This is a genomic window from Corynebacterium sp. UMB10321 (assembly GCF_030228725.1).
Classification (GTDB): Bacteria; Actinomycetota; Actinomycetes; order Mycobacteriales; family Mycobacteriaceae; genus Corynebacterium; species Corynebacterium pseudogenitalium.
In genome coordinates, this window is sequence record NZ_JASOZC010000010.1 from 1 (window position 1) to 57,671 (window position 57,671).

At 61.7% G+C, this 57,671-nt stretch carries 46 protein-coding genes and 2 pseudogenes (1 of these 48 running past the window's edge); 25 read left to right on the plus strand and 23 right to left on the minus strand.

All coding sequences use genetic code 11. The features are described 5' to 3' along the window. Nucleotides 1-215: pseudogene (locus QP752_RS09160) on the minus strand (hypothetical protein); the annotation flags it as partial. 475 nt (nucleotides 216-690) lie between these two features. On the opposite strand from QP752_RS09160, the gene QP752_RS09165 reads away from it, so the two are divergent. Next, on the plus strand, nucleotides 691-1,146 hold the full coding sequence (locus QP752_RS09165; RefSeq protein ID WP_070975623.1) for a DIP1984 family protein: 456 nt from the start codon (nucleotides 691-693) through the stop codon (nucleotides 1,144-1,146). On the opposite strand, the gene QP752_RS09170 is transcribed toward QP752_RS09165, so the two are convergent. Continuing rightward, nucleotides 1,143-2,219 carry a glycosyltransferase family 4 protein gene (locus QP752_RS09170; protein WP_284805318.1) on the minus strand — a complete coding sequence of 359 codons (1,077 nt, stop codon included), beginning with the start codon at nucleotides 2,217-2,219 and terminating at the stop codon, nucleotides 1,143-1,145. The genes QP752_RS09165 and QP752_RS09170 overlap by 4 nt on opposite strands. Nucleotides 2,220-2,223: 4 nt before the next feature. Between QP752_RS09170 and QP752_RS09175 the strand changes: the two genes are divergently transcribed. Beyond that, on the plus strand, nucleotides 2,224-2,964 hold the full coding sequence (locus QP752_RS09175) for a class I SAM-dependent methyltransferase (protein ID WP_284805319.1): 741 nt from the start codon (nucleotides 2,224-2,226) through the stop codon (nucleotides 2,962-2,964). Nucleotides 2,965-2,975: 11 nt separating this feature from the next. After that, nucleotides 2,976-3,359 (plus strand): hypothetical protein, encoded by a 384-nt coding sequence (locus QP752_RS09180; RefSeq protein ID WP_284805320.1) that lies wholly within the window; start codon nucleotides 2,976-2,978, stop codon nucleotides 3,357-3,359. Nucleotides 3,360-3,419: 60 nt separating this feature from the next. On the opposite strand, the gene QP752_RS09185 is transcribed toward QP752_RS09180, so the two are convergent. Beyond that, nucleotides 3,420-5,243 (minus strand): phosphoenolpyruvate carboxykinase (GTP), encoded by a 1,824-nt coding sequence (locus QP752_RS09185; protein WP_071567912.1) that lies wholly within the window; start codon nucleotides 5,241-5,243, stop codon nucleotides 3,420-3,422. Between the two features lie 329 nt (nucleotides 5,244-5,572). On the opposite strand from QP752_RS09185, the gene trmB reads away from it, so the two are divergent. The 4 genes from trmB to QP752_RS09205 are packed head-to-tail and all read left to right on the plus strand — an operon-like array spanning nucleotide 5,573 to nucleotide 10,328. Then, complete coding sequence (gene trmB / locus QP752_RS09190) at nucleotides 5,573-6,334, plus strand: tRNA (guanosine(46)-N7)-methyltransferase TrmB (RefSeq protein ID WP_284805363.1); 762 nt, start codon at nucleotides 5,573-5,575, stop codon at nucleotides 6,332-6,334. Nucleotides 6,335-6,337: 3 nt separating this feature from the next. Next, nucleotides 6,338-7,018, plus strand: a complete 681-nt coding sequence (locus QP752_RS09195) for an NYN domain-containing protein (protein ID WP_070361784.1) — start codon at nucleotides 6,338-6,340, stop codon at nucleotides 7,016-7,018. A 9-nt stretch (nucleotides 7,019-7,027) separates the two neighbouring features. After that, nucleotides 7,028-9,346 (plus strand): MMPL family transporter, encoded by a 2,319-nt coding sequence (locus QP752_RS09200; RefSeq protein WP_284805321.1) that lies wholly within the window; start codon nucleotides 7,028-7,030, stop codon nucleotides 9,344-9,346. After that, nucleotides 9,330-10,328 carry a YbhN family protein gene (locus tag QP752_RS09205; RefSeq protein ID WP_284805322.1) on the plus strand — a complete coding sequence of 333 codons (999 nt, stop codon included), beginning with the start codon at nucleotides 9,330-9,332 and terminating at the stop codon, nucleotides 10,326-10,328. The genes QP752_RS09200 and QP752_RS09205 overlap by 17 nt, the downstream gene beginning before the upstream one ends. A gap of 272 nt (nucleotides 10,329-10,600) precedes the next feature. Here the strand turns inward: QP752_RS09205 and QP752_RS09210 are convergent. The 3 genes and pseudogenes from QP752_RS09210 to QP752_RS09220 form a co-directional block, all read right to left on the minus strand. Beyond that, nucleotides 10,601-10,815 (minus strand): annotated as a pseudogene (locus tag QP752_RS09210) (cytochrome c biogenesis protein CcdA); the annotation flags it as partial. 88 nt (nucleotides 10,816-10,903) lie between these two features. Next, the gene (locus QP752_RS09215) at nucleotides 10,904-12,379 is read right to left on the minus strand and encodes a multicopper oxidase family protein (RefSeq protein WP_284805323.1); all 1,476 of its coding nucleotides are present in this window, start codon (nucleotides 12,377-12,379) and stop codon (nucleotides 10,904-10,906) included. Between the two features lie 71 nt (nucleotides 12,380-12,450). Next, entirely contained in the window at nucleotides 12,451-13,026 is a 576-nt protein-coding gene (locus QP752_RS09220; protein ID WP_071573011.1) for a CueP family metal-binding protein, read from the minus strand. A gap of 404 nt (nucleotides 13,027-13,430) precedes the next feature. On the opposite strand from QP752_RS09220, the gene QP752_RS09225 reads away from it, so the two are divergent. From QP752_RS09225 to QP752_RS11390, 5 genes are all read left to right on the plus strand, one after another. Further along, entirely contained in the window at nucleotides 13,431-14,153 is a 723-nt protein-coding gene (locus QP752_RS09225) for a response regulator transcription factor (protein WP_070479640.1), read from the plus strand. Then, entirely contained in the window at nucleotides 14,150-15,277 is a 1,128-nt protein-coding gene (locus QP752_RS09230; RefSeq protein WP_284805324.1) for a cell wall metabolism sensor histidine kinase WalK, read from the plus strand. Before QP752_RS09225 ends, QP752_RS09230 begins: the two co-directional genes overlap by 4 nt. A 96-nt stretch (nucleotides 15,278-15,373) precedes the next feature. Continuing rightward, nucleotides 15,374-15,700 (plus strand): heavy-metal-associated domain-containing protein, encoded by a 327-nt coding sequence (locus QP752_RS09235; protein ID WP_284805325.1) that lies wholly within the window; start codon nucleotides 15,374-15,376, stop codon nucleotides 15,698-15,700. A 51-nt stretch (nucleotides 15,701-15,751) separates the two neighbouring features. Beyond that, on the plus strand, nucleotides 15,752-17,977 hold the full coding sequence (locus QP752_RS09240) for a copper-translocating P-type ATPase (protein WP_284805326.1): 2,226 nt from the start codon (nucleotides 15,752-15,754) through the stop codon (nucleotides 17,975-17,977). A 27-nt stretch (nucleotides 17,978-18,004) separates the two neighbouring features. Continuing rightward, the gene (locus QP752_RS11390) at nucleotides 18,005-18,739 is read left to right on the plus strand and encodes a DUF3054 domain-containing protein (RefSeq protein WP_336621664.1); all 735 of its coding nucleotides are present in this window, start codon (nucleotides 18,005-18,007) and stop codon (nucleotides 18,737-18,739) included. 131 nt (nucleotides 18,740-18,870) lie between these two features. Here the strand turns inward: QP752_RS11390 and QP752_RS09250 are convergent, their stop codons facing one another. From QP752_RS09250 to QP752_RS09300, 11 genes are all read right to left on the minus strand, one after another. Beyond that, a complete protein-coding gene (locus QP752_RS09250) occupies nucleotides 18,871-20,415 on the minus strand; it encodes an acyl-CoA carboxylase subunit beta (protein WP_284805327.1) in 1,545 nt (514 codons plus the stop codon). Next, nucleotides 20,405-25,126 carry a polyketide synthase Pks13 gene (gene pks13, locus QP752_RS09255; RefSeq protein ID WP_284805328.1) on the minus strand — a complete coding sequence of 1,574 codons (4,722 nt, stop codon included), beginning with the start codon at nucleotides 25,124-25,126 and terminating at the stop codon, nucleotides 20,405-20,407. The genes QP752_RS09250 and pks13 overlap by 11 nt, the downstream gene beginning before the upstream one ends. Nucleotides 25,127-25,164: 38 nt before the next feature. Next, nucleotides 25,165-26,958: a FadD32-like long-chain-fatty-acid--AMP ligase gene (locus tag QP752_RS09260; protein WP_284805329.1), complete on the minus strand. Its 1,794-nt coding sequence runs from the start codon at nucleotides 26,956-26,958 to the stop codon at nucleotides 25,165-25,167. Nucleotides 26,959-26,997: 39 nt separating this feature from the next. Next, nucleotides 26,998-27,927, minus strand: a complete 930-nt coding sequence (locus tag QP752_RS09265) for a cutinase family protein (protein ID WP_284805330.1) — start codon at nucleotides 27,925-27,927, stop codon at nucleotides 26,998-27,000. 9 nt (nucleotides 27,928-27,936) lie between these two features. Further along, a complete protein-coding gene (locus QP752_RS09270) occupies nucleotides 27,937-28,404 on the minus strand; it encodes a DUF732 domain-containing protein (RefSeq protein ID WP_070479656.1) in 468 nt (155 codons plus the stop codon). A gap of 9 nt (nucleotides 28,405-28,413) precedes the next feature. After that, nucleotides 28,414-30,357 carry an alpha/beta hydrolase-fold protein gene (locus QP752_RS09275; RefSeq protein WP_070361776.1) on the minus strand — a complete coding sequence of 648 codons (1,944 nt, stop codon included), beginning with the start codon at nucleotides 30,355-30,357 and terminating at the stop codon, nucleotides 28,414-28,416. 696 nt (nucleotides 30,358-31,053) lie between these two features. Then, complete coding sequence (locus tag QP752_RS09280) at nucleotides 31,054-32,055, minus strand: alpha/beta hydrolase family protein (protein WP_070361775.1); 1,002 nt, start codon at nucleotides 32,053-32,055, stop codon at nucleotides 31,054-31,056. A 27-nt stretch (nucleotides 32,056-32,082) separates the two neighbouring features. Continuing rightward, on the minus strand, nucleotides 32,083-33,891 hold the full coding sequence (locus QP752_RS09285; RefSeq protein ID WP_284805331.1) for a hypothetical protein: 1,809 nt from the start codon (nucleotides 33,889-33,891) through the stop codon (nucleotides 32,083-32,085). 13 nt (nucleotides 33,892-33,904) lie between these two features. Continuing rightward, entirely contained in the window at nucleotides 33,905-34,891 is a 987-nt protein-coding gene (locus QP752_RS09290; RefSeq protein ID WP_070361773.1) for a decaprenyl-phosphate phosphoribosyltransferase, read from the minus strand. Beyond that, nucleotides 34,888-35,391: a phosphatase PAP2 family protein gene (locus QP752_RS09295; RefSeq protein WP_252931641.1), complete on the minus strand. Its 504-nt coding sequence runs from the start codon at nucleotides 35,389-35,391 to the stop codon at nucleotides 34,888-34,890. The genes QP752_RS09290 and QP752_RS09295 overlap by 4 nt, the downstream gene beginning before the upstream one ends. Further along, nucleotides 35,378-37,327: a glycosyltransferase gene (locus QP752_RS09300; RefSeq protein WP_284805332.1), complete on the minus strand. Its 1,950-nt coding sequence runs from the start codon at nucleotides 37,325-37,327 to the stop codon at nucleotides 35,378-35,380. The genes QP752_RS09295 and QP752_RS09300 overlap by 14 nt, the downstream gene beginning before the upstream one ends. Before the next feature lie 434 nt (nucleotides 37,328-37,761). Between QP752_RS09300 and QP752_RS09305 the strand changes: the two genes are divergently transcribed. Continuing rightward, a complete protein-coding gene (locus tag QP752_RS09305; protein WP_284805333.1) occupies nucleotides 37,762-38,277 on the plus strand; it encodes a VanZ family protein in 516 nt (171 codons plus the stop codon). 21 nt (nucleotides 38,278-38,298) lie between these two features. Further along, nucleotides 38,299-38,439 carry a hypothetical protein gene (locus QP752_RS09310; RefSeq protein WP_168156157.1) on the plus strand — a complete coding sequence of 47 codons (141 nt, stop codon included), beginning with the start codon at nucleotides 38,299-38,301 and terminating at the stop codon, nucleotides 38,437-38,439. Here QP752_RS09310 and QP752_RS09315 read toward each other — a convergent pair. Together QP752_RS09315 and QP752_RS09320 are read right to left on the minus strand one after the other, a co-directional pair. Further along, nucleotides 38,436-38,828 (minus strand): hypothetical protein, encoded by a 393-nt coding sequence (locus QP752_RS09315; protein ID WP_141742289.1) that lies wholly within the window; start codon nucleotides 38,826-38,828, stop codon nucleotides 38,436-38,438. The two genes, QP752_RS09310 and QP752_RS09315, sit on opposite strands and share 4 nt — an antisense overlap. Before the next feature lie 103 nt (nucleotides 38,829-38,931). Beyond that, nucleotides 38,932-40,152, minus strand: coding sequence for an ATP-binding protein (locus QP752_RS09320; protein ID WP_284805334.1), 1,221 nt, complete (start codon nucleotides 40,150-40,152; stop codon nucleotides 38,932-38,934). Nucleotides 40,153-40,415: 263 nt separating this feature from the next. Here QP752_RS09320 and QP752_RS09325 point away from each other — a divergent pair, with 263 nt between their 5' ends. Both QP752_RS09325 and QP752_RS09330 read left to right on the plus strand, forming a co-directional pair. Then, on the plus strand, nucleotides 40,416-40,955 hold the full coding sequence (locus tag QP752_RS09325) for a hypothetical protein (protein ID WP_284805335.1): 540 nt from the start codon (nucleotides 40,416-40,418) through the stop codon (nucleotides 40,953-40,955). A gap of 99 nt (nucleotides 40,956-41,054) precedes the next feature. Then, nucleotides 41,055-42,008 carry an iron-siderophore ABC transporter substrate-binding protein gene (locus QP752_RS09330; protein WP_284805336.1) on the plus strand — a complete coding sequence of 318 codons (954 nt, stop codon included), beginning with the start codon at nucleotides 41,055-41,057 and terminating at the stop codon, nucleotides 42,006-42,008. Nucleotides 42,009-42,017: 9 nt separating this feature from the next. Here QP752_RS09330 and QP752_RS09335 read toward each other — a convergent pair whose 3' ends face one another. The 4 genes from QP752_RS09335 to QP752_RS09350 are packed head-to-tail and all read right to left on the minus strand — an operon-like array spanning nucleotide 42,018 to nucleotide 45,717. After that, nucleotides 42,018-42,788, minus strand: a complete 771-nt coding sequence (locus tag QP752_RS09335) for an ABC transporter ATP-binding protein (RefSeq protein ID WP_070361767.1) — start codon at nucleotides 42,786-42,788, stop codon at nucleotides 42,018-42,020. Next, entirely contained in the window at nucleotides 42,785-43,780 is a 996-nt protein-coding gene (locus QP752_RS09340) for an iron chelate uptake ABC transporter family permease subunit (protein ID WP_284805337.1), read from the minus strand. The genes QP752_RS09335 and QP752_RS09340 overlap by 4 nt, the downstream gene beginning before the upstream one ends. Continuing rightward, nucleotides 43,780-44,802 carry an iron ABC transporter permease gene (locus tag QP752_RS09345; RefSeq protein ID WP_070975646.1) on the minus strand — a complete coding sequence of 341 codons (1,023 nt, stop codon included), beginning with the start codon at nucleotides 44,800-44,802 and terminating at the stop codon, nucleotides 43,780-43,782. Before QP752_RS09345 ends, QP752_RS09340 begins: the two co-directional genes overlap by 1 nt. Before the next feature lie 12 nt (nucleotides 44,803-44,814). Beyond that, complete coding sequence (locus tag QP752_RS09350; RefSeq protein WP_070361765.1) at nucleotides 44,815-45,717, minus strand: siderophore-interacting protein; 903 nt, start codon at nucleotides 45,715-45,717, stop codon at nucleotides 44,815-44,817. A 356-nt stretch (nucleotides 45,718-46,073) separates the two neighbouring features. Here QP752_RS09350 and QP752_RS09355 point away from each other — a divergent pair, with 356 nt between their 5' ends. From QP752_RS09355 to QP752_RS09395, 9 genes are all read left to right on the plus strand, one after another. Continuing rightward, nucleotides 46,074-46,295 (plus strand): PspC domain-containing protein, encoded by a 222-nt coding sequence (locus QP752_RS09355; RefSeq protein ID WP_083329431.1) that lies wholly within the window; start codon nucleotides 46,074-46,076, stop codon nucleotides 46,293-46,295. Nucleotides 46,296-46,468: 173 nt separating this feature from the next. Beyond that, on the plus strand, nucleotides 46,469-47,191 hold the full coding sequence (locus QP752_RS09360; protein ID WP_284805338.1) for a hypothetical protein: 723 nt from the start codon (nucleotides 46,469-46,471) through the stop codon (nucleotides 47,189-47,191). A 552-nt stretch (nucleotides 47,192-47,743) separates the two neighbouring features. Continuing rightward, nucleotides 47,744-48,298 (plus strand): NYN domain-containing protein, encoded by a 555-nt coding sequence (locus QP752_RS09365; protein WP_256021378.1) that lies wholly within the window; start codon nucleotides 47,744-47,746, stop codon nucleotides 48,296-48,298. Continuing rightward, nucleotides 48,299-50,224 (plus strand): N-6 DNA methylase, encoded by a 1,926-nt coding sequence (locus QP752_RS09370; protein WP_284805339.1) that lies wholly within the window; start codon nucleotides 48,299-48,301, stop codon nucleotides 50,222-50,224. 10 nt (nucleotides 50,225-50,234) lie between these two features. Next, entirely contained in the window at nucleotides 50,235-51,821 is a 1,587-nt protein-coding gene (locus QP752_RS09375) for a class I SAM-dependent DNA methyltransferase (RefSeq protein WP_284805340.1), read from the plus strand. Then, the gene (locus tag QP752_RS09380) at nucleotides 51,821-52,945 is read left to right on the plus strand and encodes a restriction endonuclease subunit S (protein WP_284805341.1); all 1,125 of its coding nucleotides are present in this window, start codon (nucleotides 51,821-51,823) and stop codon (nucleotides 52,943-52,945) included. Before QP752_RS09375 ends, QP752_RS09380 begins: the two co-directional genes overlap by 1 nt. Before the next feature lie 4 nt (nucleotides 52,946-52,949). Beyond that, on the plus strand, nucleotides 52,950-56,126 hold the full coding sequence (locus tag QP752_RS09385) for a type I restriction endonuclease subunit R (RefSeq protein ID WP_284805342.1): 3,177 nt from the start codon (nucleotides 52,950-52,952) through the stop codon (nucleotides 56,124-56,126). Further along, on the plus strand, nucleotides 56,126-57,001 hold the full coding sequence (locus QP752_RS09390) for a hypothetical protein (RefSeq protein WP_284805343.1): 876 nt from the start codon (nucleotides 56,126-56,128) through the stop codon (nucleotides 56,999-57,001). The genes QP752_RS09385 and QP752_RS09390 overlap by 1 nt, the downstream gene beginning before the upstream one ends. A 151-nt stretch (nucleotides 57,002-57,152) precedes the next feature. Beyond that, nucleotides 57,153-57,671 carry the 5' end (the start) of a hypothetical protein gene (locus QP752_RS09395; RefSeq protein ID WP_284805344.1) on the plus strand. It continues 861 nt past the right edge of the window, so the window shows 519 of its 1,380 coding nt (coding positions 1-519); its start codon is at nucleotides 57,153-57,155; its stop codon lies beyond the right edge, outside the window.

Below are 57,671 nucleotides of genomic sequence, written 5' to 3' on the forward strand. Positions count from 1 at the left end.
CCAGAGTGAGAGAGGTTGTCGATAGGAATGTCCTCGTACCATATTTCATGGTTTATCAGTTTCCCTTCTTCGATCCAGCCGAGGATCGTATTTTCCTCAAAACTAGCTCCCGCCAAAACCTGTAAAGACTTGCGAGGGTCGTCTAGAAATAAACGTTTCACATACGCCAGGTAGATACGCGGCGAAGGAGTCACCCGGGAACCACTGTTAGCCATGCTCGGGATTTTACTCTCCACGACGCGCGTTGGGTCGCTATATACGCGAACGCGAAACATGCTCCTCACCCTCAAAACCACTCAAAGCGTGGGATTCAAGGAGTGCGATGCAGGTCGCGCTTTCTCACCCCACCGGGTCGATTTTCGGCGACCAGCATCGCACTCCTTAAACACCTCGACCGGAACGAAACCGGAGCAAAACCGGAACGAAACCAGAACAAAACCAGTCCCGAAACCGCCACCAACCCCAACACCCACCAACCTGCTATCGTGGTGCACAGGCCACTCAGCGAGCACCAGCCCGACCGGTTTCCTCGGGCGCAATTGGAAACCACCCAAACCTGTAACCCGGTGGCTTTCCGGGTCCCCGTGATTGATCCCTAAGCCTGCACAAGGTACACGGGTACAGTGCACATGAGAATTGGGAACTACCACGGTGCTGGGGGTGGCCGCCTATTTTTTGAAGGAGGATGCGATGTTGTTGGCAGAGGCGCTGGCGAAGCGGGCGCAGGCACAGGATCGGCTGAATGAGTTGGAGCGTCGTTTGACGCGGAATGCGCGGATCCAGGAGGGGGATACCCCGGTGGAGGATTCGGAGGCGTTGCTGCAGGAGTCGGCGTCGGTGCTGCAGAGCATTGAGACGCTGGTCCGCCGGATTAACCACACGAATGCGTCGACGCCGTTTGAGGGGGACGCAACGTTGACGGATGCGATTGCGCGTCGGGATGCGTTTTTGCGCGCCCGGAGGTTTTATAGCGCGGTGGCGGATGCGGCGTCGGCACGCGCGGATCGGTATTCGGCCTCCGAGGTGCGGTATGTGTCCACGGTGGATGTGGGGCAGTTGCACGCGATGGCGGATAAGGCGGCGAAGGAGTACCGGGAGCTGGATACGAAGATTCAGCAGCTGAACTGGGCGACGGAGCTGCTCTAAGGGCGCGTGAGAGAGTCGATGAACTGGGTGAACTTGCGCCCAGTTTCCGCCCACGAGTAGGTCCCGGCGCGCTGTTGCGCCTGGGTGCCGAGGGTTTGGCGGAGGGGGGCGTCGTCAAGGAGGTGGGCGACTTCGGCGACGAACTCGGCGTGGGTGCCCACGAGCATGCCGGTTTCGCCGTGCTGCACTGAGTCGGCGAGGCCGCCTGCCGTCATGTAGCCGATGGTGGGGACGGCGTGTTGGGCGGCTTCGATGACGGCGATGCCCCAGCCTTCTTTGGCGCTGGGCATGAGGTGGAGTTGCGCGCGGGCGAGCAGGGCGTGTTTGTGGTCGTCGGCGACGTGGCCGTGGAAGATGACGCGCTCGCCTGCAAGGTCGCCGGCGTAGTCGCGGAGTTGGTCTTCCCACCAGCCGGAGCCGATCACGTCGAGCACCACGTTGTCGAGGGCAGCGACGGCGTCGATGGCGTGCTCGATCTGCTTGTGTGGCACGAGCCGGGAGAGGGTGACCACGTGGGTGCGGCCGTCGTCGGCGAGGGTGGGCAGTTCGGCGGGCACTGGGTCCACTCCGTTTTCGATGATGCGGATCGCCGCCGGGTCCACCCCGAGCGCCTCCAAATCACGTTTCGAGGCCTGCGAGACCGTCACGTAAGGCGCCCCGCGATACACCCGCGGCGCCACCTTGGATTCCAGCCACCACCCGAACCGCCCGATGATTGGCCCGGCCACCGGCCACTGTTCCTTGTGGCAGTGGTGGGTGAGCAGCACGGTCGTGGCCCTCGAGTAGAGGCGTGCGAAGAAAGGGATGCCGTTTTGGGTGTCCACGATGAGGTCCGGCCGGTGCCGCCATGCCGCGAACGGCGCGAGCAGGTAGACGCTGTATTTTCCGCCGGCGCGTTCGAAGCGGATGCCGTTTCTGCGGGTGACGCGCGGGGCATCGGTGTGCTTCGCGGTGCGGTAGATCACCTGGTGGCCGGCGGCCGCGAGCGCTTCGCCGACGCGTTCCAGGTACGCCTCGGAGCCGCCACCTTGTGGGTGGGTGGAGTCGCGCCAACACATCAGCAGTATCTTCATTGTCATGTACCGTACCCGCCGCCTGGCCACGTTGGCACGTTCGTTGCGCTTGTTGCACTCGTTTCGCTATGAGCAGTTCCGCCCCCGCATCTTTTACGAGGGGTTGGCCCGCGACACCTACCAGCTTCTCGACGCCCTCTCCGCCGACCTCACCTCCACCCCCCTGCGGGGCAAGTCGGTGTTAGACGTGGGTGGCGGGCCGGGCTATTTCGCCGAGGCCTTCGCGGACACGTTCTACGTGGGCGTGGAGCCGAGCGTCTCCGAGCTGTCCGCCGCCGGCATTTCCGGCTACGGCTCCGTTCGTGGCGACGGCACCGCCCTCCCCTTCGCCACCGATTCCTTCGACGTTGTGTACTCCTCCAACGTTGCCGAGCACATCCCGGATTGGCAGACGATGGCCGAAGAGATGTTGCGGGTGGTCAAGCCCGGCGGCCTGGTGGTGCTGAGTTATACGGTGTGGCTGGGACCCTTCGGCGGGCACGAGACCGGCCTGTGGCAGCACTACGTGGGCGGCGAGTTCGCTAGGCGTCGTTACGTGGCGGCACACGGGCACGAGCCGAAGAACAAGTGGGGCGAGTCTCTTTTCGCAGTCTCTGCAAAGGAGGGCTTGGCGTGGGCGGAATCGACCGGCAGGCTCCTCGCTGCGTTCCCGCGCTACCACCCACGCTGGGCGTGGTGGCTCACGCGGGTGCCCCTGCTTCGCGAGTTTGCGGTTTCCAACCTTGTGGTCGTGCTGCGCGGGTAGGATCAGCAACTATGAAACTCCCGATCCAATTCCAAGCCCCGTCCATTTTCGCAGCCGTGTTGGCGGTGGTCTCCATCGTGGTGGCCGTCGTGATGGGCGAAACCAACTCGAAAGCGCCCGTCGTGGAACCGCGCGGCGAAAAGTCAGTAATCCAGGTAGTCACAGAGGACGGCAAGTCGGCGGGCGTCTGCGCACTCGGTGGCCTGCGTCAGGAAAAGGTGCACTACACCGACAAGAGCTCTGTCTACTACTGGAAGCTCGAGCCGGGGGAGGCACGCATCGACGCATCCTGCCCGAGTATTGGGGCCCTATCCTCCGGAAAGACACGGCTGGAAGGCCACGCGACGGTCAGCGACTTTGATAAACCACAGGTCGTCATAATTACTGTTCGCTAAGTTCACATAAACAAAGGCCCGCCACACGGCGGGCCTTTTACCTTAGAGGCTTAGTACGATTTACTTCGCGGCGTTGACGCGCTCCTCGAGCTTGTCCAGCTGCTCGAAGATTTCCTTTGGAACGCGGTCGCCGAGTCCAGCGAAGTACTCGCGGGCATCTGCGACGTCGCCCTCCCACAGCTTCGGATCCGGGTAGAGGGCTTCCTTGACGTCCTCGATTGGCTCGTCGAGACCCTCCAGGTCCAGGTCTTCCGCGCGAGCGGTGTAGCCGACCACGGTCTCTTCTGCGCCGACGCGGCCTTCGATGCGGTCCACGATCCACTTCAGTACGCGGGAGTTCTCGCCGAAGCCTGGCCACAGGTAGCGGCCGTCCTCGCCGCGGCGGAACCAGTTCACCAGGAAGATCGCCGGCATGCGGTCGCCGCCTTCGCGGCCCATGTCGATCCAGTGCTGGAAGTAGTCACCGACGTTGTAGCCGATGAACGGCAGCATGGCCATCGGGTCGTGGCGCAGGGAGCCGACCTTCGCCTCTGCGGAGGCTGCGGTCTGGCCGGAGGAGAGCATTGCACCGATCATGGTGCCGTGCTCCCAGTCGTGCGCCTGGGTGACCAGCGGCACGGTGTCCGGGCGGCGTCCGCCGAAGAGGATGGCGTCGACCTTGACGCCCTTCCAGTCGTCGTACTCCGGTGCTGCGGTTGGGCACTGTGCGATTGGGGTGCAGTAGCGGGAGTTCGGGTGGGCGGCCTTTTCGCCGGATTCTGGGGTCCAGTCGTTGCCGTGCCAGTCCACGAGGTGTGCTGGGGCGTCACCGTCCATGCCTTCCCACCAGACGTCGCCGTCGTCGGTGAGGCCGACGTTGGTGAACAGGGTGTTGCCCGGCTCCATCGTCTTCATGGCGATTGGGTTGGACTTGTAGTTCGTGCCAGGTGCAACGCCGAAGAAGCCGTTTTCTGGGTTGACGGCATAGAGGCCGTCCTCACGCAGGTGCATCCAGGCGATGTCGTCGCCGACAACCTCGGAGGTCCAGCCCTCGAGCGACGGGGTGAGCATTGCCAGGTTGGTCTTGCCACATGCGGACGGGAATGCGCCGGTGATGTGGTAGACCTTGCCCTCTGGGGAGGTGAGCTTCAGGATGAGCATGTGCTCAGCCATCCAGCCCTCTTCCTTCGCCATGACGGAGGCGATACGCAGGGCGAAGCACTTCTTCGCCAGGATTGCGTTGCCGCCGTAGCCGGAGCCGTAGGACCAGATTTCCTTGGTCTCTGGGAACTGGGAGATGTACTTCGTCTCGTTGCATGGCCATGCGACGTCTTCCTGGCCTGGCTCGAGCGGTGCGCCGACGGAGTGGAGGCACGGTACGAACTTGTCGCCCTCGATCTTGTCCAGCGCTTCCTGGCCCATGCGGGTCATCACGCGCATGGACATGACCACGTATGCGGAGTCGGTGAGCTGGACGCCCAGCTTCGGATCCGGGTCGCTGATTGGCCCCATGCAGAACGGCACAACGTACATGGTGCGGCCCTTCATGGAGCCGCTGAAGTGCTCGCGCATTTCAGCCTTGAGCTCGGCTGGGTCACGCCAGTTGTTGGTTGGGCCTGCGCCGTCCTCGTCTTCGGTGGCGATGAAGGTGCGAGACTCAACACGTGCGACGTCGGAAGGGTTCGAACGTGCAAGGAAGGAGTTCGGGCGCTTCTCCTCGTTGAGCTTGATCAGCGTGCCCTTCTCCACCAGCTCGGCTGCGAGGCGGTCCCACTCTTCCTGGGATCCGTCCGCGAAAACCACCTTGTCCGGGTCAAAGAGGTCGACAGCGTCGTTGATCCAAGCAATGAGCTGCTCATTGTCGGTTGGTACGTTGCCTTCGATGCGCTTCACGGCAGTGGTCATAATCTCTCCTGGTCAAAATAGACAAACCTCTAGGTCCCAAGCCTATCGAAATCGCGGTTACGCTGGTCCGTCTCCAGCTTTTCGACGCCCATCCCGGTCATAACCAGTGACATACTTCATAGATGTGACCAAGAGTGAGCATGTAAATGTGCCCCAAAAAGGGGTGTGTCCGAACGGTGAGACGTCAATAAATATGGGCCGTACGCAGCGAAAACAACATTTCACGACTGCGCAAACCCGAAAACAAACGTGACCGGACCCACATTTACCCCTTTCCGGGGGCAAATGGGGGAATTGCATTTCAATCCACCGTGTGGACAATGAACACGATGAACATGTCTGAGAATTCACGCCCTGGCATGGGCGAACTGCCCCACGGGCGGCCCCCACAAACCGAATTTGATACCGGCCTGGACTACCCGCGGCTCGGCTCGGTGACGTTCCGCCGCGGCACGCTGACGGACAACCAGGAGGCGCTCTTCGAGGAGCACTGGCCGCGCCTGGGGCAGATGCTCAGCGATACCCCCATCGACGTCGACGAGTGGTTCGGCCGCACGGGCCACCCGACGATCCTCGAAATCGGCTCAGGCACCGGCACCTCCACCGCGGCGATGGCACCGCTGGAGGCGGACACCAACGTGATTGCCGTCGAGCTGTACAAGCCGGGCCTGGCGAAGCTGCTCGGATCCGTGGTGCGTGGCGAGATCGAGAACATCCGCATGGTGCGCGGCGACGGCGTCGAGGTGCTGGCCCGCATGTTCGGCGAGGAAAGCCTCGACGGCGTGCGCATCTTCTTCCCGGACCCGTGGCCAAAGGCCCGCCACCACAAGCGCCGCATTATTCAGTCGGGCACGCTGAACCTGATCGCGACGCGCCTGAAGAAAGGCGGCGTGCTGCACGTAGCCACCGACCACGCCGACTACGCCGAGTGGATCGACGAACTCGTCAACGTGGAACCCATGCTGGAATACAAGGGTTGGCCGTGGCCAGAGGCGCCGTTGCTGACAGACCGACAGGTCATCACTAAATTCGAGGGGAAAGGGTTAGAAAAAGACCACACAATCCGCGAATACCTCTGGGAGAAGAAGTAAACCATGCAGGACCTGCAGGACAAGACGCACCCCTACACGCCAGGCGCAGAGCCAGGTCCCGACACCTACCTGCTCGTCTGGGACGCACCGAACCTTGACATGGGGCTCGGCGCGATCCTCGGCGGGAGGCCCTCCGGGGCGCAGCGGCCGCGTTTCGACGCCCTCGGCCACTGGCTGATCGGGCTCGCGGCGAAGGCCTCGCAGGACACCGGCTCCACCATCGAGCCGGAAGCCACCGTGTTTACCAACGTCGCCTCCCACAACGCAGAATCGATCCGCCCGTGGGTGGACGCGCTGCGCAACGTGGGTTTCGCGGTCTTCGCAAAACCGAAGACTGCTGAGGATTCGGACGTCGATCAGGACATGCTCACCCACATCCGCCGCCGCCTCGACGAGGGCGTGCTGCGCGGCGTCGTTGTCGCGTCTGCCGACGGCCAGAACTTCCAGGAGCCGCTCGAGCAGCTCGCGGAAGACGGCCTGCCCGTGACCGTCATCGGGTTCCACGAGCACGCCGCGTGGGCCGTCGACTCCCCACTGCTGCGCTTCGTGGACCTCGAGGACATCCCGAACGTATTCCTGGAGCCGCTGCCGCGCATCAACCTGGAATCCCTGCCGGACGGTGGCGCATGGCTGCAGCCATTCCGCCCACTGACCTCGTTGCTGCACAACACCAAGGAAAAGTAGGAGCTGGCCGTGTTTTACAGGTGGGGACATTTCGCGTACCGGCAGCGCAAGGTGCTGCCAATCGTGGTCATCGCGGTGATCGTGGTGCTGCAGGTGCTCTTCGGCTCCAAGCTGGGAGAACGCCTCTCGCAGGAAGGCTGGGAGGACCCCCGCGCGGACTCCACCACGGCGGCCACCATCGAGAACGACACCTTCGGCCGCGACAACGCCGGTGACGTCATCCTGCTTGTCCGCGCCCCACAAGGCGTAGCCGACCCCGCCGTGTTCAACGAGGCCAACCGGCAAATCGAGGCCTTAAAAACCCAGTTTCCGGACCAGATCGACCACATCACCAGCTACTTCTCTGCGCCGAACCAGCAGCAGATCACCGAGGACGGCACCGCCGCCTTTGCCGCGATAGGCCTGGTCGGCGACGGCGAGCAGACGCTGAAAGACTTCCGCACCATCCAGCCGGCGCTCAACGACATCACACTGCCCGGGGACGCCACCGTGCAGATCGCCGGCGCCACCGCCGTCGCCGACGCGCTGGACACCGGCATGGCCAACGACATCGCCCGCGCCGAGAAAGTCGGCCTGGTGTTCGTGGCCATCATCCTGCTATTCGTGTTCGGCGGCGTGGTCGCCGCGGCAATGCCGCTGATTGTGGGCATCCTGTCCATCATCGGCTCCCTGTCGCTGCTGTCCATCCTGGCGCAGTTCCAGCAGGTCAACATCTTTTCCCAGTCGATTATTACGCTGCTCGGCCTGGGCCTGGCCATCGACTACGGCCTGTTCATGGTCTCCCGCTTCCGCGAAGAACTCGACCGCGGCGTCAGCACCGAAGAGGCCGTCGCCGCCACCACAACCACCGCCGGCAAGACCGTGTTCTTCTCCGCGCTGATGGTCGGGGTGGCGCTCTCCGGCCTGCTCATGTTCCCGCAGGCCTTCCTCAAATCCGTGGCCTACGGCGCAATTAGCGCCGTGATGCTCGCCGCGGTCATCTCCGTGACCATGCTGCCGGCGCTGTTCGGCATGCTGGGACCCAACATCGATAAGTGGTCGGTGCGGCGCACGTCGCGAAGGGGGCGTCGAATAGAAGACACCGTGTGGTACCGGCTGCCGGCGTGGGCGATGCGCAACTCGAAGAAAGTCGTCGTCGGCGCGACCGGGGCGCTGCTGCTGCTCACCGTGCCGATGGTCGGCATCACTTTCGGCGGCATCAACGAAAGCTACCTGCCACCCAACCAGGAAACGCGGCAGGCGCAGGACGCCTTCAACGAGGAGTTCCCCGCGTTCCGCACCGACCCAATCAAGCTCGTGGTCACCAACGCCACCAACGAGCAGCTCGTGGACGTGGTCCTGCAGTCCCGTGAAGTCACCGGCCTAGCCAAGCCGCTCTCCCCGTCCCAGGCGACGAAGGACGGCACCACGGTGCTCTCCGCGCCGCTGGCGGACCGCAACGGCGGCCAAGCAGTCGTGGACCAGCTGCGCGCCATCGAGGCGCCAGAAGGCGTCGGCGTCTACATCGCGGGCACCCCGGCCATGGAAGTCGAATCCATCGAAGCCCTCCTGGAGCGGCTGCCCTGGATGGCGCTCTACATGGTGCTGGCCACGTTCCTGCTGATGGCATTACTGTTCGGCTCCCTGATCCTGCCCGCGAAGGCCGTCATCATGAACGTGCTCGGCATCGGCGCCACCCTCGGGTTCCTCACCCTCGTCTTCGTTGACGGCGTCGGCTCCGACCTGCTCAACTTCACCCCAGGCCCACTGATGAGCCCGGTGCTGGTCCTCATCATCGCGATCCTCTACGGCCTATCCACCGACTACGAAGTCTTCCTCGTCTCCCGCATGGTCGAGGCCCGCCACAACCGCGCCACCACCGACCAGTCCATCAAATACGGCACCGCGCACACCGGCGGCATCATCACCGCGGCCGCCGCCATCATGATCGTGGTCGCCGCCGCCTTCGCCATGAGCGACATCGTCATGATGAAGTACATCGCCTTCGGCATGATCGTCTCCCTGGCCCTCGACGCCACCATCATCCGCCTACTCATCGTGCCGTCCGTCATGCACCTCCTGCGCGAGGACAACTGGTGGGCACCACGCTGGGTCAAACGCGCCTACCGCAGCCTCGGCGAAGGCTCCAGCTCCGTCCCGCTTGTCGACGCCCCCTCCGACCCCACCCACACCCCCGTCGACGAAGCGATCGCCCTCGACCCCTCCCCCGCCCGCGCAGGCAGGACCGTCAACGAGGACTCCGAACTTGTCCCCTTCACGGAACTCATGCAGGAACTCGAGGCCCGCCGGGCGCTCGAGCAGCTCAAGAAGCGTGAACTTGAACGCTAAGTGGCTGCGCTGGACAGCACCCGTCGTCATCCTGATTGTCGGCCTGGTGCTGTTTCGCGACCGCCTCCCCTTCCTCGGCGAAGCCTGGACCACGCTGCGCCGCGCCGACCTGCTGCCGCTGATCGGGGCCGTCGCCACCGCCTTTGGCGCCATCGCCGCCATGGCTGCTGTGATGCTGGTACTCCTCAACATCGAAGGGCACATCACCACCCTGCGCAATTGCATCAACATCACGCTCGCCTCCAACGCCTGGTCCACCACCGTCCCCGGCGGCCCGGCGCTCTCCGCGTGGCTGACCTTCCGCGTCCACCAGTCCTGGGGCGCCTCCACCGGACTGTGCGCCTGGTTCTTCGTCGTCTCCGGGGCGTTGTCCACTGTGTGGATGGCGCTCATCGGCATCAGCGCCGTCGTGTTCATGGGCGCCCGCCTCTCAGTATGGGCCCTGGCCGGATCACTTTTGGGCACTGCGGCCGTCGTCGGCGCCCTCTACTGGGCCACCCGCAACCCAGCCGTACTGAAACGCTGGCTGCGCTTCCTTCCCGAGCGCGTCGCCACCAAAGCCAGCGGCGTTGTGGACCAAGTCGCCGCCATCCAAATGTCACGCCGCCGCTTCACCGCCGCCGCCGCGTTCTCCCTGCTCAACCAAGTCCTCGACCTGGCCGTGCTCTACTTCTGCGCCTGGTCCGTCCTGGGCGCCGCCCCAGGTTTCGAGCCCGGCCTCAACCAAACCTCCGCAATGGGCATTACCCTCGCGTTCATCATGACCAAACTCGCCGGCGCCGCCCAGGTCACGCCCGGCGGCGTGGGCACCGTGGAGGCCATACTCGCCGGTTCCCTGGTCACCGTCGGCCTCACTCTTGTCGACGCCACCGCCGTCACCGTCCTCTACCGACTCATCTCCTTCGCCCTCATCACCGCCATCGGCTGGGTCGTGCACACGGCGGAGTACGCCGGGCGCGGCTACATGCTGGGCAAGGCGTGAGGTCGGCCCTGGCCTGGCCTGGTCTGTCCCGGTCTGGCCCGGTCGCCCCGCTTACACCGAAAAAGTTCCCCGGCTCGCCGTTGGTCGCGGAACTTTTTTCGTAGACATGCGTCGCGACCTGGGAAAACACAAATGCTGGTCGACCGGAACCGGCCCCTAACGCAAAATGATTCCCGGGCTCGGGAACTTCTTCCGTTGAACTCGTGAACTCCCCAGGTCACTCGGTGCAACACCGGGTAGGAAGGACACAGCGATGACGGTAGTCGTACTGAAGTGGCCAGCACAAAGACTATGGTGAAGCCGAGAATGAACAACCCGGCCGCACCCGCTACCGCCCACTGGCATATGGTGACCACCGTGCCCCCTCAGCGTCGTAGTCGGCCTCCCCGCCGACCACACTGGCCAGATACGACATATACCCGGGTACCAGGGGTACGACGCACGGGGAGGCGAACGAGATCAGACCGGCAGCTGCCGCAGCCAGGATGCCGAAACACCGAGGAAGATCATCGTGCTGCCCGGTGGGTGGTCTGCAGCGACTCTGCCTACCTCGGCACTCAACCCTGCTGTGGGCGTTACTCGTAGCGAAGCGAGCTGAACATCCCGGTTTCCATGTGATAGGCGTTATGGCAGTGAAATGCCCACTCACCGGGGTTGTCAGCGATCAGGTCGGCGACCATGGTTTCACCGTGGCGGAGAAGGACGGTGTCCTTGCGTAGCCCGTCGCTGCCGGGCAGCGCCCACGTGTGGCCGTGGATGTGCATGGGATGGGGCATCATGGTCCTGTTGCGCATGACCATGCGCAGGCGCTGGCCCGCCTGCACGGTCGCGGAGGAGGATTGGCCGTCGGTGAGAATGCTCCATTCATAGGGCATCATCTGCCCGCCCAGGTCGATGCCAACTTCTCGGTCTGGTGTGCTCTCGGGCAGGAGTGCACGGTCTGCAGGCTTCAGGGAGGACAGAAGCAGTCCGGTGGAAGACAACTCGGGGAAGTCGACATCGGGGTGGGGGGCCTGGCCGCCAGCGGTGCGGATGACGGCGAAGGCGCGGTCGTCCTTTCCCACCGCCAAAGCCGTGAGCGGGAAGACGCCGTCGCCGAGGATGACCTCGACGTCGACACGCTCGCCCATCGACAGGTAGATCGATTCGGTCTCCCTGGGCTGGACAGGGAAGCCGTCGGTGTGGGTGACGGTCATGCGGTGACCACCGAGGGCCACCTTGAAGATGGTGTCACCGCCGGAGTTGATAAACCGCAGGCGGGCCTTATCGCCCGGGCGAGCCTCGAAGGTTCGGTGAGCGCGGGGGATACGTCCGTTGATGAGGTAGTGCGGATACATCACATCGCCGGCATCCCCGCCCAGAACCCGGTCCGGGGTGCCGTGCATCATGTGACCGTGACCTCCCATCCCCTTCTTCCCGCTATGGTCGCCTGAACCCATTCCGGTGAGCTTGTCGAGCTCATCGTCGGGAGTGCCCTGAATACCATCGACCCAGTCGTCGAGCACGATGGTCCACTCGACGTCCTGGTCCTCAGCGTCTTGCGGGTCACGGATGATCAGTGGGGCGTGGAGGCCGCGATCAAGCTGCAGGCCGGTGTGGGAATGGTAGAAGTAGGTGCCACCGTGGGGGACTTCAAAAACATAGGAGAAAGACTCGCCAGGTTCAATGGGGTCCTGGGTCATGCCGGGCACACCGTCGGCTGCGTTGTGGAGTGCGATGCCATGCCAGTGGATGGAGGTGCTCTCAGGCAATTCATTGGTGATATCGACCTGGAGGACGTCGCCGGCGGTGGCCTCAATGGCCGCATCCCCGGTGTCAGAGACGTATCCCCACGTCTTGGCTTCGATGCCGCCGATATCCAGGGAGAGGGGCCGGGCGGTCAGTGTCCGCCGCACCGTCGGCTCACCGAACGCAGTGGGAGTGGGGCGAAGGGAGGAACCTGGTGCCGAGGCAGCGGGTCCAGGGTCGCTGGTGCAGGCGGCCACGGCCCCGGTGCCGGCGAGGACGAGCCCGCCGAGCAGAAACTGTCGTCGGGAAAACGCGTTCGTCATGATTTAACCTTCCTGGTGTAAGAATTCAGTGACACGGAGAGACAGGTGCAGGTGAGGACCCTGCTGAGCCATTACGTCAGGCGCAGGTCTGTAACACAGGTGGCACCGTCGTCGGTGGTGGAAAACTCCGTGGTACCGGTACGCCCCTGGTAGCTGACCTCAATCAGGCCGGTGACATCATCGGGAAGCCAGAAGCCAATAAACCCGTTGTCGAAGGTGGTTGTCTCCTCGTCCACCAGCACCTCACCGGTCGCCTCATCGGTGATCTTGACCTGGATATCCTCATTGCTGAGTTCCCCCACGCAGGTCGTGAGGCTGTGGTAGAAGCAGTCGTGGGTGGAGTTGACATAGGGTGCGATCGAGACATACGTCTGATTGTCGGGAAGATCGACCACGACTTCCTGGTCACCGCTCGAGAGCAGCAGTTCATCGGGACGCACTGAGGCGATCAGATCCGTGGGGCGCTCAGTGACCTTCTGCCGGTCGAGGTGATCAATGATCTCCACCGCGTCCATGTCAGCCAGGCCATGGGTAGTCAGGAATGTATCTTGGGACACCGTCCCGTCGGCCGTGGGTTCCGGGTCGGCGGTCGAACACCCCGTGAGGGCGAGGGCAAGGGCGGCGGCTGCGATCGCTGCTCGTTTCACGTCAATCTCCTTGGATCGTGGTAACACTGTGAGAAGACACCGCCTCAAGGTCGGTGTCATACCGCTATCTTGCACGGGTGCCTGACGGAGTAGAAATCAAAAACCCTGCTCACAGCCTTATAACAGAGCGAAAAGGGGGTGAATTCAGTGGGCTGGGTCACCACCGGGACACCACCCCACAGCCGTGGGCGATGTCCTTCTACCCGCCCCGGGTATGCGGTGCGGGCAGTGAAATCCCTGGTGACGCCTGCTGAACCGACCAGGGGAGGCGATGCCGCCGGCCCGGGGTAGGGGCACAGGGGTGACGGCGATCGAAGGGTGATGTTTGAAGATTTGATGAAGATTCCCCGCTGGGCACTGAGTGAAGGTGGTATTCCCCCCTGGCTGGCGCGATACTGGGATCTATGGCTGACCACACACCGACCACCACCACGCCCCCGGGGCGGGTGCTGGTCGTCGATGATGAACAACCCCTGGCTCAGATGGTGGCCTCCTACCTCATCCGGGCAGGCTTCGATACCCACCAGGCGCACACCGGCACCCAGGCCGTGGACGAGGCCCGTCGCTTTTCCCCAGATGTTGTGGTGCTGGATCTGGGGCTGCCCGAACTCGACGGCCTGGAGGTATGCCGACGGATCCGCACCTTCTCGGACTGCTACATCCTCATGCTCACCGCGCGTGGCAGCGAGGACGACAAGATCAGCGGTTTGACCCTGGGGGCGGATGACTACATCACCAAACCTTTTAGCATCCGGGAACTGGTGACCCGAGTGCATGCGGTGCTGCGCCGCCCGCGCACCAGCACCACCCCACCGCAGGTGACCACCCCCTTGATCGTTGGTGACCTCATCCTTGACCCCGTCGCCCATCAGGTGCGGGTGGGGGAGACGACCGTGGAGCTCACCCGCACGGAGTTCGAGCTGCTGGTTGCCCTGGCCCTGCGCCCCGGCCAGGCGCTGACCCGCCACGACCTGGTCACCGAGGTCTGGGACACCACCTGGGTCGGTGATGAACGCATCGTCGATGTCCACATCGGCAACTTGCGTCGCAAGCTCGGCACCGACACCCGAGGCCGGGGGTTTATCGACACCGTGCGTGGCGTGGGCTACCGGATGGGGCAGCCATGAATCACGGACCCGGCCTGACCTTCCGCTTCCTGGCCGCCCAGGTGTTGGTCGTGGTGATTAGCCTGCTGGTGGCCGCGGCCGTGGCCACGACGGTGGGCCCGCCCCTGTTCCATGATCATATGTTGATGGCCGGCCGGGAGGACCCCTCGCTGGAGCTGTTCCATGCCGAGCAGGCCTACCGGGACGCCAACCTGATCACCCTGGCCGTCGCCCTGCCCACTGCCTTGATCAGCGCCCTACTGGCCAGCCTGTGGTTATCGCGTCGTCTGCGCACCCCCCTGCAGGATCTCACCCGCGCCGCTACCAGCCTGGCGGCCGGTAACTCCCGTACCCGCGTGCCCGCCGGAGAAGCAGGCCCCGAGGTCGCCACCCTGGCGCATGCCTTCAACACCATGGCCGACCGGCTGGAACACACCGAACAGGTCCGCCGCCAGATGCTCTCTGATCTGGCCCACGAAATGGGCACCCCCTTATCGGTGCTCACGGTCTACCTCGATGGTCTCCAGGACGGGGTCGTGGACTGGGATAATGCCAACCACACGATCATGGCTGACCAACTCACCCGCCTGACCCGGTTGATGGAAGACATTGACGATGTCTCCCGGGCCCAGGAACACCGGATCGATTTGGACCTGGTGGAGGAAGGGCTCGGGGATCTGCTCCATACCGCCGCTGCTGCCGCGGGGGAAGCTTATGCTGACAAAGGCGTCGATTTACAGGTCGAGACCATTACGGACGCCGCCCGGGTGCTCGTGGACCGGCAACGCTTCGGCCAGGTGATGAGCAATCTCCTGTCCAACGCGCTACGGCACACCCCGGCCGGCGGGCAGGTCCGGATCAGCGTTCAGCGCCAGGGGGCGTCCACCGCGCTCATCCACGTCGCCGATGACGGCGAGGGCATCCCACCTAGCCAGCTCGGACACATCTTCGAACGCTTCTACCGGGGAGATGCCGCTCGCAGCCGGGACAACGGCGGGTCCGGTATCGGTCTGACCATCTCCAAGGCATTGATCGAGGCCCACGGCGGCACTCTCACCGCCACCTCCCCCGGACCTGGTCGCGGAGCGGTGTTTACCCTCCGCCTCCCGCTGTCCCCTCCCGACAGTGAGGAGGCTGCTCGGTGACCACACCCTGCCCCGCGTGAGGGCAGTGCCCTCCACCCCTTGAAGATATACCCCAGATAGCATCGCCGAATCCCACCGACCAGAAGGAGCTTTCCCATGATCACCTCCCCACCCCGCCTCTTGCCGATGGCCTCCCACGGCTGCAGCTGTTGCGGACCTGCCTCACGTGCCGACACTGCCTCCATCCCTGCCGCCAGCGACTCGTCAGCAGGAGGGTCCTCCTCTAGCTACCAGGTCACCGGTCTGACCTGCGGACACTGCGCGAAAAGCGTGACCCAGGCCCTTCAGGCCCTCCCCCAGGTCGACGACGTCCAGGTCGATCTCGATGCTGGTGGTGTTTCCACCGTCACGGTCACCGGTGTCGCACCTCCGGAGATGGTTCGCCGGGCCATCGAGGAGGTCGGCTACGCCGTCTTATCCTGATCAGTTTTACTCATCATCTCGACCCCGACCGGGTTGAGCGAAAGGAACGTCATGAGCACTCCCAACCATTCCGGTGATCACCCCTCTCCGGAAACAGACCACACCCACCACCCGGATCATGCCAGCCACAAACACCACGCAGATGCCGACACCCACGGCCATGCGATGCCCCACGATCACCCGCACTCCGCCCTGGACGACGAAGACCACCACGTTCATGGTCACGGCCAACACGTCGGACACAGCACCGCAATGTTTCGGGACCGCTTCTGGTGGTCGTTGATTCTGTCCATTCCCGTCGTTATTTTCAGCCCCATGGTCGCCCACCTCCTCGGCTACCACCTCCCGGCATTCCCCGGATCCACCTGGATCCCCCCGGTGCTGGGCACGATCATCTTCGTCTACGGCGGAACGCCTTTCCTTAAGGGCGGATGGAAAGAACTGAAATCCCGCCAACCCGGGATGATGCTCCTGATCGCCATGGCCATCACCGTGGCGTTTGTCGCCTCCTGGGTCACCACTCTGGGGCTGGGTGGTTTTGACCTGGACTTCTGGTGGGAGCTGGCCCTGCTGGTGACCATCATGCTGCTGGGCCACTGGCTGGAGATGCGCGCTCTCGGGGCAGCGTCCTCCGCGCTTGACGCGCTGGCTGCCCTGCTACCGGATGAGGCCGAGAAAGTCATCAACGGGACCACCCACACCGTGGCCATCTCCGAGCTAGTCGTCGACGACGTCGTGCTGGTGAGGGCCGGTGCCCGGGTGCCGGCCGACGGAACCATCATCGACGGAGCCGCCGAATTCGATGAGGCGATGATCACCGGCGAATCCCGTCCCGTCTTCCGCGGCACCGGTGACAAGGTGGTCGCCGGTACCGTGGCCACCGACAACACCGTCCGCATCCGGGTGGAGGCTACCGGCGGGGACACCGCCCTGGCCGGGATCCAGCGCATGGTTGCCGACGCCCAGGAGTCCTCCTCTCGGGCCCAGGCCCTGGCGGATCGGGCGGCGGCGTTGTTGTTCTGGTTCGCGCTGATCTCCGCTCTGATCACCGCGGTGGTGTGGACCATCATCGGCAGCCCGGACGATGCTGTGGTGCGCACGGTCACGGTGCTGGTCATCGCCTGCCCGCACGCCTTGGGCCTGGCGATTCCGCTGGTCATTGCGATCTCCAGCGAGCGGGCCGCGAAATCCGGGGTGCTCATCAAGGACCGGATGGCGCTCGAGCGGATGCGCACCATCGACGTGGTGCTCTTCGACAAAACCGGCACCCTGACCGAGGGTGCGCACGCGGTCACCAGTGTCGCGGCAGCTGTCGGCGTCACCGAGGGCGAGCTGCTGGCCCTGGCCGCCGCCGCGGAGGCCGACAGCGAGCACCCCGTGGCCCGCGCCATCGTGGAGGCCGCGGCCGCCCATCCCGAGGCCTCCCGTCGGCAAATCCGGGCAACTGGTTTCAGCGCCGCCTCCGGCCGAGGGGTCCGGGCCACTGTCGATGGCGCTGAGATCCTCGTGGGCGGGCCGAACATGCTGCGCGAGTTCAACCTCACCACCCCGGCCGAGCTCACCGACACTACCAGCGCCTGGACCGAGCGTGGGGCTGGTGTGCTCCATATTGTCCGCGACGGTCAGATCATCGGTGCGGTGGCCGTCGAGGACAAGATCCGCCCTGAATCCCGCGCCGCCGTGAAAGCCCTGCAGGACCGCGGGGTGAAGGTCGCGATGATCACCGGCGACGCCCAGCAAGTGGCCTACGCGGTCGGTCAGGACTTAGGCATTGATGAGGTCTTCGCCGAGGTCCTGCCCCAGGACAAAGACACCAAGGTCACGCAGCTGCAGGACCGGGGTTTGAGCGTGGCCATGGTCGGTGACGGTGTCAATGACGCCCCCGCTCTGACTCGCGCAGACGTCGGTATCGCCATCGGTGCCGGCACGGATGTGGCCATGGAATCTGCCGGGGTGGTCCTAGCCAGTGACGACCCGCGGGCAGTGCTGTCGATGATTGAGCTGTCCCAGGCCAGCTACCGCAAGATGATCCAGAACCTGATCTGGGCCTCTGGCTACAACATCCTCGCCGTGCCGCTGGCCGCCGGAGTGCTCGCCCCGATCGGGTTCGTGCTGTCCCCGGCCGTGGGCGCGATCTTGATGTCTGCCTCGACTATCGTGGTGGCCCTGAACGCTCAGCTGTTGCGCCGTATTGATCTGGAACCGGCTCACCTGGCTCCGACCGAGTCGAAGAAGGAACACACCACGCCTACTCCGGCATCCACCGCCGTCCACTGATCCACCACTTCTCTCCACTGCCCCCATATGGCCCTGAAAGACCCCACCATGAGGGGCACCCCTGTTCTTTCCGCTCTCGCCGTGGCCTCCACCCTGGCGCTAGCCGCCTGCGGTGAGGCCACCGAGTCAGGCAACACCGATGCCTCCACCTCAGCCACCACCACGGCGACGACTGAGGCGGACCGGGAGATCTCCGCCGATCACGACGACACAGACATCATGTTTGCCCAGATGATGATCCTGCATCACCAGCCGGTCCCCTCGGGAGGATTACTACACTCCTATTGCGACACTTTGCGGATTTACCGGGGATGGCAGGTTGAAAACGCAAATTTGTTCACAAATTCGCTAAGCGGGTTTTGCGGCACCGACCAGCGACCTACCAGCGCAACCAGGCGCCGGGTTAGACTGTCTGGCATGATCAAAAAACCGTATGCAATTGCTGCTGACTACGTTGCCATCGCCGCGTTCGCGCTGCTCGCGCGCATCGCGCACCAGACCGAAGAGATGCCGCTGAACTTCTTCGGCTGGCTGGAAACCTTCCTGCCGTTCGCGGTCGGGCTGGGGTTGGCGTGGCTGGCCACCCGCAAGGACAAGGGGTGGCTGATTTGGCTCATCACGATCGTGGTGGGCCTGATCATTTGGGGCTTCTACCGCCACAAGCTGCCGCACTACTCGTTCGTCATCGTGGCGAGCAGCATGTCGGCGCTGCTCATGCTGGGATGGCGCGGAGCAGCGAAACTGATCCTGAAGCGGCGTTAGCTCGACAGCCAACCCATGTTGGCCAGGAAGTCGCCGCCTTGGAGGGCGTAGATCATCCACACGAGGTGGTTGATGATGTCACCGGCGATGTCGAGTGCAGAGGAAAGCATGAAATTCTTCTCCTTTGAGTGTTAGAGCGGGCTGATGGTGTGCTTCTTCGGCAGGTCTTGCTCTTGTTTGGTGGCAAGTTGTCGAAGGGCGCGTCGTAACGAGATGCGGGTTTGGGACGGCTCGATCATTGAGTCGATGAACCCGCGCTCGGCGGCGACGTATGGGGAGGTCATGGTTTCGTCGTAGAAGTCCATGAACATCTTCTTCATCGCCTCACGCTGGACGGGATCCTCGATGGCGGCGAGCTGCTTGCCCTGGATCATCACCACGGCAGCAGAGGAGCCCATGACGGCGATTTGCGCGGTCGGCCAGGCGAGGTTGATGTCGCCGGTGAGGTTCTTGGAACCCATGACGGCGTAGGCGCCGCCGTACGCCTTGCGGACGATGAGGGTGACCTTCGGTACGGTGGCCTCGACGACGGCGAATGCTAGTTTGGCGCCGCGGTGGATGAGGCCTTCGCGCTCCTGGTCGACGCCGGGCAGGTAGCCTGGCGTGTCCACGACGAAGACGAGGGGGATGTTGTAGGCGTCGCAGGTGCGGATGAAGCGCGCGCCCTTGTCGGCGGCGTCGGCGTCGATGCACCCGGCCTGGTACATGGGGTTGTTGGCGACAAAGCCGACGGTGCGGCCGTCGATGCGCCCGAAGGCGCAGATGAGGTTCTCGGCGTATCCTGCCTGGATTTCGACGAGGTTCTCGTCGTCGCCGAGCTGCACGAGGAGGTCCATCATGTCGTAGCCGGCGTTGGTGTCGTCGGGCATGAAGGTGTCGAGGGCGGAGTCGTCGAGGTCGTCGTCCTCGGGGGCCCATTCGACGGGGGCTGGGTCGAAGGTGGACGTCGGCAGGTGGGCGAGGAGGTCGCGGACGTAGTCGAAGGCTTCTTCCTCGGAGCCGACGACGGCCTGGATATTGCCGGACTGCTCCTGCACGCGGGCGCCACCGAGTTCGGCGGAGGTGATGTCTTCGCCGGTGACTTCGCGGATGACGTTGGGGCCGGTGACGTACATTTCGGACTGGCCGTCGACGGCGACGACGAAGTCGGTGGTCACGGGCGCGTAGACGGCACCGCCGGCGGACTTGCCCAGCATGATGGAGATCTGCGGGCTGCGGCCGGATAGCGGGAGCTGGCGGCGGGCGATCTCGGAGTACATGGCCAGGGACGTCACGGCGTCTTGGATGCGGGCGCCGCCGGAGTCCTGGATGCCGATGACGGGGCAGCCAATCTTGATGGCGAACTCCATCACCTCGACGACCTTGCGGCCGAAAGTCACGCCGACGGAACCGCCGTAGACGGTTTTGTCGTGGGCGTAGACGGCGACGGGGCGGCCGTCAACACGCCCGTAGCCGGTGACGACACCGTCGGAGTAGACGGCCTTGTCGTCGCCGGGCGTGCGGGCTAGGGCGCCGATCTCGACGAAGGAGCCTTCGTCGAGAAGCGCGGCGATGCGCTGGCGCGGGGTGGTGTTCCCGGCGTCGTCGCGGCGCTTCCGCGAGCGCTCAGAACCGGGGTCCTGCGCTTTTTCTAGACGTGCACGCAGGTCAGCGAGCTTTTCTGCGCTAGTTGCCATTATCAATCCATTCGTTCATGTACTTGCCCACGATGCCAACCGCGGGCTCGTCGACTACTGCCAAATGGTCGCCCGGCAGGTGGACGATCGTCAAATCCTTCACGATAGCGCCCCAGCCGCCGTCCTCGTCAATGTGGGCGTAAGCCGGCTCAAGGGTGATCGCACCGTCGTGCATGCGCTCGGCGCGGAACAGCAGCACCGGCACCTGCACGTCCGCCCAGCGGGCGAAGTCGAGGCGGTTGAGGATCTGATTATCGACGAAGGAGGCGCGCTGGTGCTCCAGCACCCCGGCGGCGAGCCCGTGCTCGGAGGCGTCGGTGGTGGCGAGGAACTCAGCCAGCATGTTGAGGACAGCGTCCTCCCCTGCCGTCTCCAGCAGGTCGAAGGGCACCGGGAAGTCCAGCCCGTAGGTGTCCTTGGCGAACTTGGCGTAACGCTCCCAACGCTTCTTGGTTTCCTCCGGGGTGTCGGGGGCAGGCTCGGACGGCTGGGTTGTGTCCAGCAGCGCGATGTACGCGATGCGGTCGTTGCCCAGCTGGTGCGCTACTTCGTAGGCGAGTGCGCCGCCGAAAGACCAGCCCGCGAGCACGACCTTGCCCTCGGGCGCGATGCGGTTGATGTCTTCCACGTAGGCTGCGGCGCGCTCTTCGAGGGTGCCTTCGAGTCGCTCGACGCCGTACACCGCGACGTCGTCTGCTAGTCGACGAGCCAACGGCTGGTACACCGCACTGGACCCACCGGCCGGGTGGAACACGAACACTGGCGGCTTGGTGGTGTGCTCTGGCTGCTGCAAGACGCGGATGTTGCCCTCGACCTCGGTTTCGAGGCCCTCGCGCACGATGTCGGCGAGCGGCTCGAGCGTCTCTGCGTCCTTGACTTGCTCGGCGGTCACGGTGATGCCAGAACGCTCGCTCAGGTGGTTGGCGATAGCTTCGGCCTGCGCGTCGTCGATGGATGGCAGCTCGGAGGTCACGCCGGCTGCTGCGGTGCCGGTGAACTTGGCCCACGCGCCGAACACCATGCGCTCGGAGGCGTCGCGCGGTGCGACGCCGACGCCCTGGGCACCCTCTGATTTCTCGGCGGGATCGGTGGGGGCAGTATCGGCAGGCTCAGAGACGGCATCAGCAGCCTCCGACTGCACCCCGGCGACCGCGTCCTCGACGATGCGGATGACGTCGGCGACGGAAGCATCGCGAAGCGTTTGTACTGGCAGTGGCGGGATCTGGAAGTCGTTTTCCACGCGGTTCTTGATGCGCATGCCCATCAGGGAGTCCAGGCCAAGATCGATGAGCGGTAGCTCATCGGGGAGGTCCTCGGCGTCGTAGCCCATGGACTCGGACACGATGGAGCGCAGGCGCTGGGCGACGGACTCGCCGGAGTTCGGGTCCCAGCGGATGGCGTCGACGTCGGCGAGCTCGTCCACGACCGGCGCGGCGTCACCAGCAACGTCGGCCACTGTGGCAGGAGCAGCAGCCGTTGAGTCCTCCTCAACAGCACCACCCAGGTCCAGCGCGGTGGCGAAGCCCTCCGCCAGCAGGGTGTCCTCGTGGAACACCTTCACGCTCACCCCGCCGAGCGAGGTCGCCGCGATGGTGGTCACGTCACCCTCGGCAGGAAGTACGTCGTGGTCCTCGTAGGCCACCACCCGGGAGCCGGGCAGGACTTCGGCGGCGACGGCGTCGATAATCTGGTGCGGGCTAAACAGCGTGTCCGCGGCCGTCGAGTACGCGACCTGGCCCTCCGGCAGGCGCACCTTCGCGCCCAACAGCGAGGTGTGCGCGGAGGCGGGGCGCGCGTCGGTCCAGAACTCGGAGCGCTTGAACTGGGTCAGTGGGGCGTCGATACGCGGACCGCGCCCGTAGAACGCGGTGAAGTCGACGGCGGTGCCGCTGACGTACAGTTTCGCCGCGAGGTCCAGGATGGATTCAACCTCGTCAACCTTGCGCTTACACGTGAACAGCAGCTGCGCATCCGGCTTGCCCGAGGCGAACGCGGTGTTCATCAAGCCCATGATCGCCACCGGGTTCGGCGCGACCTCCACGAGTGTGGTGTAGCCCTCGGCAAACGCGGTCTCGGTGGCCTGCTGGATGTAGACCGGCTGGCGCGTCATGCGCAGGAAGTATTCGTCGGTGTGCACAACCTGGCCCGGCTGGTACACCACGCGCTCGTCGACGCTGCTCAGCAGAGGGATCCGCAGTGGGTGGGCCTCAATCCCGGCGATCTGCGCGGCCAAGTCACCCAGGATCGGGTCGAGCGCACTCGTGTGCCCGGCGCCGCGCACGCGCATCAGTCGTGCGAACTTGCCTTCGCCTTCCAGCTTCTCGACGAGCCCCTTCACCGCACCAACGGGACCGCCCACGGTGAGCATGCCCGGCCCGGCGAACACGGCCGCTTCAACGCCCGTGCCCTCCAATTGATCGGCGCTCAATTCGACGACGGCCATGGCGCCCTCGGCGTCGGTGTCGGCGGTGAGCGCTTCGCCCTCGCCCATCAGGCGGGCGCGGTGGCACGCGATCACCATCGCGTCCTTCGCGCTGATGCCGCCGGAGGCGTAGCCCGCGGCGATCTCGCCCATGGACATGCCCATCACGGCTGCCGGGCGGATCCCGGCGGCGTCAAGCATGTCGGTCAGCGCGATCTGGTAGGCGGTCACCGCGACCTGGCCGGTCTCGGTGTCGTAGGTCAGCCCGTCGTCCTCGATGATTTCGATGATGGACCAGCCGGCCTCGAACTGGACGATGGAGTCCAGCTCACGCATCCGCTGCGCAAACAGCGGCGAAGATGCCATGAGCTGCTTCGCCATCTTGCGGTGCTGGGAGCCGAAGCCGGAGTACACAAACACCGGGCCGAGCGCGTTCGGCGAGTCTGCCACGGCGATGCCTGGGCCGATCTTGCCCTCGGCAACCTGGTGCAGCCGCTTCACAGCTTCTTCGGTCGTGGCGGCGGTAACCACCGCGGCGGAACGGCCGTGGTTACGCAGCGCCAACGAACGCGCAATAGGAATAAGGTCGGCGTCCGGGCGTCCTTCCAGGGCGTCGGCCAGCTCGGCTGCCGCGGACTTACGCCGCGAGGTCAACAGGCTGCTGACGGGGAGGGTGGCCGTCGATACGCCGGTAAGCGCTTCGGGGCGCTGCGGCGCTGCCTCGTAGTCTGCGGGATCGAACTCCTTGACCACGACGTGCGCGTTCGTGCCGCCGAAGCCGAAGCCGGAGACACCCGCCACGCGCTGGCCGGAGTACTGAGGCCACTCGCGCGGGTCCTCGACGACCTCAAGGTTGTTGGCGTCGAAGTCGACGTAGCGGTTCGGGCCGGCGAAGTTCGCCATGGCCGGGATCGTGTCGTGCTGCAGGGCCTGGACAACCTTGATGAGTGCCGCCACGCCCGCGGCGGACTCCGAGTGGCCGATATTCGATTTCGCGGAGCCGAGCAGCAGCGGCTGGCCAGCCTCGCGTCCGGCGCCGCAGACTTGGCCCAGCGCGGTGGCCTCGATCGGGTCGCCGAGGATGGTGCCGGTGCCGTGGGCCTCCACGAGGTCGACGGTGCGCGGGTCCACGCCCGCGTCGGCGTACGCCTGCTGCAACACGTCTACCTGGGCCTCCGGGTTTGGCGCGGTCAGGCCGTTGGAGTGGCCGTCCGAGTTGGTGGCGCTGCCCTTGATCACGGCGAGGATGTCGTCGCCGTCGGCGATGGCGTCCTCCACACGCTTGAGCACGATGAACCCGGCCGCTTCCGAGCGGACGATGCCGTCCGCGTCATCAGAGAATGCGTGGATCTTCCCGGAGGGCGAAATCACGCCCAGCTCCGAGAACATCAGGGAAGCAAACGGGTTGGCCAGGATGTTCACGCCGCCGGCGAGGGCGACGTCGGCTTCGCCCTCGCGAAGGGCGCGCACCGCGTAGTGCACCGACACCAGCGAGGAAGAGCAGGCCGTGTCCACGTTCATGGACGGGCCACGGAAATCGAAGGCGTAGGAGATCCGGTTCGGGATCACCGCGCTCGACGCGCCGGTCAGCGCGTACGGGTGCGCCTGCGCCGGGTCAGCGCCCATGAGCATGCCGTAGTCGTTATTGGAGGAACCAACAAACACGCCCACGCGCTGCCCGCGCAGCGAGTCGGCGGGGATGTGGGCGTCCTCAAGCGCCTCCCAGGCGACCTCCAGCATGATGCGCTGCTGCGGATCGATATTCTTCGCCTCCAGCGGGGACAGGCCAAAGAACTCGTTGTCGAAGGCGGCGATGTCGTCGAGGTAGCCGCCGTCGGTGGCTTCCTCGTGCATCTTGGTGCGCAGGAACGGATCCGAGTTGTACTCGGACCAGCGGCCCTCCGGCAGCGGGCCGGTCGTGACCTCGCCTGCGGCGAGCAGGTCCCAGTACTCGTCCACGTTATTCGCGCCCGGGAACCGCCCGGCCGTGCCGACGATGGCGATGTCGTGGCCCTTCGCCTCCACGTCGCGGCCGGTGGCGACGACGTTCGACGCCGCCGGGGCGTCAGCGGTCAGCGCGTGGGCCAAGGCGGCGACCGTCGGGTACTGGTAGGCCACGGTGGGGTCGATGCGTCGGCCCAGTAGCTTCTCCAGTTCCCCGGAGAGAACCACTGCGTCGCGGGAGGAAAGCCCGTAGGACTCGAACGGGGTGGTCGCGTCAACGCTTTCCACACCGGTCGTCTCCGCAACCCACTGTTGCAGCCACTGGATCAATGCATTCTCACTCATAGCATCCAACCCTATCGGTCGTGCCTTTCTTTTCGTTATCAGCCTTGGTAGTTCTTCGCGTTGACCTGGCGCGCAATTTTGCCCGAGGATGAACGCGCGATCTCGCCCGGCGCGTAGAAGCGGATGTCTGCGGGCGCCAGTCCGTGCTTCGCGGTTACGGCGGAGCGGATCGCGGCGATGGCGTCGGCGTCATCTTCCGGGGTCGCTGTCTCGGCGCGCTCGACGAGCAGCACCAGCTTTTCGACGTCCTCCCCCGGCACCGCAAACGCCGCCACCGAATCCTTGCGCACATGTTCGCTGGCCTCCATGACGGTGGCCTCGATGTCCTGCGGGTAGTGGTTACGTCCTGCGACGACGATGAGGTCCTTGACGCGGCCGGTGATGTAGAGGTGGCCGTCGAGAAGCGTGCCGAGGTCCCCTGTTGCCAGCCAGCCGTCCTTCGGCAGGCCTTCCTGGAGCGTGGCGCCGATGGTGTTGCCGAAGGTGTCGGCGGTGTCGCGCGCGCGGTCCTGGTAGCCGAGGGCGATGTTCGGGCCGTGTGCCCACAGCTCGCCGATGGTGCCAGGCGCGACCTCGTCGTGGGTCTGCGGGTCGACGACGGCGAAGTGCATCCATGACACCGGCTGGCCGTTGGAGGCCATCACAACGCCGCCATCTGTCTCTACCGCAAGCCCCTCGGTGAGCTTGTCACGGTCGAGGGTGACGAACTTGGGGCGGTCCGGGGTCTGCGGGGTGGAAACGAGCAGGGTCGCCTCCGCGAGCCCGTAGGAGGGGCGCATCGCTTTGCGGTCCAGGTTGAATCCCTCGTAGGCCGCAATGAAGCTGTCGACGCTCGGCTTCGTCACCGGCTCAGAACCGATGACGAGGGCGTCGAGGACGGACAGGTCCAGGTCCTGCGGCGCGTGCCCGACGGCACGAGCGCACAGCTCGAGCGCGAAGTTGGGCGCCGCGGTGAAGACGTGGATGTCCTCCGGGTCGCTCTCGCAGCGACCGAGGCGTTCCACCCAGCGCATCGGCTGCTGGATGAAGTCACGCGGGGTGAATAGCTCGAACTCGCTGCCAAGGATGATCAGCATCATCGAGATGATGATGCCCATGTCGTGGTGCAGTGGCAGCCAGCACGGCACGCGCATCGGCTGTTCCAGCTTCGCCGCCGTATAGATCTGGATGACGTTAGACACGATGGACTCGTTGGTGAGCATCACGCCTGCCGGGTTGCGGGTGGAGCCGGAGGTGTACTGCAGGAAGGACACATGGTCCGACGTATCGACGTCCCCCTCCACCTGTCCGGCCACCCAGCCGGCAGCGAGCGTGTCCGGCAGCGCGTCGACCGCGATGATGCGCGGGCGTTCCTTGCCCGGCAGCTCCGCGAAGAAAGCGCGCACTGCTGGCGCGCCCTGCTTGTTGGTGAGCACCACGTTGGCCTCGGCGTCGGCGAGGACGGCGCGCAGGTGGCCTTCGTGGCCTGGCTCGGTCGGGTCGTAGAGCGGCACCGGGATCTGGCCAGCGTACATGGCACCCATGAATCCGAAGATGTACTCGGGGCAGTTGCCCGCCAGGATGGCCACGCGGTCCCCCGGCTTTCCGATCTGCTGCAGGCGCGCCGCCACCGACTTGATCCGTGTGTTTACTTCCGCGCGCGTGAACGTGCGCAGCGCCCCGTCCGGGTCTGCGGAGTAGTCCCACGAGCGGATGTTGACGGTGTCTGTCGCACCGGCCTGTGCGGCTGCCCCGTAGAGCATCTCGGTGAGGGCCGGGATGGTGAAGTTCGGCGGGAGTTTGATCTGGCCGGTCTCATCAATAAACCGCTGAATCAGTACTTGGAGATCCATGGGCACTCCTTGTAGTCAGGTCCTAGAATTAGTTAGTTTCTAGAAAGAATCAATTACGGACATTGCCCAATCTACAGCCCATTGCGGCGTAGTGGTACCCGGAATCACATCCGGGTTCGTGGCATACATCGCGTGATTGCCGTTGGCCAGCAACAACGCACTCGCGCGGTCCACCGCATTTCCGATATCCTGCGGCGCGTCACAGATGGAATCATTCGGCGCACAAATCTCATACGCGCGGTCAGCCACCTGGCCGAAGCCACCCTGCCGCGCACCGGTCATCGTTGCGCCTGGCGTCGCCGCGCTCACAACCATCTGCAGCGGGCGCAGCGCAATCTCAGCGCCAACACCGCTCAGCTCAACACCAGGGTTCACGCCGACGCCGTTCTCACGACGCCCGTCCGCAATCATCAACGAGCCCAGCAGGCGCTCCGGCGGCAACGCGTGCGTCCCCGCGCCAATCTGGTTCGTAATATCGCCCGCAATCACCGCGCCCTGCGAGAACCCTGCCACAATGAACTTCGTCGACGGACACTGCTCCGCCACGAACGCAATCTCGCCGTTCGCGCGCGCCGTGCCCTCAGCGCGGGACTCGTCGTAGCTCATCTCGTTGCGGCCCTGCGGAGTCTGGATGTTCCGGAACTGTGCCGTGTACGGCACCGTGAACACGCGCACCTGGTCAATCGAGTAGCGCTCCTGCAGCGGGTTCGTAATCGACAGCATAAAGCTGTTCGGGTTCGCCTGCGGGGCGAAGGGGTCGTCGTCAATTGACGATTCCCACGTGCCCGGAATCGAGACGAACTCCACCGCCGGGCACCAATCTGGCTCCTGGCGCGCCTCCGTCGACGTGCCCGGCTCACCCGGCTCAACGACACTCGGCCCGTCCTGGTTCTTGAGCCACTGGAATACCCCCAGCCCAATCGCCGCGAGCACCACAATGACCGCAGCTACAACGCCTGCTCTGCGCATATTACTCCCTTACTTGCACAGCTTGGACTGCGCGGTTTCACCAATCAGCGCCGCCACGGCATTCGCATCCAAATCGGTGCGGCGCTGCTCTACCAGCTGCCCCGCAACCGCATCGCGCGTCACGGAGTCACCATTGCACACCGTCGCGCCCGTCGCCGTCAACTGATCCTCGACGCCCTTCACATTCACGCCGCTTTGCTGCAGCTGGTCAAGGAACGCCTGCTCTTTCGGGCTAAACGTCGGCGCCTGCTCCGGAATCGAGGTCACCTCACGCGCCGGCTGATCCGCCGGGCCCTGGTTTTTCGACGCCGGCTTCGCTCCCTCCGACGTCGTCGCCTTCGCAGTGCCAGACGCCGACGACGTTGCCGTCGGCGGGGCCTGCGTCGCCGTCACGTCATCGCTCTCCACCGTCGTGCCACCGCAGGCCGCCAAGCCCAACGCGAGGCAGAGGCTTGCGCTCGTCAGCAGTCGCTTCATCGCCGCTCCTTACTTCCGCTCGCGGACCACGCCGTTGACCTGCTCCAGCGTTCCGTGCTGGAAGTCAATCACCAGTCCACCGGCAGGGATTTCGCGCATGTCCGAGGTCGGCCAGCCCATCGCGCCCTGCTCGTAGCCGCGCTTGCCCCACTCCTCGAAGATGTCGCCGTAGAGCACCACGTGTGCGCCGGTCTCTGGCGACCAGTAGATGTTGCCCTTCTCGAACTGCTGGAAGAACCCTCCGCGGATCGCGATCTCGTTGCTCTTCGGGTAGCCCAATGCGCTCGTCGCCGTGCCCAGCTCGCCGTACTTCTCAGCGATCGCGCCGTGGACAATGTTGTGGCTCTTGTCCGGGTTGCGGGTCAGGAACCCGCCCTGGAACTTCTGCACGTAGCCCTTGCCCACCTGGTTCGCCTCAGCAACCGGGTACTTCAGGTCGCCCGTCTCGTAGCCGTTCTCGCCCCAGGCCTTGAACATGTCGCCAGGGATAGCGTAGGCGCCAGTCTGCGGCGTCCAGTAAATCGAACCGTTCTCGAAGTGCACGAAGCGGCCAACGCCGTCTGGCGTCTTGGTCTCACCGGTGGTCGGGAAGCCGAGCCAGCTCGACGCGCCACCCAGGCCGCTGTACTTCGCCAGGATCGCGCCGAACAGCGGGTACGCACCCGTCTTCGGGGACCAGAACGCGGTACCACCACGGAAGTCCTCGGCCTTGCCCTTGCCGTCAGCGACGTCGTACTCGTTATTCACGCAGCTACCGATCACACCAGACTTCGTCGCCTCAGCAATCGCGCCCACCGGGCTACAGTCCGAACCGCGGTCAGCCTCCGCCAACGCCAACGCATTCGCGATGTACGGCCAGGCCTGCGTCATCTCAAACTGCCAGTACTCCCACGAGTGCACGCCCGACGGACGGAACTTCACAACCGGCTTCACCGGCGTCCGCGACGCGTAATCGACGAAGGTCTGCGTCGACAAGCGAGAAATCACCTCAAGCCCGACACCAGCCGGGTTCGCAGCGCCCTTCGCCACCGACTCCGGGTTACCAAAGTCATCGCGGCCCGAGCCCGAGGACACGTACACCGTCATGTCCTTCAACGCCTCAATGCCAAGCTTCGGGTCGTGGTCAATCCAGTCCTGCGACCCAGCCGGGCCCCACATCGCCTCCGAGTCGTAGCCGCCCGCATCCATCTGCGCGGCCTTAATCGCCGTCGGCATACCCGTGGTTGTGGTGTCCAAGTAACCAGAGAAGGAACCCACGAACTTGAACAGGTGCGGGTTACGCTCCGCCAGGTTAATCGCGGCAGTACCACCCATCGAGATACCCACCACGGCACGGCTATCATTCGAGCGGAACTCGTTATTGAGCACCGGGACGAGCTCCTTCGTCAAGAAGGTCTCCCACTTGTAATTCTTCCCGTTGTTCGGGCGCTGCCAATCCGAATAGAACGAAGACTCACCACCAACCGGCAGGATCACGTTCACGTTCTTGTCAGCGTAGAACTGCTCAATATTCGTCTCGATGGTCCAGCCATTCTCATCATCACGAGCACGCAGACCATCCAGCGCCCACACCTCAGGGAACTTCGCCTGCGGATTCGAGTGCCAGTCACGCGCCAGCAGGATCTGCACCTGCATCAGCTGCTCCGGCATCGCCGCCGAACGAATAAACACAGCCACGCGGCGGTTCGTCAACCACTCAATGCGGTCCACGCTCACACCTTCAGGCAGGCCCGGGATCTGCGGGTTCTTATCAACCTCAATCGGCGTCCGCTTCGGCGGGTCCGACGGCCGAATATTATCCGACAGCCCACCACGGTTACTCGACAGCGGCAACGACGACTGCGCCGCAGCCGACGTCGACAACACCGGAACTAACGACGCCACCATCGGCACCGCCGCCGCAACAATCGCAGCCTTCTTCATCCGATTCATAGGGGAACGGGTCTCACGCATGAATTTCCTGCCTCAACTCTTCTTCTGGGCTTTTGCCATTTTTTGGGTGTGCACAACCAGCGCCGCGTGCTCTACAGCCAACTCCGAGGGTTCCCCTCCCCCGGAATCAACCAGCGACGGCGCTAACAAATCACTCTAAAGGTTAAGTATGCCTTGAGAGTTTAGCCACCAGACACGCCGGAGCGCCACCGAGTTATTTGGCGTTGGGTGGGGCGCGTGCACCAAATCCCCTCGGCGAGGGCCTGCGAACTGGGTGTTTGCAGATCAGCGCGCGAAAATCCAGGAATTTGGTGCACACCGGAGTTAGGCAGACACCAAATTCCCTCCCGCAAGCCACGCCACCTGGGGAAACGCAAAACCCGCCCACCAAACCAAGGAATTTGGTGCGCAGATCGGGGAGCGAGTGGCAGAGGACGCAATTCATGCTCGGGGACGGGGTAAAAGCCCAGGTCGTCAAAACTGGGGTGCGTCTTTTGTCACTCACCCTCGTACACCAAGCACCAAATTCCCTCAGCGAGAGTCAGCGACCTGGGCGTTTGCAGATCAGCACGCGAGAATCCAGGAATTTGGTGCACACCGGAGTTAGGCAGACACCAAATTCCCTCCCGCGAGCCGCACCACCTGGGGAAACGCAAAACCCGCCCACCAAATCAAGGAATTTGGTGCGCGGGAGCCAAGAAGTGCAAGGGCCAAAAACTACCAGGCGTTCATCACGTTGAGGATGCGAGGCTTCGTGTACTCAAGCTGCTGGCCGAACTGTTCCCAGTTGTGCAGGCCAACAGGTGTGAACACGGCGGTGTGCTTGACGCCGGTGGCTGTGGCCTTGGCGCTCCACAGGCGTGTGGTGAAGTTCGCGACCATCTCCAGCGCGATGCCGGCGGCCTTGTGCTGTGGCAGGTAGCGGTCGTCGCGTGCGGATGGAGTGCCGCTTCCGGCGGAGACGTAGACGTCGCGGCCCCGCAGGTTACCCATGTTCAGGAATGGGTCGTTCTCGTAGCGGCGGGGATCAAAGATGGAGCCCCACATGGCGTTGAGGTTGTAGAGGCCGCCGTCGAGAAGTGCGAGGCGCAGCGCGGTTTGGGCGCCGGGGATGGTGGTGGTGAGGTAGCCGGAATAGGACAGCACCTGGCGGAACTGCTGCGGGTGCAGCGCGGCGAGGTTGATCGCGGCGGTGCCGCCCATGGACAGGCCGAGGATGGAGTTGTTCGTCGGGGATACGCCGAAGTGGCGCTGCAGGTATGCGGGCAGCTCCTTGGACAGGAAGGTGTCCCACTTGTAGGTGACGGGGCTGTTGAAGTTGTAGGTGGCTGGCGCGTTCCAGTCGGTGTAGAAGGAAGACTGGCCGCCGACCGGCATCACGAGGGTGATGTTGTGGTTGACGAAGGTGCGTGCTGCGTTGACGTCTTGGACCCAGGCGTTGGTGCGTTCGGTGGCGCGGAGGCCGTCGAGCATGTAGAGGCCGGCGTTGCCGCCGCGCTGAGCGGGCTGGATCTGGACGGTGATGTGGCGGCCCATTGCTGGCGACCAGACGGTGCAGCGTTGTACCCAGTAGCCGACGCGGTCCCATTCGCAGGTGCCGGTGGAGTCGGGGCGCAGCCAGTCACGGTTGGCGGCTTGTGCTTGGGGGGCGGCGACGATCATCGACAGCGCGGTCAGGAGCGCTACCACTAGGCCCATGAGTCCGTGGCGGTTCTTCATACAGCGTTTCCCTTTCTCAGCAGTTTGCTACCAAACTACACGGGTACCGCTATGGATACCCAAATCCTCGCCTTGGCTGAGCCGTGCCTGTTCGTCGTCTGTGAGGTAGCTGAGGTAGGTGGAGGGGTCGTCGGAAAGCTGGAGGGTTCGGCCGTTACCCAGCGAGTATTTGATGTTCTTCCAGAAGCGTTCGCGGCTCATTGGCTCGCGGGACGTGGCGAGCAGCTCGGCTATTTCGGGGCTACGGAGTGCGGCGCGGGCTTGGCGCGCTTCCTCCTGGTCGATCCACTCGGGAACCTTTGAGAGGTCGACGGCCGTGTCCGCAACTTGCCATTCGGCGGCGAGCTGCTTGTCGTGCCCGACGCGCCCTTCGGGGTCGCGCGGCATACGGGCCGCGAGCGGCGTCGCAAGTCCGACGGTGTCGAGGACGCGGACGTCGAGAGGCGCGTTCATGCTGGTCATGCCGAGGTTGATCAGGTAGAGCGACAACTGGTAGGCCTGCAAGTTACTGTCTGCGTCGGGGACGCGGGGGCGCGGGTACCAGGAGTAGAGCTCCGGGTCGCGGCTGATAAGCCCCGGTGCGATTTGGGCGGCGTGGGCGTCGCGGGCCTCGATGACAGCGTCTGTGTAGTTCGTCATGAGTTTCGAGCCCAGGAAGTCTTCGGCGTAGCGCGGCGGGTTGTCTGGTTCGCGGTTGACGGCCATCGTCCAGAACTCGCGCTCGTCAACGATGCCGAGCTCTTTCGCCGTCCTGCTGTGGATGTCCTCGTCGAGCGGGTGGGCACGCACCACAATTATCGACGCCCACACCGCCACCACCAGCGCAACCACCACGTTGAGGCGCGTCAGTGGGGCGGCCATCACCGGCAGCAGCAGCGCGAAGAGCGGCAGCAGCCACATGCGTCCGTGCATGAAGTCGCCGCCGACGCGTAGCACGTACAGGATGTGGATCAGCGCGCACCCCACGACGAGCGCCACGATGGCGGCGCGACGTCCGGTGACGAGGAAGCGTCGTAAAGAAATAAGGAGTACCGCGATGACCAGCAGGAGCGGCAGGTAGAGCGCGTAGGGCCCGATGAAGTCCCAGGCGTACTTGGCGCCTTCGGCCCACTCGCTGCCGGAGGCGGACTTGGCCACTGCGGTGTGCGGGGTGAGCAGGCCGTAGTAGCCCATGCGGAAGATCTGGTACGCGGCGGGCACGGGCAGCGCTGCCGCCAGGATGCCGAGCGTCTTGCGCGGCGAGTACACCAGCAGGACCAGGCCGGTCAGCCCGCCGTAGAGTGCCAGCTCTGGGCGGACCAGCCAGGACAGTCCGCACCAGAAGGCCAGCCAGTAGCCGACCACGGGGGCGGCGCGGCGCGCGGTGCCGCCCGCCCACTGGACGAGTAGCGCCCACCACGCCGCCAGCCACAGCAGGGACAGGCCCCACTCCAGCCCGGAGGTGGCAAAGTCGCGCGCGGGCGGCAGGGCGAAGTAGACCAAGATGCCCAGCGGCACCACCGGCGCGGTGCGCCAGAACCTGCCCGCAGCGTAGGTGGCCAGCACCGCCGCGACGACGGTGCACAGCAGCGCGAGCCACATCGCGATGGTTTCCAGGCGGGCGTCGCTGACCATCGCGAAGGCGGTGATCAAGTACTGCCACAGCGTGGAGGTGTTCGCCTCCACGCGCTCGCCTGCGTTGAAGACTGGGCCATTGCCGGCCAGCAGGTTGCGCACGGTGCGCAGGACGATGAGGCCGTCGTCAGACATCCAGCGCCTGGTCCACCCGCCCCAAAATGCGAACACGCCCGCAATGGCGCACGACAGCAGCAGCGTCACCCGGGCGTTGATCTTCATTGCGCCAATGTTACTAAGCCAGCGCTGGCACCACGTAAACTGCCAGCACAATGCACAGGATCCAGGCTGCGGCCAGCATCTGCAGCACGCGGTCTTCCAGGGCAATCTCGTCAGGCGCGCCGCCGTGACCACCGTCAACCTTCGCGGCGTAGCGCAGGATCGCGATCACAAACGGCACCATCGAGATCTGGTACCAGACCGCGGCCGCGCCTTCGACCGAGTTGGAGAGCTGGAAGCCCCACAGGGCGTAGCTCATCACGACGGCGGTCGCGGACAGGGTCCACACGAAGCGCAGGTAGGTGGCCGTGTAGCCCTCCAGGGCCTTGCGGATCTTCGCGCCAGTCTCCTGCGCCAGCAGCAGCTCCGCGTAGCGCTTGCCCGACGCCATGAACAGCGAGCCGAACGCCGCGACCAGCAGGAACCACTGCGACAGGTCAATGTTCGCCGCCACGCCACCGGCCATGGTGCGCAGCATGAACCCGGAGGACACCAGCGCGATGTCGATGACCGGGATGTGCTTCCAGCCGAAGCAGTAGCCCAGCTGCAGCGCAATATAGATGCCAATCACGAGGGCGAGGGCGAAGCCGTCCGTCGCTAAGAAGGAGAGGCCAAGCGCTGCGACGATGAGCACCACCGCCATCGCGTAGGCCAGGTTGATCGGCAGCATGCCCGAGGCGATCGGGCGGAAGCGCTTCGTCGGGTGCTCGCGGTCACTGTCCACGTCGCGGGCGTCGTTGACCAGGTAGATCGAGGAGGCGCCGAAGCAGAACACCACGAACGCCAACAGCACGTCCAGCGCGGTGCGGGAGGTCCATGCCTCCGTCCCGGCGGCCAGCGGAGCCGCCAGCACCAGGACGTTCTTCACCCACTGCTTCGGGCGAAGGCCCTTCACCATGGCGTCGGGAAGGTTCTTGGGCGGGACGCGTACCTGCTGGTAGTCGACGCCCTCAGTGTGGGGCTCCGGCTTCAAAAAGGGTTCGTGCGGTTGCGTGTTGCTCACTTCAGCTGCCTTTCCACCTCGATCGTCGCTTTGGCGCACCCGGCGCCGAGCAAAGCACCGACAATAGTATCCGTCGGGTAGTGGACGCCAAGGAGGTTGCGGGAGAACATCATCACCGGTACGAGCAGCAGCGGCCATTTCTTGCCCGTGATGTCCATCAGGTGCACCGCGGCCGCGCCCGTGTTCGTCGCATGCGAGCTAGGGAACGACAGTTTCGACGGGGTGGCCACGCCAATGTTCACGCGGGGGTCATGCGGCCTTGGGCGCCGCACAATCCGCTTGATGACGACGCTCGCCGCGTGCGCCACGAAGGTGCCCACGCCCAGCGCCAGCCACTTCGAGCGCCTCTTCTTATCGACGCCCGCCCCGAGCCCCGCGACGGCCAACCAGCCAAGGTCGTGCTCGCCGAAGTGGCTCAGGCCCCTGGCCGCCTTGACGGCTGCCGGGGTGTACGCCGCGTTCTGGATCGCGACAAGGATATCAGCCTCACGCTTGCTCATCGAACACCTTCCCCCAGTTCTCTGCGCTGGTCAGCGCCGGTTTCGCGCTCTGGTACTGCTGGCGCAGTTCCTGCCAGCGCTCCTTGATTTCTTCCTGTAGCGCTTTGGTTTCGCGCAGCAGGTCGTCGGCAAGCGCCTTGTTGCGCTTGCGGAATGCCACACCCGTGCCACCTGCCGTGGCCACCGTCGCCGAGTCGAGGCGGGCCAGCGTGAACCAGCGGGCCTCCTCCGCGGTGAGGTTCAGCTGCGGCGCCTCCCAGTGCTCCTGGTTCTCCTGGGCGAACTGGTGGCGCAGCGCCTTGATTGCCCACGGGATCTTCTTCAGCTTGGCCAGGCGCCCGCCGATGTTCTTGGTGGGTACGCCCGGCGCGCCCGTCGGCGCTGGCAGCTCCGTTGCGGAGGCGACAACCTTGGCGTCGTCGTAGTTGGCGCGGATCTTCTGAATGCGCGGCAGCGAGGTCTCGAGGATGTCGAACAGCTGGTCCGGGCCTGCGAGGAAGTCCTTCATAGCCTCCAGCTGGATGGCCATGGTGGAGTACTCCATGCACATGATGTGCTTGTAGGTGGACTTCAGCATGTTCTTCAGCATCGCGTCCGGGGCCTCCGGTCCGTACAGGGAGGCGACGATGAGGCGGTTACGCATGTGGAAGTACGCCTGCCAATCGATGGCATCGTCCTTATCTGCCCAGGCCATGTGCCAGATTGCCACGCCCGGCCACGTCACCGTGGGGAAGCCGGCCTGCTTGGCGCGCAGGGCGTACTCGTTGTCGTCCCACTTGATGAACAGCGGCATCGGAAGGCCGAGCTTCTCCGCGACGACGCGTGGGAAGAGGTTCATCCACCAGCCGTTGTAGTCCACATCGACGCGGCGGTGCAGGGCACGCGACGTGGTCTTGCGAGGGTCCAGCTCTTCTTCCTCGGTGCCGAGGTAGCCCAGCGGGTACTTGGCAAAGTCGTGGTCGTACACCGCGTGCTCCGCGGCGCGGAACATGAACACATCCTTATCGACGGCCTCTCCCGTCGTCCGCAGCTGCGACCGGTCCTGCAGGTTCAGCATCTGGCCGCCGACCAGGATCGGGGCCTTCGCGTAGCGGGCGGCCTGCACCGCGCGCAGGATCGAATCCGGCTCGATCGCGATGTCGTCGTCCATGTAGAGGATGTATGGGGCATCCGTGGTGCGCAGCGCCTCGTACATGATGCGGCCGTAGCCGCCCGAGCCGCCCAGGTTGCCCTGGCGGAAGATCTGCAGCTTGCCCTGCAGGTTCTTCTCCGCCTCCTTGAAGTCCGGTAGGTCAGACGGGTGCTGGTCGCCCTGGTCGGGCATCAGCACATCGGAGATCGATTCGAGCACGAACGGGTCCTCTGCCAGCGCGTGGAGGGCGTTGACGGCGTCGCGAGGCCTATTGAACGTCGGGATACCCACCGCGACCTGCTTCGGCTCCGGGCCGGTGGTCGTGCCATCCGGCATCGTCTGGGCCTCCGGCTCCTTGTCAGAGAACCAACCCGCGTTGCGGATCGTCGTGTCCGTTTCCGCCGTGACGTCGAACCACAGCCAGCCGCCGTCCTCGAAGTTGCGCAGCGGCAGCACTACCTCCAGCACGCCGTCGCTGGCCTCAGCGTTTTGCACAGCGATGCGCTTACCGTCGTGCTTCGAGCGGTAAATGGAGACAGTCGCCTGCCCCTCAACTTCCATCGCCAGCACAACGTTTTCCAGCTGCGACCAGCGCCGCCAATAGGATGCCGGGAACGCGTTGAAGTACGTCTCGAAGGAAACTTCCTCCCCGGCGGGGATGGATACGCTCGTCCGGTCCGCCCACGTCAAGCGCTGCTTGTTCTGCTCTGCCTCGATGAGGTACAGCATGCGAACGTCGTGCGGTTCGCCCTTCTTCGGCATCAGCACTCGCTGAAGGACTTCTACTGCAGTCGTGGTTTCCACAGGTCTCACTTTCGGTGCCTAGTTAGAGTTTCGTCCTAAGCGTAGTGCGTTCGCGGGCGCCGGTGCATGTTCGGCGCTCTCATATGTGGGTGCCCATAAAAATCTGGCGGGCACCAACCCCCTCGTCGGTGCCCGCCAGTTCGCGTTCGCTCTGTGTTAGTTGTTAGTTCGATGCGCGGTCGATCGCCTCAAGGATCGTGCGCGTATCGTACGTGAGCAAGTATTTGAGGAACTTCATGACACTCTCCCTTCGGTTTCATTTACTTTGTTGACCGTTTGTTAACTTGCTGTTCACTTTAAAGAATTAGTGGGTGAAAGTCAAGCATTTATTTTCACCCACTATCTCGCTTTTCCGTTTACGCAGTTCAGGGCAGCCTTTCGACGCCCCCACCGTTACCCCTGTGACTGGTGTGAAACTGTGCTAGGTTGCAACCATGAACCGCAAAGCCCTCGGAGCACTCGCCGCCTACTGCTGCGTCGTCATTGCGTTAACAATGTGTAAAGCGTTCTTCCGCATCGGCTACCTCTGGGATCCAGCCAACCAACGCCGCCGCGGCCTCTCGCTGCAACCCCTCGCCGAGCTTCACGACGCCCAATCCTGGTTCGCGCCCATCTTCGGCTACGGCGGCAACATCGCCTTCTTCATCCCCGTCGGCGTGCTCGCATACGTTGCCTTCCGCGACGCCCGCTGGGCCGTGCTGTTCGGGTTCGGGCTGAGCCTGGCCGTCGAAACGGGACAATACATCTTCTCGCTCGGCTACTCAGATATCGACGACCTCCTCATGAACACCGTGGGCACCCTGGTGGGCGTCGGCATCGCCCGCGCATGCGGCCCGCGGCTGCACACCTTCTGGATCATGCTCGGCTACGTCGTGCCACTGTGCTTCCTCGGCCTCGTACTCGCCGGCGAGCGACTCGGCGACCCCTCCAAGGTCACCGAAGTCTACTGACATGCACTAGCCTTGCAACCTATGGATTTCTTGATTGGCGGGGCAGGAATTTTGCTCTCAGCGTTTGCTGTCATGTTCATCTCAGGCTCGACAGGCGCTATCATCGCGGCCGCCTGCGCGATCGTGGGAGTGGTGTTCCTTATTAAAGGTGCGCAGCGCTAGCGCCTCCGCACCAGCTGGACCGCGCTCAACAACACCACCAGGCCGATGGGAATGAGGAACATAAAGAGGTTGATGATCGGCAGGGACATCTCCGCCCGATACTCTTCCCACCGCGCCACCGCCATCGACCCCCACCCGACCACCAGGCACACCGCGGCTAACCACACCGTCACAACTGCCCTTCTGTAGCCGCGCCCCCACGCAGCTTGCGTGAACCAGACCGCACCGCCCAGCGCAAGCAGCGCCGTCGATGCCTCCACGATGCCGCACACCATGGTCATAGTCATGAATTCCACGGAGCTACCGAGCAGGATCTGCGTACCGATCGCCAGCGCAAGACACACAACCATCGCCGTCGCGTAGGTCCGGAGAATGCTTCGAGGTTCCATGTGCACATGGTACAGAGGTTTCCCCTCCTATCCTTTTTGAAAAAGTTCCCCGCCCAACTTTTTCAGTGACCACCACCCGCGGAACAGCACGTCACCCCCTTCGCTACGGACCCAACGCCCCAATCGGCGCAACAATCACACCGTCCGCACGCCTGTGGACCGGACCCCCTGAGGTCACGATGAGCAAAACTGTTTCCTGTTCAAGCTGATCCGCAAACCGTTTAAGCGTATCTGCGGCGTGGTCAAGAATCTCTGGCGTATAGCCAAGCTTCACTTCGACGAGTAGATCAACATCGTCAAAGCTGACTACAGCATCCACTTCGAGCTTTGTATTCAGCCTTGCGTGGTACACCGTCTTGCCAGTCAAAGCGCGTAATTCGTGCACAACGAGCGACTCAAACAGTTGCCCAAAATAGCGGGCATCCTGCATCAGATGATGTGGGCCTCGCTCAAGGACAGCCATGGCGAACGAAGGGTCAGCGAGGTGACGCTTGGGAGACTTTCGCAACGTTGCTTTTGTCCTCAGGTGAGTCGACCAGGCTGGTTGATCCACGGAGACGAAAATCCGAGAAAGCGCGTCAAGGTAGTCACGCGCTGTATCGCGACTCACTTCGACGTCGGTTGCAATCGTCTGTAGGCCAAGCTCTGTCCCCACGGCTCTTGCAATAGAGCGCAAAACTCTACGAACCCGTTCCGAGTCGCGAGTCACATCCCCAACCGTGTGAATGTCTACGTCCGCGACTGTTTGCATGTAGTCGCGGACGTTTTGAATGGCATCTTCCAAAGAAAGATCCATATTGTAGGGCAGGCCACCACGACACATCCGATTCGCTAAATCCGCAAATGCGAGTGGCGGAGTTGCAAAAGCAGGAGACTTGCCAGCAACGACATCCCGCAAAGATACCGAGCCATCCGATTCGCCCGATTCAAATAGAGTCATGGTCGACATTGTCAATCGCGCAAATCTACCTGCCCCGGAGTGGCGAGTCGCGTTCACCCCAGGCGCTGTCGAGCCTGTGAAAATGAACTGCCCTTTCGCTTTGCGTCGATCAATTTCGTGTCGCGCAAAATCCCACAGGCGAGGATGCAGTTGCCACTCGTCGAAAAGGCGAGGTGCCTCCCCATCGAGCAGTAACCGTGGATCGGTAGCCATCGCCAATGGGACGCTGGGATCGGTTTCAACATTCAAAATGCTTCCCGCTTGTCGGCTTGCCGTCTCTGTTTTCCCGCAGCCTTTTGGTCCCTGGATGAGCACCCCACCTTGCCGCCGAAGCGCTGCCTCTAATTGAGCGTCCGCAATGCGAGCAATATACGAATCCACCATGAGGATAAATCATAGCCATGAACTGCCTATTCCACACTTTGAAATGGTTTCACTCGTCATTTTGAAATACTTTTACTCGGCAGTTTGGAATGGTTTTACTCGCCACTTTGAAATCCACTCCTACCAAAACCGAAAATCTGCTACAGCCTTGCCCCTGGCCTGGAATACGAGACACGTTGTGCGGCCCCGCTGCCGGGATAGCCGCGCGTAAATCTGCTAACGCCACCGAAGCCATTCCTATCCGCTCGACTGAGAGAGGCTTCATGGCTACGTCTCCATCCTCGGCAGCTCAGGCTGCAGAAAACCGGCCGCTGTCCATTATGTTTGCGGCGGCGCTTGCTGCGTTTATCGCTACGTTTAATGAAACGTTCCTCAACGTCGGCTTCACCAACATCATGGCCGACTTCAACATTGGCGTCTCGACTGTCCAGTGGCTCGCCACGGCATACATGCTGGGCGCGGCCGTCATGACGCCCACCACGGGCTTCGTCGCCGACGGCGACGTGCTCGACGTCATCGGCGACTCCGTCCCGGCGCTCACCACACCGTATGCGCTGCTCGCGCACAACGACTCGACGAAGTTCGGTACCGACGTCGCCGTAGTCCTCGACCGGCCAATCGTCTCCATCGCGACCAAGTCCGTCATCACGGTCAACGTCAACAACGACCTCGGGCACATCTCCTCCGTCCTCGCCGATAAACACCTAAAGAAGGCGCTGGTTGTGGCGGATGACGGCACCGTCGTGGGCATCATCAACCGCTACCTCGTATCGACGTTCGTCGACCCGGTCCCGAGCGCCTAGACAAGGATTGCCCATTAGGCAAGGCATACCTTAGAGTGGTCACGTTGGGTCAGGGAGACCTAACGCGAAATTCTTTAACCACCTACGAAAGGTGCAACCTTGACACTCTTTACCCCTCGCGCCCTGAAGGGGATCGCAGCCACGTTCACTGCGGCGCTCATGCTTGCCAGCTGCTCCACCGGATCAAGCGATTCGACAACCGCTCCCGAAACCTCCAATGCCAACGGGTCAGAGGAGCGCATTGTGACAATGGGTCTCGGCGACGTCGATACGGTCCTTGCGCTCGGTGAACAACCGGTCGGTTACGCCACCTGGCAACAGGAAGGTTCGGGAGACCCTTCCGGACTTGGACCATGGGCCAAGGACAAACTCACAGTCGACCCAAACCCGATCCGGGATACGACCACCGAGTTCAGCACCGACACTGCCGAAAGAGTTGCCTCGCTCAACCCGACAAAGATCATTGCGGTGAACAGTGGTCTCGAAGCTGACAAGAAGGCGCTGCTCGAGCAAATTGCGCCAACTACCTTCCACTCGGATGCATACGAAGATTGGCAAGTGCCGTGGGATGAGCAGATTAAGGAAATCTCCAAGGCGTTGAATAAGGAAGCCGAAGGCGAAAAACTCATCGCCGCTTCCGAGCAGGCTTTCCAAGATTTCCGCGAAGCTCACCCTGAGTTGCAAGGCAAAACAGCGGTAATCGGCATGCCTTACGACGGAAAGTTTGGCGTATACACCTCGGGCGACGGCCGCGGCTCCTTCATTGAAAAGCTTGGTTTCAAGATCCCAGAGAAGTTCAACGGCGATGGCTCCAGCTTCTTCCTCGACTGGTCGCCTGAAAACTACGTCGACTTCAACGACGTGGACTACCTCTTCGTGCTGGACTACTACGGCGCAATCGATGCGCTGAAGAACGACGAGAATTTCATGGACCTTGATGTCAACAAGCGTGGCGGGGTCTACTGGCTAGACACCGATACCGCCAATGCAATGAGCATGCCGAACCCCCTCACCATCCCGTACGCAATCGAGCAAATCAAAAAGTCGCTCTAGAAGTGGTGCTTACCGGGGGACAACCAGTGGGCCCCCATTTACCGGGTCGGTTGCCACGACAGCAGGCAGATCAAAAACGCTGTTCAGCAAAGTCTCCGTGACCACCTCGGCAGGCGCACCGACCGCACGAACCTCGCCACGCTGCATCACGATAAGTTGATCCGAGTAGCGTGCTGCGAGGTTCAAATCATGCAACACCATGAGCACGGTTCGCCCCTCTTGATCAGCGAGTCGACGTACGAGCGACAAGACCTCGACGGAGTGAGACAGGTCCAGGTATGTCGTCGGCTCGTCCAAAAACACGAGCGGAGTGTCCTGCGCCAAGACCATCGCGATCCAGGCACGCTGGCGCTGTCCGCCAGAAAGCCGTTCGAGTGGACGATCTGCAAACTCTGCAATATTGGTCAGTTCCATCACCGCATCAACCGCACGCGCATCCTCAGCAGAAGCCTGTCGTAGCCAAGACTGATGCGGGTGGCGTCCGCGGCTGACCAAGTCACGAACCGTCAGTCCCTCGGGGGCGACAGGCGTCTGTGGCAATACTGCTAGCTGACGCGCAATCTCTCGGCGCTTCATTTTCGACGTGTCTACGCCGTTCAGCATTACCGTGCCGCCATCGCGCGCAATAAGCCCTGCTGTAGCTCGCAACAGCGTTGACTTGCCGCAACCGTTGGGGCCGATGATTGTGGTGACACCGCCTTGGGGCACGTCGAGATCAATGCCGTCAACGATGACGGAAGCCCCATAACTCACCTTGAGATTTCGAACCTGAAGCATCATACGGACACCTTTCGTGTTGCGCGTAGCAGTGTGTAGAGCAGTGCTGCGCCACCAATCGCAGTTGTAGCTATGCCCACCGGCAAGTTCCCCGGCACCAGGGTGCGCACTGCTAAGTCTGCGCCAGACACAATCGCCGCGCCAGCGAGCATCGCTGTTCCTAAAGGTGGCGTTGCTGCTTGTGTGATCTTGCGTCCAATCTGTGGCGCAACAAACGCCACAAAAGCTATCGGACCAGACGCCGCGACGGCCACCGATGCCAGCACTACAGCCATGAGCATGAGGATGAGTTGCATATGCCGGGGCTCCACCCCGAGGCCAGCAGCCGTATCCTCCCCGAGCGAGAGCGCCTGCAGATTGAAGGCTGCCCACCGCAAGAACGGAACGACGACTGCCAGCGCAATAAGTACGGCGAGTGCATCGCGCCAGCTAGCAGAACCCACCGAGCCGGTCACCCACGCCTGCGCCTTGCCTACGTCACGATAGTCGGCGCGAACGAGCAGGAACGAGGTATATGCCATCGCCAGTGCATTGATAATGATCCCGGCGAAGACAAGCTGGAAAGACCCGAGACCCGCGCCACGGCTCAGCCACCAGATTGCCGCAGACACTGCTAATCCACCGAGGAACGCACTGAGCGGGACCCCCAGAAGATGCAGCAGCATTCCGGAGCTTCCACCAGCAAGTAACGCAGTCAATGCGAAAGCGGAGGCACCCGAAGTGACGCCCAAGATGTCTGGGCTCGCCAATGGATTCCTCGTGATGGTCTGGAAGATCGCCCCCGCAAAACCAAGCGCAGCTCCTACTCCCAAAGCAGTTACCACCCGCGGCAGACGCCACTGAACAATCACCGTACGAGCCAATTCTGTGGATTGGCCCATGAGCGCAGAAGCGACATCCCGCACCGTAAGCCCGAAGTCCCCGACTATAACGCCGCCAATGGCCGCGGCGAAAGCCAACACCGCAAGGACACCATTCGTCACGAAAACCCGCATCACAGTTTCGCCCCTTTGCGCAAGAGGTACAGGGCAAATGGGGCACCAACGAAGGCGAGCGTGATGCCCACCTGCAATTCGCCGGGCCTGGCGATGACGCGGCCGATAACGTCGGCAAGCAAAAGCAACGTGGCCCCAGCCAACGCGGAACACGGTAGTACCCAGCGGTAATCGGGCCCCGTGAAGGCGCGCACAAGGTGTGGAACAACCAGACCGACGAACCCGATTGGGCCCGCCCCAGCCACCGCGGCACCCGTGAGCAATGCAACCAGGACGATGCCCACGGCCCGCGAGAGGGGGACGCTCACGCCAAGTGCGCTTGCCACATCGTCTCCCAAGTTCAGGAGGTTCACCCTGTTTGCCATGGCGAAGGCCCCCACTAGTCCGAGGAGAATCACCGGGGCAAGCACCGCGACCACCTGCATGTCGCGCCCAGCGATAGCGCCCGCCGTCCAAAACCGCATCTCGTTGAGGCTTTGTGTATTGGTCAGCACGATGCCGCTGGTGAGGGCACTACAAACCGCGCCCAGCGCAGAACCACCGAGCACAACCATGATCGGGCTCGATCCCAGGCTCCTCATACTGAGTGTGAACACGAGCGCCACCGCAAGTATTGCGCCGAGGAATCCCACCCCAACAGTGCCCAACACCGTCATTGAGCCATGAAAGGAAATGGCTGCAGCCACCGCAAGCGCCGCACCAGGGCCTACACCCAGCAAGTTTGTGTCTGCGAGCGGGTTTCGGGTGTGTCCCTGCAGCAACGCCCCCGCTGTGCCCAAGGCTGCCCCCACCAACAGGCCGAGCAGGGTGCGCGGAACCCGAAGCTGTGCAATGATCTTCGCCTCGTCGCTGGAGGCCTCAAGCCTCTCGGCTCCTCCCGAGAATGCCAACACAATTCCGTCGCGAACCGCGCCCAACGTTGCCCCGAAACCCATTTCACGCGCCCCGAACAGAAGAGACACTAATGCCGCGCACACGGTGGAAGCCGCAAGGAAAGCGACAAGCCCTACACGTTTATCCACTTTGTAACCCCGTTATCGCCAATACCCCATAAACGACACGTGGTGGCGAGGCACACCCGCCTCTTTCACCAGGAGCCGCCGCATCGCCGTCACAGCCGTGTTCTTCCCTGCGATCCAGTAATAGGTGTGCCCTGCAGTATCCGACGTGGGACCTATCAATTCTCCACTGCTGGAATACGTGGGTGTCTCCCAGACTTCATCGAGCTGGGCTTCATCCACAAGACCAGGTTCTCCATTTTCCAACGAAGCGGAGGCACAACGGGATCCAACTTCCTGTTTCAGCTGCGCAAGAAGCAAGCCTCCATAGTCGAAGTCCCCCTCTGCACGAAAATGCCACCGGACATCAACCTGTGAAGGGGAGTCGATGGGCAGGTGATTGCCGGCGGGCACCTCGATATCAACCGAACCAGCGAGCCCCTCGGGCCAATCCTCCAGGATACGAGCCATTGCAGGCAACGCGGTTTCATCGCCGTAAAGACGGGCAATCCCAGCAGATCCGGGGTTAAATTCAATACCAACACCGGAATCATCGTCACGGGTTGGTCCAATAATCAGCAGCTGCTGTCCAGGGTGAGCGTCTTGTGCCCACGCCGAGGCGGGACCGGGACTATCGCTGTGCAAAACAAAATCCACATCCACTTCGTCAGGGCTGTCAGCACTTCGCCGGAACTCCCGAATGGAATAGGTACGCAGGTGTCCGCGCGTGTGCTCCGGCATCGCACGCCATGTGTCCCACCACCCCTCTTCGGGAAGCTCGAACAGACCGCTGGCAGGCGGGATCAGCAGCTTGATACGCAAATCTCTGATCGGAACGGCGGGCCCCATGGCGTCGATCCCGGTGAACGTCACCCGCTGGAAACTCGGCGCAATACGTTCACTCCGGACGACGGTTGCAAGAAAAGACCTAAAACTCACCCCGTAAATTATATAGGCTTGCCTAACCTATAGAAAGTGTGAAGCGCGCAGTCCCCTAGCGCCCGCGTAGCTGGAGTCGGCTAGCCACCTTCAAAGCAGGTGACAGCAGGGGCATCATCAACCGCTACCTCGTATCGACGTTCGTCGACCCGGCGAAGTAAAAGGCGGATACATTCTCTTTAGCGATGGGTAGGACGCACTGATCGGAACCGGTTTGGTGCTTGTCCGACGCAAGCGGCCCTGAGCTTCCCTGTCACCAGGAGTGAGCGCGCTCGTTGTTCATATCGTCGTCGGCACCCATCCATTAAGCTCTGACACAGTGATTTCGACCCGCCATTTCGTCTGAAGGGAATAACATGCGCAGGCCTTACTACAGGACATCACGCGGACGCGTCATTGCAGGGGTCTGTGCAGGGCTCGCAGAACGCTACGGTCGCAGCCCAGACACAATCCGTTGGTGGTATGCAGTAGCGCAACTATTTAGCTTGCCCGCCATTGCCACCTATATCCTCCAGTGGTTGTTGTATCCGCTCGACGATAACCCTGAGCCGCCGGAAACTGAGCAACCTGCAAGCTGACCAGCCAAGAGACGAGGTGGCGTGCCAGGTACCGCGCGCCTCATCCCAGCCAGCCCATTCCAACATCCTGCACGCACAAGACCGCCCTCCTGTACATTTATGGCATATCTCTTAGCGGTTCCGTGCCGCTATGTGTTTCCATCCCATGAAAGACAAGTACGCGGAGCGCTGATATGTTTCATTTCCTTCCGTTACTAGCCATCCTTCTCGACTACTTCCTCGAAGTTCCGGATACAGCATCGGAGCCTGAATCACTGATAGGAAGCATCATCAGCACCTTCGGGCCATTTTCCGCGTTGGTGTTTGGAATAGTGGCACTGCTCTTGCGGCCGCTACCTCGGAAGTTTGCTGTTATCTCCAGCGCAGCCGGCCTGCTAGGTCTCATCGCAATCATTGTGCCCATGGTCCTGGCCCCCAGCCCAGAATCGTTTATACACGTTTGGATTCCGCTTCCGGCAGGGTTACTGCTCGCAGGAATCTACGTCCTCATCATTTCCCACATAGAGCAGGCCAATCCCGTGTTAGTACTTCGTCAAGACACGAGCAGGCTATCGATGCCCGGCGCGATCACGGCCGCTTTTCTCATTCTTACTGCGGGGCGGCTACTCACTGCCCATGCGTGGCCATATCCCGAGGCAATCTTGGTAGGCACCGTGTGTGCCCTGGCCACGCTCGCGTTTTATGAGATGAATTGGAAGTACCTGGTTGGCGCTGTGGTCATTATCCAAGCTGCGCAAATGTTTTATTCCGCATTCCCGTTCGAGGCATGCATGCTTTATGAGGCATGCACCGCTGTCAAGGCGGCTTGCATCCTCGAGATTGTCCGCACAGGTACCCGCGAACATCTGCTGAAGCAAACGACGCACAGCGAAACTCCCGCAGCCGCTGGAAAATAACGTGTAAGTGTGGCTTGCGCCTTCCGCCAGACCTGCACCGATCAGATCGTTCAGCAGTATCCGCCCATAGTCTTCTACCAGCGCGTTCGCCACTTTGAAGCGGCTCCATTCGGCGCATTGCACTCCCAAAACACTCCCTTCGTCGCCCCGAGAGTTGTTTCGAGTTGTTTATTACTCCCATTTTTGCGCCAAATCGGGATATCCCCCAAAAAGACCACCCTCACCGCTCACGCCCACACCAACTGTAGTGCCAATACAGACATACACACCACGCAGGAGACCTCAATTGAAACAAAGTGTTCGCCATACATTTGAGTCACACCACCCCATAGTCTCCTACCCGAACCTCCAACCCTAAAACAGGGCACAAGCGGACCCACATTCACAGTATTTGTGAACATAGATAATCTTGCCACAATCGGAATCTGCAACAGCGCAAATGAGACGCTATCCAGACCTTTTGTAGTGTGAACATACATACGCTTGACACTAATGTGAACGTAGGTTAATCTTTTTGCAGCAAACGCGAACACCACGAAAGGAATCCGGGCAATGAACACACCCCAAAGCGCCCCCAACCCCCAGTCCGACACCCGACCTCGCCGCCTCATTCTGATTGACATTGAAAATTTCAATGGCCAGCCAATTCAAAGCGTTGCCCAGGCCAAATGGTGTAAGAAGATGCTCACTCTTTGGCTAGATATCCAGGAAGGCGAAATCGTAATCATCGCATCAGACAAGAGCGGCGTCCTGAATGTGAACGCAGGTTGGAAAGGTCCGCGTTTGCTCATGGGGATGGGTCCCAACGGCGCAGATCATCGACTGATCGAAGAGATTGAACGTATGAATTTCGGACAGTTTGACGAAATCGCATTAGTCTCCGGAGATGGCATCTTCGCCAACCCTGTCGCTTTCGCCGCAGAGTTCGGAGTACCTACCAAGGTGTATTCACACGGAGTGCAGCTTTCTCACCAACTCCGCTTCGCGGCATCCGAAGTTTTCCTAGCGGAGGATGGGTACATTCCAACCAGCACCAACCTCGAAACCACCCCGACAATGAACAACAACGTAATTCAGCTTCACCCGCACACTGAGGAGACAGCATAAATGGTTGCAACCACCGGACACCTCACGCTCAAAGACATCGCAGAGCTCGCCCAGGTCAGCCGCCCTGCGGTGAGTAACTGGCGTAAGCGCTACGATGACTTCCCTGCGCCCGTAGAGGAATCAACCCCGCGTAAACCTTTATTCGAGGCAGCAGCTGTTGTAAGTTGGCTCAAACGCAACGACTTCTTCCCCAAAGATGCTGAGCAAGATCTGCAACTCACGGCACTGTGGGCGGCCGCAAATCTGTTGCGTAATGAGATCCCGATTGAAGATATTCCGCTAGTAATACTGACTCTGCTCGCTCTCGATAAAGATCCCTCCTTTACGCCCCCAGCAGAATTCAAGACATTGCGGGCTCACATCAGCGAAGAAACAATCAATGACGTCGAGCATGGCATTTCCAAACTTGGTGTCATCGATTACGGCAAAGCTGCCCAGTTAGTAGTCGATCGATTCCTTGGTCTAGGCTCGCGTGGTTCTCGTAGCCAGTATGGGACCTCTCATTCGCTTTCCAGTGCAACAATTGTGGCGGCCGCTTCGACTACCAGTAAGAACGTTCAGACGGTACTAGATCCTGCGTGTGGCATTGCCGGAACGCTTCTCGGCGTCCGCAAACACGCGCCAGGTGCACAGCTCATGGGCACAGAGATGACGTCCGACTCCGCAGCCCTAGCCCGTCTGCTTGTGTATCTCGCAGGTCAGGAAGCCACCATCAAAACCAGTGATTCTCTTCGCTACGATCCGTTTTCGGATGTCCAAGCCGACCTCATCGTCTGTGAACCTACGATAAGAATGCGCTTTACGCGAGATGAGCTAGATCACCTGCAGCGTGTTTTCCCGAAATACCCGTTGAGGGGACTTATGAGCGACGAGCTCTTCCTGCTTTACTGCGTGCAACACCTAGCTGCCGACGGTCGCGCGTACGTTATCACGGGGCTGGGCACAACGTTCATCAGGCAGTTCAAGGAACACCGGCAGCGCCTCGCAGCAGAAGGGCAGATCGAAGCTGTCGTGCAACTCCCTGGTGGGATTCTCTCGGCATCGCGTATTCCAGTTGCACTGTGGGTGCTGAGTGCAGGGGGTATCGAAGAGCCGTTGCTCATTGATGCTTCTCACCAGAAGCCGGAATCTGTCCCCCAGCGAATCGCAAATTGGCTCACCGCCGCACGCAACAAGCAAGACACGGACGTGCCGTACGAGGCAGTTACCTTGGCAGACGTTGTTACCAACGATGGATCACTTCACCCGTCAACCTATCTAGTTCAGGCCATCGCTATCGACCCCAGCGACGCAGCCGCCGAGTTCGATGCCGCTTTCCAACACTTACAAGCAACCACAAAGGACTTCATGAAAATCTCCGCCCCCAGCGTCTCCGCAGACGCAATCCCGTCTTCAGCCTCGTCCACCACTATGCGCGAGCTCGTCAACGCCGGTCACTTCATTCGTATTTTCGGCAATTATCGCTCCGACGACAGCCAAGATCAGGACGGCGCCCGTCTCGCAACTCCGAACGACGATGCGGAACCTACCTTTGTCAAGGACTTCGAGCCTGAGGACGTTCTACAACCTGGTGACATCCTGATGCCACGGTTGGGAACCATCCCGGCGCGAGTGCACGAAGACGATAGCCAGAATTGGGTTCCTTCAAATCATTTCATCGTTTTCCGCGCTGCATCCGATGCGTACGACCCATACTTCATCGCCGCATGCCTCAACGCCACAGCGAATTTCGACAGTCGTGGCCCGGTGCCGAAGCGAAACTCAGTAGCACGTCTTGTCATCCCAGAGCTCAATCGTGATCAACAGGCGGTCATTGCAGAAACGCAGCGTTCGCTCGAAAACGCCAGTTCGGCTGCACGCCAACTTGAACGCGAAACCAAACACGCGAGCGAAGCCCTGATCAATCTTGTCTTCGCAGGAAAGTAGGATCCCAGATATGACTCCGACCCCCATCAAAGAATTCCAGGACACCCTGTGGAAAGCAGCCGATAAGCTGCGCGGCTCCATGGATGCTTCACAATACAAAGACATCGTCCTGGGCCTTGTATTTCTTAAGTACGTCACCGACGCTTTCGACGCCCGCCGCGAGGAACTTCGAGCAGAGCTCGAAGAAGACGGCGCGAGTGAAGAGGATATTCTCGAGGATCTCGAAGATCGTGACGCTTACTTGGAAAAGAACGTCTTCTGGGTAGCAGAAACAGCCCGCTGGGATTACCTCAAGCGCCATTCAAAGGGCAAGACTGAAGGTGCTGGGGGTGAGTTTAAGAGCATCGGCAAGCTTATCGACGAAGCCGCCGAAGCCCTCATGGCCGATAATCCTTCCTTGGAAGGCACACTGCAGCGAAATTACAACAGCGAGAGCGTAGACCAGCACAGGCTTGGCGGGCTCATCGATCTCTTCAGCACGACCCGCTTTACCGCTGAAGGCCCGGAGCGTGCACGCGACCTGTTAGGTGAGGTGTACGAGTATTTCCTCGCCCGCTTCGCGTCTGCAGAAGGCAAGCGTGGCGGCGAGTTCTACACCCCACGTTCCGTGGTGCGCACACTTGTTGAGATTCTCGAGCCGACCGAGGGCCGCGTCTACGACCCGTGCTGCGGCTCAGGTGGCATGTTCGTCCAGGCAGAAAAGTTCCTCGACGCACACGACAGGGACCCGTCTGCGATTGCAATTTACGGCCAAGAGAACAATGAGCTCACTTGGCGCATGGCGCGCATGAACCTTGCCATTCACGCCTTGAGCGCGAGCGGTCTCGGTGAGCGTTGGGGCGATACTTTCGCCCGCGACATCCACCCAGGCGTGGAGATGGACTATGTACTGGCCAACCCACCATTCAACATCCATGATTGGGTGCGCAACACCGATGATAAGCGTTGGATTTACGGTGTACCGCCGAAGCGCAATGCCAATTTTGGCTGGATGCAGCACATCATCTCGAAACTGAGCGCCCAGGGTGAAGCGGGCGTTGTCATGGCGAATGGCACCATGACTTCGAATACCTCCGGCGAGGGCGAGATCCGTAAGAACATGCTGGAAGACGACATCGTCTCGTGCGTGGTCACGCTTCCGGCTCAGCTCTTCCGCGGCACACAGATCCCCGTGTGCGTCTGGTTCTTCGCCAAAGACAAGGGCGTTGGTTCTAAGGGATCCATCGATCGCCGCGGCCAGTTCCTCCTTATTGACGCTCGCTCAATCGGCCACATGGTTGACCGCACTGAGCGCACTTTCTCGGATGCGGATATCCAGAAGATTGCGAACACGTTCCGCACCTGGCGTGGTCGTCCGTCTGCCGAGGGCGAATATGAAGACGTGCCTGGCTATTGCAAGTCGATTTCTTTGGAGGAGCTCCGTGAAGCAGACTACGCACTCACCCCAGGCCGTTATGTAGGGTTCGCCGTCGCTGAAGAGGACACCGAACCAATCGATGAGAAGATCGAACGCCTCAAGGCAGAACTCACCGCCGCGCTGGACGAGTCCGCGCGCCTCGATGCAGTGGTCCGTGAGCAGCTCGGGAGGTTGCAATAATGACCTGGACAGAAACCACCCTGGGAGAATTAGTCACACTCCAGAGGGGGTTCGACCTCCCCTCCAAAAGCCGAATCCCTGGCAGCGTTCCAGTTCTGTCTGCCGGAAAGAAAATCGCAAGTCATAACCAAGCGAAGGTCACCGGCCCTGGCTTTGTCATCGGGCGAAGCTCAAACCTCGGCATTCCAAAGTGGAGTGACACGGACTTTTGGCCATTGAATACGACGCTGTTTGCTAAAGACTTTAAAGGTAATAATCCACGATGGCTCTTTTATCTATTCCAAACAATAGATTTGACCGGTTTCAATTCGGGGACCGCCCAAGCTTCTCTGAACCGGAACTACATTAGTGGTTTCAGTGTGACTGCTCCATCTAGGTCAGAACAAGACCGCATCGTTGGCGTCCTTGGTTCTCTCGACGACAAGACCGCGGCGAACACAAAGGTAATCTCTGCCAGTAGAAAAATGATCCAAACTGTTGCAGAAACTGTAAGCAACACAGTGTCTCTAGATGAGCTTGCTGTTCGAAATAAAAAATCCATTAATCCAGCTAAATTGGACGATCCTTTCGTCATGCACTACAGCATTCCCAGTTTCGATTCTGGTGCTCCAATGATGGAACCCACAGATTCGATTAAGAGCAACAAGATGCACGTGGAACGCGCAGCCGTACTGGTTTCCAAACTCAACCCCGACACTCCCCGAGTTTGGAGTGTTCCAGCCCCTGCAACTGAGGCCTTGTCATTAGCCTCAACAGAATTCATAGTCCTGGAGCCCTCGGAGATCACTCAATCTCAGTTGTACGCAGCTACGCTACATCCGCAGTTTCATCGTCAGCTCGCTTCCCTAGTGGGAGGAACGTCAAAAAGCCACCAACGAGTAAAACCAGAAGACATGTTGAACTGCATAGTCCCAGATGTCCGTGTCTTTACTGATGCACAGATCGAGTTGCTCGAGACTCTTGCCAAAATTGAAGTCCGATTAACCTATGAAAACCTGTCCCTCGCCAAAACTCGCGATGAGCTGCTTCCGCTCCTTATGAATGGCAAGATCACTGTAAGAGAAGCGGCGCAGGAAGCCACCGCTGCAGGTGCGGAAATCCTGGGTGAGGAGAACGAGGCGTAGAACCATGGTGTACAGCGAAGCGATGTTTGAAGTCGATGCACTTGAGCTGCTCGGTGAGCTCGATTGGAAGCCTACCGAAGGCAAAGCGCTCGCTCCGGGCAGCGGCGAGCGCGAGAATTGGCACGACATCGTGCTTCGCGGTCGCCTTCTCAACGCACTACGCAACCTGAACCCCGAAGTACCAGACGAGTACCTGAGGCAAGCGATGGCAGAGGTGGTTACGCCGACGTCGCAAAGCGCGATCGCCGAAAACCACCGCCTGCACGAAATTCTCGTAGAGGGATACCGCGGGATTGAGTACGTCGACGCTGATGGGAAGCGTCAGAACCCCACTATCACGTTCTTCTCCCGCAACCCATCCAAGAATGATTACATCGCCGCGAACCAGATCACTGTACGGAACCTAGATAAAGAGCGTCGCTTCGACGTCGTGCTCTATGTCAACGGTCTTCCACTGGCGATCTTTGAGCTCAAGCAATCAGGGTCTACCGCTACCGTTGAAGACGCATACAACCAGCTGCGTACCTACGTCGACGAGTTCCCGCTAGCCTTCCGCTTCGCAAACATCGTTGTCGCATCCGATGGCATCGATGCACTCTACGGAACACCATTCACCCCACGCGAGCACATGAGCAGCTGGCGCGTCGACGACGACGGCAACCCCTTCGGGCAAGGTCCTCTCGTAGTCGTGGACGGGGAAGAAATGACCGAGTTCGACATGCTCATGTGGGGCTTGTTCAACGTCGAACGCTTCGGCCAGATCTTTGTGGATTTCACCGCATTCGACGAGCTCAACGGCGAGCTACGCATGCGCGTAGCAAAACCCCACCAATACTTCGCAGTGACGAAAGCCGCCGGCAGGACTATCCAAGCAACCCGCAGCGACAAAAAGGCCGGCGTTGTATGGCACACAACCGGGTCCGGCAAGTCCATGGAAATGGAAATGTACACCGCGAAGATCATGCGTGATGCCCGGATGGATTCGCCCACCGTCGTCGTATTGAACGACCGTAACGAGCTGGACAAACAGCTTTTCGACACATTCTCCGTCTCAACACTTCTGCCTGAGTCACCAGTCCACATCACGAGCCGTGAAGACTTACGTGAACAGCTCAGTCAACGCCAATCTGGTGGCATCTACTTCGCAACACTGCAGAAGTTCGGTTTGCAGGGAGCAAACGACGACCGCGAGCTGGAACACCCCGTGCTTTCCGAGCGGCACAACATCGTGGTCATCTCGGACGAAGCACACCGCTCCCACTACGGATTCGGCGACACGAACGCGGATGGCTACGCACACCACCTGCGTACCGCACTGCCGAACGCCACCATGATCGCATTCACCGGTACCCCAATCGACGAGTGGGATCGAAACACCCGCGAAGTATTCGGCGGTGAAATCGATGTCTACGACATGAACCGGGCTGTCGCCGACGGAGCCGTGGTTCCCGTCTATTTCGAGCCGCGCCTTATCCCTCTCGAGCGGATCCAAGGGATCACGGATGACGACATCGATGAAGCAGCTGCAGATATCCTCGCCGATATTGATGAAGAGGACCGAGAGAAAGCGCAACGCTCAGTCGCCGTGCTGAACACCATCTACGGATCGGAGCAGCGCCTCACCACACTTGCCGAGGATTTCATACGCCATTGGGAAGATCGTCGCGAAAACATGAGGCAGTTCATCGGTGCGCCGGGCAAAGCCATGATCGTGGTACAGACCAGAGACATCGCGGCCAACCTGTACGAAAAAATCATCGAACTCCGCCCAGAATGGCATAGCGACAACGACCTCGAGGGCAAGATCAAAGTCATCTACTCCGGTTCAGCATCCGACCCAGCTCACCTGCAGAAACATCTCCGCAACCAGAGCCGAATGGACGCTATCAAGGACCGTATGAAAGACCCCGACGACGAACTCGAAATCGCGATCGTCCAAGGCATGATGCTGACCGGGTTCGATGCACCCCCGCTGCACACGCTGTACCTGGACCGCCCGCTGAAAAGCGCGCTGCTGATGCAAACACTCGCCCGGGTCAATCGGAAGTTCCGCCAAAAAGAAAGCGGTCTCCTCGTTGCCTACGCGCCTCTCATCGACAATCTCCAGGCAGCAATCGCCGAGTTCACAAAGAGCTCAACCGAAGAAGACGAAAAAGTAATCGGCCAAAGCATTGAGGAGGCGCTGAAGATCGTACGTGGGTTCGTCGAAAAGCTTGATGTTCTCGCAGGCAACGAGTGGCGAGCGCTCGAAGCCGCCGGCGAGCAACGCAAAGCACGCCTCCAACTGCTTGCAAAGCTCCGCGATCCCAAGACTACTGACGAGAACGGCCGTTACCCACTCGCGAAGCAATTCAACGAACTAGCAGGCAAGCTCGCCCGAGCATGGTCACTGGCATCAGGCAGCCCCAACGCCGACGAATACCGCAGCGACGTCCGCTTCTACTCCGACATTCGCAACCAACTCATCAAGATGGATGCTGCAGACCGGCGTGCCAACGGCGAACCCCTCAGCGAGGAAGTGCTCACAATGCTCAGCCAACTCGTCGTCGACTCAAGCGCTTCTTCAAAAGTCATCGACATCTATGAAGAGATCGACCGCGACCTGCCGAACCTACAGGACCTCAACATCGAAGCACTGCACCTCGAGAAGCAGGGAGGTTCGCGTACCGCCCTCCTTATCGGCGCCCTCCGCCGCGACCTCCTTCAAGAATCACGCGCCGCAACCGGTAACAACGAAGTACGAGCGAAACAGTTCTCCGAGCGCATCCGCGAGCTGATGAACCGCTACACCAACCAGCAGCTCACCTCCGCCGAGATCATCGCCGAACTCATCGAGCTGTCAAAGGAAATCGTTGCAGAATCCCAACGTGGCGACCAATTCCATCCACCACTAAGCAACGACGAGCTCGCGTTCTACGACGTCGTTGCCTCCAACGGTTCCGCCGACGAGGTACTCAGCGACGATGTCATCGCCCAGATCGCCCGCGACCTCGTGGAAACACTCCGCCGTGACGCCAAAACTGACTGGACCGTACGCGATGACGTCCGCGCCAAACTCCGTCGCTCAATCAAAACGCTGCTGCGCAAGAGCGGCTATCCCCGAGAGCAACGCGACGAGGCAATCGTGCTCGTCCTGGAGCAGATGGAACGCTTCGCTCCCCGCTGGGCGGAGGTGGCGTAGTGGACCAGATACTTCCAATCGCCCCAGGTCCCCGTGCCACAGCCGAAGACATCGTGCTTTTAAGACAGATCGAAGGCATTCGGCTGGCTCTGCGACTCTTCGACCGTCAGCTGGAGGCAAGTGCGAAAGCAGTGGCAAAAGGAACCCCACAACAACGAGCGTTCGACACCTCGTGCCAGAAGTTTCTGGATAGCCTCTCCAGCCTCCGATCCGGAGACCGCCTCGACCAGATTCGTAGGCAAGTGGGGAAAACAGAACCCGAGCCAACTTCCCCTCCCAACAAAGTGCAGGAGACAGCGCAAACATCAGGCGATCAACCTGCTGAGCAGCCGAATGGAGATTCATCAGCCACCCTTACCCCGTATGACCGAGCACAGCTCCTGGTTGACAAGGAGGCCGTCGAAGCTCGTACCAAGTACGAAAACGACCGCACGGTATTGCTCGACAAACTCAAGCAAATCCAGGACGCCGAACGTCCAGTCGAGGAAAAATCACAGATTCTTGAAGGCCTCAACACCATTGAATCCTGGTACTCGAAAACCTGGAAGCGCCTCGAATCGGGAGCTAGAGGCGCCGAGATCCTCCGCGAAATTGAGGAGACGACTCGTAAATCCAAGAAGCGGCGAGGTAGATCCCACCGCCCACGCACTCGGACAAGTTCGCCAAAGGTCAGAATCAAGCGGAACTCCTCCGCACATGAATTCCTGCGTGCAATTCGCGAATTAGATCGAGAAGCCCAACGACAGGCGAGAATCGCCAGGGAGCACAGGGACTTCGAGACGATGCTCAAAGCGCATCCATACAAAAACAACAGTGTTCCCCACGACCGCGTCTACCTAACTTCCGGCTTTCGTAATCCAAGAGCGAAGACGTGAGTTAAGCAAACTATCCAATGCGCAAATCGTGTTCAACTGCAATCGCTCGCCACCAACCTAGCCTTTAATAGAATCAAGAATCCAGAGCTCAGTGGCACTAAAACGACACGCTTTGAGAATCCAGTGAGAAGCAGTCATGTACCCTGTCACTATGTGTTTGACGCCATTTGACGTATTCAATCCCGACAAAGTTCCAGAAGCCACTTATACTTCTCGGCAGTCCGATTCCATGGGAGACCCACCATTCGATCCCCGCATGTACGGAACCTACGAGGACTGGCTGTCCAGCGAATTCAAACGCAACAATGGCGGATTTGTTATTCACGGCATGACAAAAATGGGCAAGACGTCGATGGTAGAACGTGCACTCGATGGTGCAGGCAAATCTGCTCTCACCATTGAGGGAACCACAATCGATACCATCGAAGGTTTTTACTCTCAGATAGTCACAGAGCTTGAACTCACGCAAGAGTGGAGCGTCAACAACGAAAAAACCAGGAGCAACTCCGCTGAAGCTAAACTTCATAGCCGGATTGCATATATCAGAAAAGAGTTATCAACGTCCGAAGCCAATTCGCTTACTGAATCCGGACAGAAGAACCTAGCTAAGCTGGTCAGCGGCGGGATCAAGTTATCTGGACGCCCGCTTGTTATCGATGACTTTCATCAC

Excerpts from the sequence above, each read along its gene's own strand:
- pks13 (WP_284805328.1), bottom strand. The coding sequence starts at position 25,126 with ATGAGTGAGAATGCATTGATCCAGTGGCTGCAACAGTGGGTTGCGGAG.
- QP752_RS09225 (WP_070479640.1), top strand. The coding sequence starts at position 13,431 with ATGGCTGACCACACACCGACCACCACCACGCCCCCGGGGCGGGTGCTG.
- QP752_RS09185 (WP_071567912.1), bottom strand. The coding sequence starts at position 5,243 with ATGACCACTGCCGTGAAGCGCATCGAAGGCAACGTACCAACCGACAAT.
- QP752_RS09285 (WP_284805331.1), bottom strand. The coding sequence starts at position 33,891 with ATGAAGATCAACGCCCGGGTGACGCTGCTGCTGTCGTGCGCCATTGCG.
- QP752_RS09165 (WP_070975623.1), top strand. The coding sequence starts at position 691 with ATGTTGTTGGCAGAGGCGCTGGCGAAGCGGGCGCAGGCACAGGATCGG.
- QP752_RS09360 (WP_284805338.1), top strand. The coding sequence starts at position 46,469 with ATGTTTCATTTCCTTCCGTTACTAGCCATCCTTCTCGACTACTTCCTC.
- QP752_RS09230 (WP_284805324.1), top strand. The coding sequence starts at position 14,150 with ATGAATCACGGACCCGGCCTGACCTTCCGCTTCCTGGCCGCCCAGGTG.
- QP752_RS09385 (WP_284805342.1), top strand. The coding sequence starts at position 52,950 with ATGGTGTACAGCGAAGCGATGTTTGAAGTCGATGCACTTGAGCTGCTC.
- QP752_RS09240 (WP_284805326.1), top strand. The coding sequence starts at position 15,752 with ATGAGCACTCCCAACCATTCCGGTGATCACCCCTCTCCGGAAACAGAC.
- QP752_RS09380 (WP_284805341.1), top strand. The coding sequence starts at position 51,821 with ATGACCTGGACAGAAACCACCCTGGGAGAATTAGTCACACTCCAGAGG.
- QP752_RS09295 (WP_252931641.1), bottom strand. The coding sequence starts at position 35,391 with ATGAGCAAGCGTGAGGCTGATATCCTTGTCGCGATCCAGAACGCGGCG.
- QP752_RS09335 (WP_070361767.1), bottom strand. The coding sequence starts at position 42,788 with ATGATGCTTCAGGTTCGAAATCTCAAGGTGAGTTATGGGGCTTCCGTC.
- QP752_RS09305 (WP_284805333.1), top strand. The coding sequence starts at position 37,762 with ATGAACCGCAAAGCCCTCGGAGCACTCGCCGCCTACTGCTGCGTCGTC.
- QP752_RS09175 (WP_284805319.1), top strand. The coding sequence starts at position 2,224 with ATGTACCGTACCCGCCGCCTGGCCACGTTGGCACGTTCGTTGCGCTTG.
- QP752_RS09180 (WP_284805320.1), top strand. The coding sequence starts at position 2,976 with ATGAAACTCCCGATCCAATTCCAAGCCCCGTCCATTTTCGCAGCCGTG.
- QP752_RS09170 (WP_284805318.1), bottom strand. The coding sequence starts at position 2,219 with ATGAAGATACTGCTGATGTGTTGGCGCGACTCCACCCACCCACAAGGT.
- trmB (WP_284805363.1), top strand. The coding sequence starts at position 5,573 with ATGAACATGTCTGAGAATTCACGCCCTGGCATGGGCGAACTGCCCCAC.
- QP752_RS09370 (WP_284805339.1), top strand. The coding sequence starts at position 48,299 with ATGGTTGCAACCACCGGACACCTCACGCTCAAAGACATCGCAGAGCTC.
- QP752_RS09275 (WP_070361776.1), bottom strand. The coding sequence starts at position 30,357 with ATGCGTGAGACCCGTTCCCCTATGAATCGGATGAAGAAGGCTGCGATT.
- QP752_RS09320 (WP_284805334.1), bottom strand. The coding sequence starts at position 40,152 with ATGGTGGATTCGTATATTGCTCGCATTGCGGACGCTCAATTAGAGGCA.
- QP752_RS09375 (WP_284805340.1), top strand. The coding sequence starts at position 50,235 with ATGACTCCGACCCCCATCAAAGAATTCCAGGACACCCTGTGGAAAGCA.
- QP752_RS09260 (WP_284805329.1), bottom strand. The coding sequence starts at position 26,958 with ATGGATCTCCAAGTACTGATTCAGCGGTTTATTGATGAGACCGGCCAG.
- QP752_RS09280 (WP_070361775.1), bottom strand. The coding sequence starts at position 32,055 with ATGAAGAACCGCCACGGACTCATGGGCCTAGTGGTAGCGCTCCTGACC.
- QP752_RS09195 (WP_070361784.1), top strand. The coding sequence starts at position 6,338 with ATGCAGGACCTGCAGGACAAGACGCACCCCTACACGCCAGGCGCAGAG.
- QP752_RS09355 (WP_083329431.1), top strand. The coding sequence starts at position 46,074 with ATGCGCAGGCCTTACTACAGGACATCACGCGGACGCGTCATTGCAGGG.
- QP752_RS11390 (WP_336621664.1), top strand. The coding sequence starts at position 18,005 with ATGGCCCTGAAAGACCCCACCATGAGGGGCACCCCTGTTCTTTCCGCT.
- QP752_RS09270 (WP_070479656.1), bottom strand. The coding sequence starts at position 28,404 with ATGAAGCGACTGCTGACGAGCGCAAGCCTCTGCCTCGCGTTGGGCTTG.
- QP752_RS09340 (WP_284805337.1), bottom strand. The coding sequence starts at position 43,780 with ATGCGGGTTTTCGTGACGAATGGTGTCCTTGCGGTGTTGGCTTTCGCC.
- QP752_RS09310 (WP_168156157.1), top strand. The coding sequence starts at position 38,299 with ATGGATTTCTTGATTGGCGGGGCAGGAATTTTGCTCTCAGCGTTTGCT.
- QP752_RS09365 (WP_256021378.1), top strand. The coding sequence starts at position 47,744 with ATGAACACACCCCAAAGCGCCCCCAACCCCCAGTCCGACACCCGACCT.
- QP752_RS09235 (WP_284805325.1), top strand. The coding sequence starts at position 15,374 with ATGATCACCTCCCCACCCCGCCTCTTGCCGATGGCCTCCCACGGCTGC.
- QP752_RS09215 (WP_284805323.1), bottom strand. The coding sequence starts at position 12,379 with ATGACGAACGCGTTTTCCCGACGACAGTTTCTGCTCGGCGGGCTCGTC.
- QP752_RS09250 (WP_284805327.1), bottom strand. The coding sequence starts at position 20,415 with ATGGCAACTAGCGCAGAAAAGCTCGCTGACCTGCGTGCACGTCTAGAA.
- QP752_RS09265 (WP_284805330.1), bottom strand. The coding sequence starts at position 27,927 with ATGCGCAGAGCAGGCGTTGTAGCTGCGGTCATTGTGGTGCTCGCGGCG.
- QP752_RS09315 (WP_141742289.1), bottom strand. The coding sequence starts at position 38,828 with ATGGAACCTCGAAGCATTCTCCGGACCTACGCGACGGCGATGGTTGTG.
- QP752_RS09325 (WP_284805335.1), top strand. The coding sequence starts at position 40,416 with ATGGCTACGTCTCCATCCTCGGCAGCTCAGGCTGCAGAAAACCGGCCG.